Genomic DNA, 57,671 nt, shown 5'->3' with positions numbered 1-57,671 from the left:
GCACCAGCTGTTATCGGGAGAAATGCGGAAGGCGCCCTTGCGGATGATGGTGTCCTGAATGCCGATCGGCTCGCCCGGCTCGATCGGACAGACATAGGTCAGCTCCGGCTCGACGCGCACGACCTCGCCGAGGTGAACCCCTGTCTTCGAGCGATGCGCGACGAAATCTCCAAGGCGCACCTGCCGGGAAAGGCCGGCAACCGTATAGTGACCAGCAGCGATAGTGCGCACGTGACCGCCATGAGCCACGGCATTTTCCGCCATCGCATACTGCCCTGTCAGGACAGCCATATGCGAAAGCTTCGGCGACATCACGTCCTCCGGCAACCGATCCTCGACCATGATAAGCCCTCTTTACTGGCTGCCGCCGAGGGTCTTGATCGCGTCGGTGAGCGTGCCTTCGCTGCTGCTGGTGAGCGTGCTGATGTTGTCGAAGGCGCGACTGACCTCGATCAGGTTGGTCATTTCCTTCATGCCGTTCACGTTGGAATTTTCGAGATATCCTTGCGCAACGCCGACATTCGAGCGGTCGATCACCGGCTGCGGCGTATCGGTCGGCAGGATGCCGCTGTTCTGGTAGCGCAGGAACCCCTTGCCGACATCCGCGGAATAGAGGCCGATCTGCCCCATGCGCTTGCCGTTCTGGGTAATCGTGCCGTTCGACGAGACTGACGGCGCTCCGCCCGACGGGTCAAGCTGGATCGGCGCTCCGCCGGGATCGAGCACAGGAAGGCCGCGCACGGAAACCAGCGCGCCGCTCTCGGACATGGTAAAACGGCCGTCGCGGGACAGGACCGTACCGGCCGGTGTATTCAAGCCGAACCAGGCATCGCCCTTGACGGCAAAATCGAAGAAATTGCCGGTATTCTGCAGTTCGCCATTGTCAACGGAGAGATAGTCGTTGCCTTGCGAGACGAAGGCGACTTTGGCGTTGAGCTTGTTTTCGGTATTGCTGAGAACCTGATCGAACTTGACCTCCGTACCGCGGAAGCCCGTCGTGTTCACATTGGCCAAGTTGTCGGCGATGGTCGTCAGACGCCGCTCGAGCGCCATCTGAGACGATAGCGCCACATAGATACCAGACTGCATTTTCAACGCCCTCCGGACATTGGAGAATAACGGGAAAGGAAACGCGCCGGGGCGCTCCTACATTTCGTTAGCGGGGCATCGATGCCCTTACCCGCTATCCTGCCGGCATTGGCTTGTGCGAAGCTGACACGGCAAAATAAGGCTGCGAGCGGCATCGAACAGCCTCACGCAAGGCAGGTCTCCTAGTTCATCGTATGAAGCAACGTTCAGGTGTGGACCGACGATGAACATTATTATCGGATTTGTAGTGACCTGCGGCTGCATCATAGGCAGCTTTATGGCTATGGGCGGAGACGTAGGCGCGCTGTTCCAGCCCTTCGAATTTGTCATTATCGCAGGCGCCGGTCTCGGCGGCTTCATCATGGCCAATCCGATGAAGGTGGTGAAGGATTCGGGCAAGGCGCTCGGCGAAGCCTTCCGTCATGCGGTTCCCAAGGAACGCAATTATCTCGACACGCTCGGCGTGCTCTATGCCCTGATGCGCGACCTGCGCACCAAGTCACGCAACGAGATCGAGGCGCATATCGACAATCCGGATGAATCGGCGATCTTCCAGGCCGCACCGACGGTTCTGAAGAACAAGGATCTGACGGCTTTCATCTGTGATTACGTCCGTCTCATCATTATCGGCAACGCCCGCTCGCACGAGATCGAGGCGCTGATGGATGAAGAGCTGAACACCATGCAGCACGACAAGATGAAGCCCTATCATGCCATCACGATCATGGGCGATTCCTTCCCTGCCATCGGTATCGTTGCCGCCGTTCTCGGCGTCATCAAGGCCATGAGCCACATCAACGAATCACCCGAGGTTCTCGGCCACCTGATCGGATCGGCGCTGGTCGGCACCTTCCTCGGGATCATCCTGTCCTATTCCGTCTGCGCGCCGCTGGTTTCGCAGATCAAGGTCGTCCGCAGCAAGCAGCATCGCCTCTACGTCATCGTGAAGCAGACGCTGCTGGCCTACATGAACGGCTCCGTGCCTCAGGTCGCACTGGAATACGGCCGCAAGACCATCTCTTCCTACGAGCGCCCTTCCATCGACGCCGTCGAGCAGGAAATGATGAACCCCGGCGGTGAAAGCAAGGCAGCCTGACGATCATGAGCCAGCAATCCGCACCCAAGGCACACACCATGGATCGCACCCTCTTTGCCAAGCTTACAGGCAATCTCGGCGATCAGGCGATGCTTGCCAAACTCGGCACCTCCTTCGCCCAAGTCTATGCCGAGTTTTTGCCCGACATCGTCAAGAGCGAGACGGGTCTCGACATCAACATCGCCTATGCCGGCTGTCAGTCCGGCCTCATGAACCAGCTGATTGCCGGGCTTGGCGGCAACTACGCTCTGGTCAACGGATCGCTGCGCAACTGGGCGCCGAAGTTCGTTCTCGGCTGCGGCTCAAGTTTCATCATGACGCTGATGGAACATATGCTGGGCGCGCGGCCGGAAGACATGGAAGTGGCCATTGCCAGGCCGCTTTCGGTGATGGAGCTCGATCTCTCCATCATGATCTTCGAGAAGATCGCCAATGTTCTCCGCTCGGCGGTCAATGCTTCGGGCGGCTTCGAGCCCTATCTGGATCCACCGCGCAACATCGAGGACCATCCGGCGCCGATCGCCGATGACAACGATGATTTTGCCGCCGCGATCACGATGATGATTTCGCTCGGCAAATGCGTCTCCGAGATCGTTATCGTCGTGCCGCAGCGCGATCTGCTCCGCACCGTCATCAGCGCACCGCGCGCCAAGAATCCGACGGCAGCCTCTCAGGCGTGGTCGGAACAACTGAGCGAACAGGTCCGCCGTTCTCAGGTGACGCTCGAAGCGCGTATCCGGCTGCAATCGCTGACGCTGGACACGATCTCGAAGCTCGCCGTCGGCGATGTCATTCCCTTCATGGATAATACCGGCGACGTCCGGGTCGAGGTCAGCGCCAACAGCAAAGACCTCTATATTTGCGAATTCGGCCGCTCTGGCGAAAATTATACGGTGCGCGTCAAGGACAACGTGAATTCAGACGACGAGCTTCTTCGACACCTAATGAATTGACCGGCTGGCGGGTGGGTCCCCACCCACGGCAGCTTGAGGCAAGTTTCAACTGGAATAGTGATTTCATGGCTACGAAGACGATACAGCAAGACAGCGACGAATCGCTGGACATTTCAAACAGCGACGCCGCACTGGACGAGGCCATCGATGGTCTGCGCGGTGTCCTGAAGAAGGATAGCGACGGCAGCGCGCCGGATCTCGAAGCCGATGCTTTCAGCATGGAAACCGGCACGGATCTGTCTACCTTCGGCGACTTTGGCGACGACGCCTCCAGCCCGGCTTTCGACGACAGCGACTTTGGCAGCGCCTCTCCGGCGCCTGAAGCGCTCGGCAGCGCTCTTGCCGCCAATCTCGACATGATCATGGATATCCCGATCGACGTCCAAATCATGCTCGGCAGCAGCCGCATGCAGGTCTCCGGCCTGATGAACCTGACGGAAGGCGCAATCATCGCGCTCGACAAGAAGATCGGCGAGCCGGTCGAAATTACCGTAAACGGCCGCAAGATCGGCCGGGGCGAGATTACCGTTCTGGAACATGATGACACCAGATTCGGCATCAAGCTCACTGAAATCTACAACACCAAGAAAAGCTGAACCCGGCTCAGGATGAGCCCACTCCCTGTGCGGGATGGAGACGAAGACCATGATGGACTTTGACGATTTCAGCGGCACGCTTGCCGAGAAACCGTTATCTCAGACTGAAAAGGCGGCGGCCGTCCTTCTTGCTATGGGAAAGCAGGTGGCAGGACGGCTGCTCAAGTACTTCACGCAGAACGAGTTGCAGATGATCATCGCTTCGGCGCAGTCGCTGAGGCTCATCCCGCCGGACGAACTGGCCCAGCTCGTGGCCGAATTCGAAGACCTGTTCACCGAAGGTGCCGGCCTGATGGATAACGCCAAGGCCATCGAGAGCATTCTCGAGGAAGGCCTGACGCCGGATGAAGTAGACAGCCTGCTCGGCCGCCGTACCGCTTTCCAGGCCTACGAGACCTCCATCTGGGATCGTCTGGGCGAAGCGGACCCTGTCTTCGTCGCCAAGTTCCTCATGCGCGAACATCCCCAGACCATCGCCTATGTCCTGTCGATGATGCCTTCCGCTTTCGGCGCCAAGGTGCTGCTGCAGCTTCCCGAAGCCCAGCGCGCCGACATCATGAACCGCACCGTCAACCTGAAGGAAGTCAGCCCGAAGGCCGCTCAGATCATCGAGAACCGCGTTCTCGGGCTGATGGCGGAGATCGACGCCGAGCGCAACGCCTCCGGCTCGACCAAGGTCGCGGACCTGATGAACGAACTCGACAAGCCGCAAGTGGATACGCTGCTCAGCTCGCTCGAATCGATCAACAAGGAATCGGTCGAGAAGGTTCGTCCGAAGATCTTCCTGTTCGACGATCTCACGCGCATGCCGCAGCCAAGCCGCGTACTGCTGCTCAACGATATCGCCTCGGACATTCTGACGATGGCGCTGCGAGGCTCCAGCGCGGAGATCCGCGAGATCGTTCTGTCTTCGATCAGCCCGCGCCAGCGCCGCATGATCGAATCCGATCTGCAGACGGGCACGAACGGCATCAATCCGCGCGAAATCGCCATTGCGCGTCGCGCCATCGCCCAGGAAGCCATCCGGCTTGCCAATTCCGGCCAGATCGAGCTCAAGCCCAGGGAAAATACGCCTGTGGAAGAAGCGGCGTAATCTCGCCGCGACTCACTTGAATTGTCTTAGAGTGCTCAGCTTAGGCCGCGTATGATGCGCGGCCTCTTTCCGTTGCGTAAAGGGCGGCTGCTTTGGCTGACGAAGACAAGGACAGTAAAACAGAAAACCCGACGGAGAAGAAACTCCGCGAGACCCAGGAGAAAGGCAATGTGCCTCACTCCAAGGAAGCGACCCTATTCGCCACCATGCTCGCGACCGTCATCTACGTCACCTTCTTCCTGCCGGCCCGTATGGGCCGCATGGGCGAGGTTCTTCGCGACCTCTTCGAAAAACCGGATCAATGGAAGCTTGAAACCGGCCCCGACGCCATTTCGCTCTTTATCCGCTTGGGCTGGGAGGTCGCCAACATGGTGCTTCCGGCCATGGTGCTTTTCATGACATTCGGCGTCGGCGCTTCGATGTTCCAGAACCTGCCGACACCTGTGCTGGAGCGAATCAGGCCGCAATTCTCGCGGATATCACCCGTTTCCGGCTGGAAGCGCCTGGTCAGCGTGACCGGCTTGGTGGAGTTCGGAAAGTCGCTTACGAAGATCCTGCTGGTGAGCGTCGCGATGTTCTTCGTGCTGCGCGGTCAGTTTTTCCATTCGATCGATGCGATGGCATCCGATCCGCATACCATCTTCATACGCCTCTCGGAGATAGTGCAGCAAATCCTGATCATCGTGCTGATGGCGACCGTGGTCGTCGGCGTCGCCGATGTCCTTTGGAGCCGACATCACTGGTTCGACCAGCTGAAGATGACCAAGCAGGAAGTCAAGGACGAGCACAAGCAATCCCAAGGCGATCCGATCGTCAAATCGCGCCAGCGCTCGATCGCGCGTGACCGCGCCCGCCGGCGCATGATGAAGCAGGTGCCGCGCGCCACCCTGGTCATCGCCAACCCGACGCACTTCGCGGTCGCGTTGCGCTATGTGCGCGAGGAAGGCGACGCGCCTGTCGTCGTTGCCAAGGGCCAGGATCTCATCGCATTGAAAATCAGAGAGATAGCGGAGGCTAACAATATTCCCGTTTTCGAGGATCCTCCCCTCGCCCGCTCCATGTTTGCGCAAGTCTCGGTTGATAGCGTCATACCGTCAGTATTTTACAAGGCTGTCGCCGAGCTCATTCACCGGGTCTACGCTGCGCAGTCGAATAGAAAACGGGTACGATAAACCATATGAAAAAATGCCCCTACTCTGCCCAACGCGAACGAATACTTGCCGCAGCCATCAGCCCTGTCGCGAGCGAATTGCGTCTGCTCGACGCCGCCGACCTGATCTCTCTGCTGCGTTTTGAACGATATGGTAATCTTGCCGACCTCGTAGCTTCGGCCGCCGAGCTGTATTTCCTGCCTGGCATCGTCAATTTCGGACTCGGAGGCGACTACAAGCTCGATTGGAGCGGCCCCGCCGAAGTTACGCTCGATCTGGAAATCAAGCCGCGCGGCGTCATCATCTATGCCAAGCTCGCCCTGACGGAGCATTATGCGGGCATAGAAATCAACCATATCGCTTTCGACAAGGCTTCGGCTGATCCGGACGAGAACACGGCACTTCTCGCACGCAGCCTCAAGGATGCGCGTTACGTCATCCGCGGCGAAGCCGTGCGCGCGATTTGACGCAGCATTTCCGCGTTTTTTGAATCGCGGAAGCGCTCCATCTTCTTGCCTTTACGCATTCCGAACGGAAAACCGCGACGTGTTTTCCTGGAAATGCGCTAAAAATCAGGTTTCAGGAAGTGATATCTTGGAGCGGCGTGGATCGGCTGAAGCCGGGACCGCCGCTCTATTTCTTTGCTCGATCATATCGACCGGCAATTCCGGGCGGGAAGCAGTGCGCGGGTTTGCGCGACGTGCCTTAGCTGATGTGACCGAAGCGAATCGCCTTTGCGATCGCCTGAATACGATTGACGCTGTCGAGCTTGATCGTCGCCGATCCGAGATAGGCGTTGACGGTGTGAACCGATAATCCCAGCTTCTCGGCAATTTCCTCGCTGATGCGCCCATCGCCGGCAAGCTGCAGGCAGGCGATTTCGCGCTCGCTGAGTGCTTCGGCGGCCTGCGAACGGCGCTCGTCCAGCGACAGGAGCTCCATCATGACCCGGCAGCTACGGCCGTGCAGCTCGACGATGACATCGCTGGTCAGGTCCATGAACTTCGCCGTGAAGACGACGTAGCCGTTGCCCACGGCGCCCAACCGGACGGGAAAAGCCACGCCGGCGAAGGGCAAAAGGTGGGGCTTCAGGCGCTGGGTGAAGGCAGCAAAGTCGGGGGTCTCGGCCGTGCTGTCGCTATCGCGGCCGTTCCACATGAGCGGCAGCAGCGATTTGTCGATATGCTCGATCATCGCGTCGCCATAGGCATCGAGAAAGGATTTGGCGACCACGGAATTGGCCGAACCCCAATTGTCGAGCTCGCAAACCAGACGCTGCTTGTGCGGCAGACCGGAGCCGTGAAGACGGCAAACCGCGAAATGCTGCGCATCGATCAGCTTCAGCATCGAAACGAGCTTCGGAAAGAGATCGGAGCGGCCAGAAATCCGGCTCGAGCGGGTCAGCCGCGCTTCTGCCGGCGTATCCGTCGTCCTGTCTGGCTGATATCGCATTCAACGGGCCTTCAAACGAGGTTGTTTCGAACGGCGAAGGCGATCGCCTCCGACCGGGTCTTGGTGGCGGTCTTGCGCATGACGCTGGTGATATAGTTGTTGATGGTGTTGCGCGAGATCCCGAGGATCATGGCAATCTCGTCGCTCGTCTTGCCCTCGGCGATCCAGAACAGACACTCCAGCTCCCGCTCCGTGAGATCGAAATCGCGCTCCAGCTTGTCTTCGAAGCAGCGCGTGCAGCTGGCAAGATAGCCCGACAGCAGGCCGACATCACGCAGCCGATCCGAAGAGAGCGATACGAAGTCACGCGTCAGCAGCAGCAGCGAAAAACGCGTACGGCCGACATTGAGGGTCAGCCCGTAATATTGCCGACCGACTCCCTCCGGCAGTTCGAGATCGTCAGGCAGGGAAGCCACGCTCGGCTGGAACAACGACATGCATTTTTCCAGCTCGCCGATACGGCCATAGCCGCTTGTCAGCTCCGACGCGAGGCGCCTGACGAGATCAAAGGGCCAATCGGAGGAAACAACGAAATCCAGGCCGCTTTCCTGTATGAAGTCGCAGCGCACCAGAAGATAGTGGGAGGCACCGGCATAGCTCGCCAGCGCCCGCAGTCCGGCTTGGAGATAGGTCGGACCGGAAACGGCACTCAGCTGAAGAATCAGCTGCTCGCGCGACATGGCGGCGGCAGGCGCAATTGACCGCGCATCCCTATCGCCTTTGCTCGCCTGCGATATCTGTATGTCCATTCCCGCATTTCCTGCCGCTGGTGGACGATGGGTCGTCAACAAGAGCATCATTCAGTCGAAGCCCGGCGCCCCAGCCCGGAAGATCAATCTGATTTCCATGGGGCGTCGGCGCCGAATCATTGTTTACCGTGACGAAAACACATCCCGGTGAAGGTAGGGTGGATCAACGCACCCGTCATTGATTTCCACATCTACGATCGTGCCGCATAGACACTGCGGACATGACCAACCAACCATGCACCGATTTTCCCGCGCCCGGACTCGACAAGCCCAGGAAGCTTGCGAAACGCTGAGATCGGAGACCGATTCGCGCCAGTTAAACGGTTAACAAGTATAGTTGGCATATTAGTAAGTCGATTCTTTCTACCCAGCAACGGCCTATACATCAAAATTCCATCTTACGAACACGTCAAATTACTTGGCTGAGTCGAACATGCAACAATGAAGCCGGCAAAGCAGGCAGAGGTATGAGACCGTTCCGGAAATGCAAACGACCGGGATCTCTCCCGGTCGTCTTATCATGCGGCCTGATCGACGGCCCATTTTCTGAGGATTTTCGCGGCACGTTCTTCGCTGATTTCCACCATGCGCGAAAGACGGCGCTCCGGTCCTTCCTTGACGCGGCGGTTGAACGTGCCGCCGTCGTCGCCCATTGTCAGCAGATCGTCGGTGCTGTCGAAGCCGAAATCCGAGCCGAAGCCATCCATGAGCGCGGCACCGGGGCCGCCCACCGGAGGCGCGAAGTCCGGCAGTTCCAGGCCGGCCGCCTCTGGCAGGGCCGTACCGCCTGCCGCACCGCCGCTCAGCGAGCGGATCAGCGGACGGAAGCCCACCCAGACGATCAGGAAGGCGACCGCGACGAAGGCCAGCGAGTTGATGATGCCGGCAAGGTTGCGGCTCAGCATTTCCGTGATGCTGAAACCTGATCCGGTATCTTCCAGAAGCTGGTTGTCGAGGAAGTTCATCGCATTGACCGTGACGACGTCGCCGCGACCCTGATCGACGCCTGCAGCCGTAGCAACGATCTTCTGCATTTCGGCGATATAGGCATCGACTTTCGCCTGATCGGCACCGTCGCCAAGCATCTGGGCGATACGGCCCCTATTGACCACCACGGCGACCGAGAGCTTTTCGATCTTGTAGCTGTTGCGGGTGGTCGCCGTCGTCTTGCTGTTGATTTCGTAGTTGGTCTGCTCTTCGCGTTTGTCGGACTGGTCGTTCGACGTCGGCGTGTTGCCGCCGGATTGCGGAGCCGCCTGCGGGATATTCTGCTCTACTGTCGCCGCCGTGTCTGGTTGGCTCTGCTGCGACTTCTGCGCTTCCTTGACGGTGCGGACGGAACGCTCGACCTTCGATTCCGGATCGAAGGTGGTTTCCTGCACCTGCTGGCTATCGGTATTCAGCTGCGCCGTAACGCTGGAGCGAAAATTGTCCATGCCGAGGAACGGTGCGAGGGCCTTGTTGATATTGCCTTCGATCTCGCCTTGCACATTTTGCACGATGCCGAGATTACGGCTGAGCGCACCGTTGCTCGGATCGTCGCCTGATGCGAGCAGCTGACCGGTCGAATCGAGGATCGTGACGTCATCGGCTTCCAGACCGGGAACGGCCGAAGCGACCAGATGCCGGATGGCCGGTGCCGACCTGCGCGCCGCCTCGGCGCTCGCGCGGATCATCACCGACGCCGTCGGCTTCTGATCAGCCTTACGGAAGTTGCCGACGTCCTGCATGACGATGTGGACGCGCGCAGCGCTGATCCCGGCGATCGAGGTGATGGTACGGCTGATCTCGCCTTCGAGCGCACGCACGCGGGTGACTTCCTGCATGAAGGAGGTCAGGCCGAGAGAGCCGACATTGTCGAAGAGTTCGTAGCCGGCCTTGCCGCTGCTCGGCAGACCGCGCTCGGCAAGCAGCGCACGGGCCTTGCCGGTCATGCCGACCGGAACGGTCAGACTGGTGCCGTCAGTGCCGACCTGAAAACCGATTTTGGCTTCTGCAAGCGCGATGCTGATCTGATTGAGATCGGTCGTATCCAGGCCGACATAGAGCGTTTCCTGTGCCGGCTTGTTGACAAAGAGGGCCGCCAGAAGGACCAGCACAATGGAAGCTGCGCCGACGCCACCCATGATCATCAGGCGCGTCTTGCCCAGATTCTGTATGTTCCGGAATAGGGGAACTAGTTGATTTAACAGATTCATTCTGTTCTCGCACGATTCGTCAAAGACCTGATGCCTTTGTGCTCCGTAGCGAAAATAGAAATTGAAACTTGTGCGAACGTTTCGTCCGGCCCGCCTCAAAGGAAAAAGCGGGGGAGAAGCGAGGGAAAATTATATAAGAAAAACAATATCCGTTGCGGATGCCCGATCAGAAGAAATCGAAATCGCCGGCCGCCTTCGCCATGGGTTGCTGATGGGCGTGGAAATTGCCGCCGCCAAGCGCCTTCTGCATCTCTGTCAGTTTGACCAGGCTTAACGCAGCCGCAAGATCGACCGTCCATCCCTCCGGCATGCTGCCGGCAATGGTATCGATGAACTCGGCGATGCCGCGCGTCTTCTGGACGGCAAGGTCGATGCCTTGAAGAACCTTCATCGTGCCGGGCGATTCCAGCACCTTTGCGCCTCCGACATCCAGCAGCTGCGGCTCGATGCGTTCGATCAGATAGGCGACATCGTGCAATTCGGAAACGATACGCAGGAGAATAGCCGGAAGCAGATCCTCGGAGTCGGTCATTTCGGCGCGCTGGAAGGGGGTCATGCGGTAGCCTCGCTGATCAGAAAAATTCGATCGAATTGTCGACCGGCTTCGGAGCCACGACAGGACGCTGCTCGAGCGCCACGGTCTTCTGCGTCTCCGCACCGGTGAGCGGGTATTGTCTGGCTCTTCCGGAGATCGGCCAATATTCAACCTTGCGCCCATGTTCGCCGCCGGTGCTCGAGCCGACGACGGGTATGCCTTCGTCCTTCAGGAACTGCATGGCAAAGGCTGCATTCTGCTCGCCGACATTGGAGAAGGTCGCGATCGTTTTTGCGCCGCCGAAGACTTTCGCCTCCAGCCGATCGCGACGCGCGCCCTTCTTCAGGAGGCCGTTGATCAGAAGCTCCATGAGGTGCACGCCGTAGCGCGTCGCATCACCACCGGTCATCGGCGAGCTTGCCATTCCCGGGAGGAGGAAATGGTTCATGCCGCCGACGCCGGCGATCGGGTCGCGCAGGCAGGCCGCGACGCACGAACCGAGGATGGTGGTCAACACCACCTCCGGATCGCTCACGACCTTGTACTCGCCCTGAATGATGTGAACGCGGCGGGCAGCACCCTCGACGATCATTTCAATGCTCCGAACACGGCCTCGATCGCCGCTTTCATCTTTTCGATGGTGAAGGGCTTGGCCAGCACGTTGTTGGCGCCAAGCTGGGCCGCTTTCTGGACAAGCGCGCGGTCGCCCTGCGCCGTCAGAATGATGAAGGCCGCCTTCTTCGTCGTCGGGTTGGTGCGCACAGCCTGCAGCAGGCCAAGCCCGTCCATCTTCGGCATGTTGAAGTCGGAGATGACCAGATGATGGGGCTGCTGCTCCATGATCTTCATCCCCTGCTCGCCATCACCGGCTGCCGTGATCTGCTTGAAGCCGAGCTGCGTCAGCGCATCACTGAGCAGAAGCCGGCTGGTGACCTGATCGTCGACGATCAGAACTTTGATTTTCTCCGCTAGAGACATTATTCGCTCCCTTCCTTTCGGGCGGCTGTTATTTTCAAGATTTCCTCGCCAATGGCGTTCAGCGGAAACTGGTTTTCGACGGCACCAAGCTCATGGGCGACCCTCGGCATGCCGTAGACCACACAGGTCTTTTCGTTCTGACCGATGGTGCGCGCACCGGCGTGGCGCATCTTGAGGAGACCGGCGGCGCCGTCGCGCCCCATACCGGTCAGGATCACGCCGACAGCATTGCGGCCTGCCAGTTCGGCAACCGAATCAAAGAGCACGTCGACGGAAGGACGGTGGCCGTTGACCGGCGCGCCTTCGACCAGGCGGCAATGCGGTGCCGACGCATTGGCAACCCGCAAATGCCTCTCGCCGCCGGGCGCCAGATAGATCTTGCCGATCGCCAACCGCGCGCCGTCGGTCGCCTCTTCGACGACAGGCGCGCAGAGGCGGTTCAGCCGCTCTGCAAAGCTGCGCGTAAAGGTCGGCGGCATATGCTGGGTGATGACGGTCGGCGGACAATTGGCCGGAAACTTCTGCAGCACATTGATCAATGCCTCGACACCGCCGGTGGAAGAGCCGATGGCGACGATCTTACGACCGACGCGGAAATCGGCAACCGCCGGGGCCGGCGGAGCGCGTTCTGTCCCGGACTTGACGTATTGCCGCTGCGAACGGGCAGCGGCCTTGACCTTCTCAGCCAGGTCGCCGAACGGATGAGGCTCGCCCGGCGAGGGTTTTCCGACGCAATCGAACGCACCGATCTCAAGGGCGGCGAGCGTCGCGTCGGCGCCGCGATGCGTCATCGTGGAGACCATGATGACCGGCATCGGCCTCAGCGTCATGATCTTCTCGAGAAAATCGAGGCCGTTCATGTTCGGCATCTCGATATCGAGGGTGACGACATCGGGATTGAGCGCCTTGATTGCTGCGCGCGCCTCCAGCGCATCGCCGGCTTGACCGACGACATTGACCTCCGGATCCGAGCGCAGGACAGCGGTAATCAAGCCGCGCATGGTCGGGGAATCGTCGACGACGAGAACACGGGCAGCTGCGTTCATGGTTTTCTCCCCGCGTTCTTGCCGAGATAGCGATAGGTAGTGATGCCGATGTTGTCGAAGAGGTGTTTCGATTCCCCGGCGACACGCTCTGAATGGCCGATATAGAGATGGCCGCCTTCCGGCAGCTGACCAGCGAAACGCGACCAGATCTTCACCTGCGTCGGTTCGTCGAAATAGATGACGACGTTGCGGCAGAAAATGACGTCGAAAGTGCCCTTGAAGGGCCACTGCGCCATCAGGTTCAGTTCGTTGAAGGTGATGAGCCGCTTGACGCGATCATCGATCTGGAACTTGCGGCGGCCCTGGACATTGACCTCCTGGAACCATTGCTTGCGCATGGCAGGCGAGATCGTTTCCAGCGCAGCCTCGTCATAGGCGCCGGCACGCGCAAGGCCGAGGATCTTAGGATCGATATCCGTCGCCAGGATCTTGAAATCGAACTCCGCCGCATTCGGCATCAGCGACAGGACCGTTAGCGCGATCGAATAGGGCTCTTGCCCGTCGGAACAGGCCGCCGACCAGATCCGCACACGGCCGCCGGCCTTGGCGCGGGCCAACAGGCCGGGCAGAACTTCGGTGCGCAGATGATCGAAATGATGGTTCTCGCGGAAGAAGCGGGTGAAGTTCGTCGTCAGATGCGACAGCATCTCCCGCCGTGCCGCACTTCCGGCCGGCGAAGACACCAGCAGACAATAGTCGCGGAAGCCCGGCAGGCCCAGTGCGCGGATATGCTTCGACAGCCGCGAATAGACCAGCGACGCCTTGCTTTCGTTAAGAGAAATGCCCGCATCCGCATAGATCATGGCGGCGATCTCGGCGAGGTCGCGCCGGGTCAGCGGATATTCGCCACTGGCCAGCACCTCGTCCGGAGACGCCTTGAGATCTATCGCTCCCATAACATTCATGCAGCTTCGCTTTCACTCTCGGGGAACAGGGCTTCCAGTTCGATAAGGCAGATCATGCGACGGTCGATGGCGACGATGCCGCGGGCAAACTGCCGCTCATGGTCGGACGAGACCTCCGGCGTCGGCTGTATGCTGTCGTCGGTGATCGTCAGAATGTCGGACACGGCATCGACCAGAAGACCGACAACCTTGCGCTTGACCTGCGCCACGATAATCACATGCCGCGCTGTCGGCTCCGCATTCTTCATGCCGAGACGGCTCGAAAGATCGATGATCGGCAGCACGGCGCCGCGCAGATTGATGACGCCAAGCATATAGGCCGGCGCATGCGGCATGACGGTCGCCGGAGTCCAGCCGCGAATTTCACGAACCGACATGATGTCGACGCAGAACTCCTGCTCGCCAATCCGGAAGGCGATCAGCTCCCGGACTCCCTGGGTCAGATTCTTGACGGCATAGGACATAAACTCACCCCACCGCTGCGTAGGACATTTCTGGTTTCAGCGACTGACCGCGCGAAGCGCCGACCACCGCGTCGACATCGAGAATGAGAGCCACGCGGCCATCGCCGAGGATGGTTGCGGCCGCAATGCCAGGCACGTGCGTATAGTTGGCCTCGAGGCTCTTGATGACGACCTGACGCTGCCCCTGGATCGCATCGACCATGAGCGCGCGCTGACCACCGCCTTCCGACTCCACCAGCAGCGCTACGCCTTCGACCGGATTGGCCTGCGTGGCGCGGAAGTTGAGGATGCGGCCGACATCGACCAACGGGCAGAAGCTGTTGCGGATCGAGATCAAGCGATGGTTCGCGCCGAATGAATGGATCGCGGAAGCCTCCGGCTGAAGCGTCTCGACGATCGCCGTCAGCGGCACGACCAGGGTTTGGCCGGCAACCGTCACCACCATGCCGTCGAGAACGGCAAGTGTCAGCGGCAGGCTCATGGTGAAGACGGAGCCCTGCCCCGGCTTCGAGCTGATGTTGATACGGCCACCAAGCGCCTGGATCGAGCGCTTGACCACGTCCATGCCGACGCCGCGGCCGGAAATGTCGGAAATCTTGTCGGCGGTCGAGAAGCCCGGCAGGAAGATGAGGTTGTCGATTTCCTCGTCCGAGAGATTGGCGTCCGCCGCGATCAGGTCGTTGTCGATGGCCTTCTGGCGCACCCTCTCGCGATTGATGCCGGCGCCGTCGTCGGCAAGCTCGATCAGGATACGGCCCGAACGATGCTTGGCCGTCAGGCGAACGGTGCCTTCGGGGTTCTTGCCGACGGTTGCGCGCTTTTCGGGCGTTTCGATGCCGTGATCGACGGCGTTGCGGATCATGTGGGTCAACGGCTCGGCGAGCTTGTCGATGACGGTCTTGTCGACTTCGGTATTCTCGCCCTCGGTGATCAGACGGATCGACTTGCCGGTCATATCGGCGATTTCGCGGACGATACGCGACATGCGCTGGAACACCGGCTTCACCGGCTGGGCGCGAATCGCCATGACGCTGTCCTGGATCTCGCGGGTGAGCTGCTGCAGCTCCTCGAGACCCATATTGATCGACGACGCACCATTATTGTCGTTTTCGATGACGCTCTGCGAGAGCATCGCCTGATTGATGACGAGTTCGCCGACGAGGTTGATCAGCCGGTCAACGCGGTCGAGATCGACACGGATGGTTTGGCCGACACTGGCGGCGGCACTGTTCTGCGCCGCTGCGGCGGCGTTGGCGGCTGCGGCGGCAGCAAGAGCCGCTTCCTTCTTTTCGACGCGGGCTGCGACGGCGGCGAGCTGCGTGACGTTGCTGGCGGTTTCGGCAGCGGCGACGGCAGCGGCAGCATCGTTCCTCGACAAAGGAGCTTCCTCGATCGGCTCAACTGCCGGTTCGGCGCGCTCGTCATCGAGAACGGAAAGGTCGAAGGGCACCGGAACCATCGGTAACTCTTCGTCATCGGATACGGAAGCACCGACCAGCCGGACATCGAGATCGCAATCCCATTCGGCAAATTCGAAGACGGTGCGGATGGCATCTTCGCCCTTGTCCGTCTTGATCGAGATCGTCCACTTGAAATAGGCGCCTTCCGGGTCGAGTTCAGGCAGGCCCGGCAACGCATCCGTATCGCAATAGACGCTCATTTCACCCAGCCGCGCGAGATCGCGCAGCAGCAGCGTGGCGTCGTTGCCCTTGGCGTAGAGATCGGAGCGCGGCTTGAAGCTGACTTCATATTCCGGCAAGGCATCGGCGGCCGGTTCGTCGGCACCGAAATCGTCGTCGAAGCTGAACGGGATGGGCTGGAAGCCACTTTCGTCCGTCGGAGCCGGTGCGGCTGCGACCGCCTTCGGAGCCGGCTCAGCGGCCACCGCCACGGCTGCGGACGGCACCGGCAGATCGCCGTTCGCCAATGCCTCCAGCTCCTTGACCAGTCCGCGGCTGCGCGCCGGATCGACGCTGCCGCCATCACGGGCGGCGTTGGTCAGGTCGGCGAGAACGTCGGCAGACTTGAGCATGACCTTCAGGACATCCTGGGTCGGCTCCAGCTTGTTGGATCGAACGCAATCGAGCGTGGTCTCGAAGACGTGAGCAAAGGAGACCAGGTCATCCAGACCGAAGGCTCCCGCCCCACCTTTGATGGAATGAACGGCACGGAAGACGGCATTGACGGTTTCCGGATCGCGGTCGCCATCATTCATTTTCAGGAGACCGGATTCCAGTTCCGCGAGCTGCTCTTCGCACTCCTGGAAGAAAATCTCTTTGATTTCGTTCATATCCATAAGGGGCGGATCCTGTTTAGGCGGTTACGCGCTCGATGGCATCGATCAGCTTGGCGGGGTCGAACGGCTTGACGATCCAGCCGGTTGCACCGGCCTGGCGGGCACGGTTCTTCTTTTCGGCATCGCTCTCGGTCGTCAGCACCAAGATCGGAACCGCACGATATCTGTCGTTGCGACGAACGCCCTCGATGAAGCCGAAGCCATCGAGGCGCGGCATGTTGATATCGGTGACGATGACGTCCGGATTGGCTTCTTCCAGAATTTCCAAACCTTCGACGCCGTCTTCAGCCTGGATGGTCTCGAAACCCGCATTGTTGAGGGTGACGAGAAGCATGTTTCGAATGGTCCGTGAATCATCCACGGTCAGCACTTTTTTCTTCATTGCCGGATCTCCTTGGCCAGCAGATGAGAGATATCCACCCCGATCATCTGCATCGTTTTTTGAAATGCGTCCGACACCTTGGAAAAGGTGAAGGACAGCTTGTCCTCATCCCAGGTCTTGGCAGCGGCCATGATGACCTGCATGCACAAGGCCCCAACCCTTTCGACGCCGGACGCATCGATCACGACATTGCTGCCGCGCATCCCCATCAACTTGCCGCGCAACGTCGAGGCCTCGTTGAGGTCCAGCACCGCGGCCAGACTGATTGTCTTTTCGCCTTTCCTGCTCGGCATCGCATTATTCCTTGTTGTCTGAGATCGGACCGGTTGGCCCGCACACACACGAAACGGTTAAATCAATAGGCATTGCGCTCGCCTCCCATCGCCGTCCTGCGAAGCGGGAAGCCGAAATCGGCCATTTCGTCTTCATCGCGACCGACGCTGAATTCGTCGCGGGCGGAAAGCTGTCGCTGCTGCACGGCCTTCACCGGCGCCGGAGAGGCTGCCTGGCGCCGCTCACGCTCGATGCGAAACTCGCGGATGGTCCGGCCAAGCTCGACAACAACTGTTTGAAGGTGATCGGCACCTTCCTGCGAACGATTGGCCAGGTCTTCACCAACGGCCGCGCGCGCGCTGAAACCGCCGATATCCGTCGAGAGCGAATTGAGGCCGGCGACCTGCACGTCGCTTGCCGCCGCGATCCCCGAAATGGCGTCGTTGATATCCGTTACCTGGCGGACGATGCTGCCGATGGCATCCTGCGTGCGGCCTACCATCTGCACGCCTGCATCGACCTGCGCCTTCGTGCCCGTCACCAAAACCTTGATTTCGCGCGCAGCATCGGCGGAACGCTGCGCAAGCGCGCGAACCTCCTGCGCGACGACGGCAAAACCACGGCCGCTATCGCCGGCGCGGGCGGCTTCTATGCCGGCATTCAAGGCGAGAAGGTTGGTCTGGAAGGCAATTTCATCGATGACACCGATGATCTGGCCGATCTTTTCGGCTGACGTCTCGATATCCGCCATGGCCGATATCGCCTGCCCGACGATGCGGCCGCTGTCTTCCGCAGCCGTGCGTGTCGATGCGGCGGCACGTTCTGCCGAGCGGGTACTGGCTGCATTGCCACGCACGTGATCGGCAAGCTCGGCAAGCTGGCGCGCCGAGGCAGCAAGCCCCTGTGCGTGCTCGGCTGAATTCTCGACAAAGGATCTGGAGGTGCGAGCGATGGCGTCCGTCGTCGCCTCGGCTGCCTGCACACCACTGGAGAGGGCTGCGAACTGCTGACGAATGTCCTCCAGCGCCGCATTCAACGCTTCAGCTACTTCCATGTAGGCTTCGGGACAATCGGCCGGCAGGCGAGCAGTCAGATCGCGATCGGCGAGACCGTTGGCTAATTCGGCGAAAAGACCTGCCGCTTCGTTGCGATCGGCGAGTCGCTGTTCGGCCAGAGCCCGCTGATGCCCGATGCGCAATTCGTTGAAACGCAGGGATACGGCAATCTCGACATCGACCATGACAAGACGGACGACCGACGTGACCAGTTCCTTCAGCTCACGCGCCCGGCGCTTGGCTCCCGGCAGGATGGCACGGCCACCCATCTCATCGAGGAGACCGGCAAGGATATGCTCCAGCATTACGCCGTGACCGGCAACGTGCCAGCGCGGGTCGAGGCCCATCTTGCTTTCGCTGTCGGAGAGAACCTTGACGCGTTCGGCATAAAGACTGTCGAAGCGGGCGTCCGTCAGAACGTCCCAGTGCGAGGACTGCAGATCCTGAAGTCGCTCAAGCTGGTTTTCGCTGGCGAAATTGCGGGCAGCGTCCGGAAACGTCTGGAAGCGGTGGAAGAGATCGCGCAGGCCGGACTTGAGATGGGCCTCGAGCATTGGCCTGTTACGGCGCAGCGCCTCGCATTGTCCGGCATCGAGACCAGCAAAGCGCAAGCGGTCGCGAAGGCTGCCAGCCTGCGCCCTACCTGCCTGATCTGACGGCGAATCCTGCGCCAAAATCGTCCCCGCCGAAGTGCCGAGCGCGCAAGCGCCGGCGAAACCGCTGATGATCCGCGCAAAGCGCGATGAGGACGCGAGGAAAAGCACAGGAGGCCGCCGATCAAATGATCGAGGCGCTGAAGCTCGCTCGTTCATCAAAGTCTTGTGCGGACCTGTTTGATGAGATGGATACCGGATCTGACCCGGTACGACGGGGCGGCTTCATGCCTGCTGAGAACGAGTCACAATTTTCCCATTCCGACGTTCAGCCTCATTATTTATGGTTAATTCCTTGCCCGAAGGTTAATGACATCAGGCCGGCCGCCCGGTTTCGGTCATCGCGGAGCCGGAACAGCCCTTTATGCGTGTCCAACCCCGGCGAAAGCCACTTCAACGCAAGTCACGAGCAAGCTTCATGCCCTAGTGCTCAAGGCCTAGACATCTTGATGTCGATACGGAGAGAGCAATGATTGTTCTTGGTTTGACCGCTTCGCTGATGGCCGGCATGACGCTCGCTGCCTTTATGCTTCTGTGCCGTATCGAGCAGGCGCGCGGCATCAACACCTCTCGCGTGCTTTGACGCCATCGACCCCCAACATCGCAGTCTCGGACCGGCGCCGAACTCTCCATTGACTGAGACAGGGCGCGTCTTCCCGATGTTTCTCGTTCGCCAGCAGCTAGCATTAGGCCTGATAGTTCCGTATTAAGCCTCACGACTTGGCACCGAGATCTATCCTTTAATGTCCGATACGACCCAATCCCGAACCAATACCCAGACGCTTTCGCTTAGAGTAGCGCTTACGATCATCTTCGGCGTGACGCTTTGGCGCGTTCTCATGCTGTTGATCAACAGGACCGACCTGTTCGTCGACGAGGCGCAATACTGGTTCTGGGGTCAGAACCTGGACTTCGGCTATTATTCCAAGCCGCCGATGATCGCCTGGGTCATCCGCTTCTTCAATACGATCTCGGGATCGGATTCGACCTTCTGGATCCGCATATCCGCGCCGCTCTTCCATCTCGCCACCGCGCTGATGCTGATCGCGACCACGCGCCGGCTGTTTGATGGAGAGGAAGGACGGCAGATCGCTCCCTGGGCTGGCGTGATCTTCATCACTCTGCCGGCTGCCTCGCTTTCGGCCGTACTGGTGTCGACCGACACGATCCAGATCCTGTTCATCACCATTGCCATCTGGGCCTTTCTCGGCCTGACCAAGCGTTCTTCCGTTTCAGAAGCGCTGATCCTCGGCATCAGCCTCGGCCTCGCTTTCATGACGAAGTACTCCGTGCTCTTTCTGCTGCCGGGCGTGGGCATCGCCATGCTGACGATACGGTCGGCGCGCATTGCCTGGCGGGACGTCGCCATTGCCGCTGTCGTCGGTGCCATCGTCGTGGCGCCCAATCTTTGGTGGAACCTCACGCATGACGCGGCGACGGTAAAGCATACCGAAAGCATCGCACGCTGGAGCACGGGTGACAGCGGAACAAGCGCACTGAAGCATCTCCTCAACGGGCTTGGCTTCGTCGGAGCGCAGTTCGGTGTGGTCGGCCCCGTCGTGTTCTACGCGCTCCTGTGGGCGACATGGCGGTTGATCCGCGGACAGAGCGACGACAGGGAAAAGCTGCTGTTCTGGCTATCCATGCCGGTGGTGATCCTGATCTCTCTGCAGGCACTTTTCGCCAAGGCCTACGCCAACTGGGCCGTCTCCGCCTACGCCGCCGGAACGATTTTGGCCGTTTGGCTGCTGTATCGCCTGACGAAGAAGGGGCTGGTCACGTCGCTGATCATCGGTGCGATCGTCGCCATCGTCATCCCGGTGCTGACCGTTTTCGCGCTGGACGTCAAAATGCCGAACGGCGACCTCGTCATGAAGCGCTATGTCGGCCGCAGCATCGTCAGCCTGGAAATCGCCGATATCTCCACGACTGCAAAACTGCCTGATATCGTGGCGTCGGACCGCGCCATCCTTGCCGATCTCTTTTACACGCTGAAAGGCAAGCCGTTCCATATCTACGCCCGTAATTTCGGCGGTTTCCCTAAGAATTATTACGAGCAGGATTTCTCCCTACCCGCCAATGTGAGCGGTCCGGTGCTGTTCGTCGACACCGATCCGATCACCTGCGCCGAGGGCCAGGCCGAACTCATCAAGAGTTGGTCACCCCCCTTCGGCGACATGAAGGGCGATACGCTCTATGCCTATCGCGTTCCGGCAAGCTGCCTTGCACCCAAGCCGTAATGCCCGACGGTCCTGTCATGGAAGAAATCGCGCCGGGACGGTTGACCGACCGGCGCAAGTGCATCATGACGGGACACACTGCAGCATCGGCCCGAAAATCGGAATCGATTTTCGGAAAGCCTGATGCGTAGATTTAAGGAGATAGAGCGACCTTTGTGCTTCCGAAAGGAAGCACAAAGGTCGCTCTATGAAGGCGCGAGGCGCCCTGATATCATGACCGAACCGCCGGAGTTCGCGCCGGCAAAGGAAAGAAGGCATTTCTGACCGTTGAGCCCACTCGAATTCGGCGCCGCCGACAGCGAAGATAGAGACGACAGGACGCACCGCGCCGGAGCGCGCGTGATTGCCTCGCTGTTCGTTGCCTTCTTCGCCTATATCGGGTTGGCGCTTGGCGGTGGCATCAACCTTGCCACCCGGGCGGATGCAGAGGCGCTTTCCTCCGGCAAGGATAACCAGCCGCTTTATCTTTCCATCCGCGATCCCATTCGCGGCATCGTCGTCGCCGACCGGCTTTTGACGCCGAAAGCGACCTGGCACGATATCGGTCCGGCAACGCCCGCATCAATTCCCTCGCTCGAGCTTATCGCCAGACCTTGGCAGCCGAGCGGCCATGCAATCGTATCGCGGCTCAAGTCCGCTCATTCCCGCGCCTATCTTGCCCGCGCACCCCCGGCCAGTTTCGCCTGAGCCTTCGCGCCAACGCGCGCATCTCCGACATGACCTAATTGCGCCAGCGGTCCGGCCGCTGGCATCAGCGTATTTCCAAGGATAATACCCATGCGCACTTCACCATGGCTGGTGGCACTATATTCAGTGATCATCGTGCTTGGCTTTCTCATTGCCTTGCCGAACGTACTTCCGCAGTCGGCCCTCGAGAAAGTCCCATCTTGGCTGCCGCATAGCCAGGTTCCGCTCGGGCTCGACCTTCGCGGCGGCTCCTATCTCGTCCTCGAAGTCGATGAGAAGGACCTGACCAACGGCCGGCTGCAGTCCCTGCAGCAGGATTCGCGTCGCGTGCTGCGCGACAAGAACATCCTGACCCGCTCGATCATCCGCAACGGCAATCAGGTGGTGGTAACGCTGACCGATCCCACGCAGAGCGGTGCGGCGGTCACGCAGTTGCAGACGCTGGCCAACACGGTCACGTCGGGCCTTTCCGCCGGCCAGTCCGACCTGACGATCAACCCGAATGGCGCAACGATCGCCATGTCCTTCTCGCAGGCGGGTATTTCAGCCAACGTCGATTCCGCCGTTCAGCAGAGCCTTGAAGTCATCCGCAAGCGCGTCGACCAGGTCGGCGTCGCCGAGCCGACCATCCAGCGCGTCGGCCCGAACCGCGTTCTCGTGCAGCTTCCGGGCGCGCAGGACCCGTCGCGTCTGCGCGAACTTCTTGGTTCGACCGCGAAGATGTCCTTCCATCTGCTGGCCGACAATGTCGATCCGAACAATCCCGGCCCCGGCGTCACGATCATGAAGGACGAGCAGGGCAACAGCTATCCGGTGCTCGACCGCATCGAACTGTCGGGCGACCGCTTGACGGACGCTCGCGTCAGCTTCGACCCCAACACGCATGAACCACTCGTCACATTCCGCTTCGACAGCGCCGGTGCCAACCGCTTTGCGGAAATCACCCGCGAAAATGTCGGCAAGCCCTTCGCCATCGTCCTCGACAACAAGGTGCTGAGCGCGCCGAATATCCGCGAGCCGATCACCGGCGGTTCCGGCCAGATCTCCGGCAACTTCACCGCCGACAGCGCCACCACGCTGGCAGCCCTGCTGCGCGCAGGCGCCCTGCCCGCCAAGCTGACTGTCATCGAAGAACGCACAGTCGGTGCCGACCTCGGCGCCGATGCGATCCAGAAGGGCATCTATAGCGGCCTGGTAGGCTTCGTCCTGGTTGCCGCCTTCATCTTCGTACTCTACGGCTCCTGGGGTATCCTCGCGAATGTTGCGCTCCTCATCCACACCGTCCTGACCTTCTCGGCCCTGACACTGGTCGGCGCCACGCTGACGCTGCCCGGTATCGCCGGTGTCGTCCTCGGTATCGGTCTTGCTGTTGACGCCAACGTTCTCATCAACGAGCGTATCCGCGAAGAAACCCGCAAGGGCCAGAGCGCCTTCGCCGCCATCGATAACGGCTTCCGGAAGGCCTATTCGACGATTATCGACGGCAACATGACGGCTCTGATCGCGGCCGCCATCCTGTTCTACTTCGGCTCCGGCCCGGTTCGCGGCTTTGCCGTGACCATGGGTCTCGGCCTCATTATCTCGATGTTCACATCCGTCGCCTTCGTGCGTGTCGTGATGATCGCCATCACCCGTCGCCGCAAGCTGAAGGTGCTCAACATCAGGCCGCTGATCCCCTTCAGCCCCTATGACAAGCACATCCAGTTCATGAAGGCCCGCTTCTTTGGCATTACCGTCTCGGCGATCCTGTCGCTCGCCTCGGTGGTGCTGTTCTTCCATCCGGGCCTCAACTACGGCGTCGACTTCCGCGGCGGCATTCAGATGTCGGTCAAGACCAAGGACGCGACGGACTTGTCAACGTTCCGCGAGGGTCTGAATACGCTCGGCCTCGGCGAAATCGCACTGCAGTCCTTCGGCGACAACAACAGCATGCTTGTCCGCGCCCAGCGTCAGGACGGCGGCGAAGAGGCGCAAACGGCGGCCGTGACCAAGCTCAAGGCGGAAATCGTCAAGATCGACCCGACCGCGACCATCGAAGGCACCGACGTCATCGGGCCGAAGGTTTCGGGCGAACTTGCCCAGGCCGGCATCCTGTCGGTCGTGATCGCCAGCCTCGCGATGCTGTTCTACATCTGGTATCGCTTCGAATGGCCGTTCGCGGTCGGCGCTATCGTTACCTTGATACTCGACGTCACTAAGGCGATCGGCTTCTTTGCGATCACCGGCCTCGACTTCAACCTGACGGCCATCGCTGCGATCCTGACACTTGTGGGATATTCGGTGAACGACAAGGTCGTGGTCTACGACCGCATGCGCGAAAACATGCGGCTCTACAAGTCGATGCCATTGCGCGAGATCATCGACAGATCGATCAACGAGACCCTGGCGCGAAGCCTGTATACCAACGCCACCGCCTTCCTGGCGCTGGTGCCGATGGCAATCTGGGGCGGCAGCGCCGTCTCCAGCTTCGCGATCCCGATGGTGTTCGGCATCCTCGTCGCCGGCGCCTCGTCGGTCTTCATCGCCGCGCCGATCCTGCTCTTCCTCGGCGACTGGCGTCGTCGCCATGCCAAGCCTGCCGCCAACGATACCACATCGACGGACGGCAAGTCGGGCAAGGGTAACAAGCAGATCCCTGCCGCGGAATAAGCGGCCAATCGACAGAACACGACATGCCCGGCCGCCGGGCATGTCCGCCAACCGCTCCGAGAAATGGGGCCGTTCTACGAAATGGACGGCATGTGCAGCGGCAACCCGGGACGCGGCGCCGTTATCTTCTCGACGACATCGTTTTCTTGCTCGCTGACGAGCAGATGTTTGCCATCGATCGTAAACGCGATATTGCTCGGCCTCGTACCGTTCGTCCGAATGTGACCAGCCATTTTACCATCGCCATCGACGAGCAGAATTTCACCAAGACCATACATCGCGCAATAGAGCACGCCGCTACGATCGAACGCGAGACCGGCCGGCCCGCGCAGGACATTTATGGCCGGCGATGTCATCGACTGGACGAATAGCTCCTGCCGGCCGCCGATGATCTGCCGGTGGATCTTTCCGGTCAGTGTCTCGCTATAATAAAGCAGGCCATCGGAACCGAAAGCTATGCCGCTTGCCAGAAGCAGGCCGGCTGCCAGAACCCTGATGACGCGCCCCTCTGCGGGGTCGATCTGATAGACACAGCCATTGTAGGCGGCCTTGAAGAAATCGGGATGAATATGGCCGCCTTCGAGCAGATCCTCGAGACGAATGCCGGAATCGGTCATGTAAAGCAGGCCGTCCGGTCCGAAAGCGAGCGCATTTGGATGAAGAAACGGGCCATCCGCGCTGCCTTCGATCACCTGCAGCACGCGCCCCTGGGGCGAAAGTCTGAGGAGCGAGTTTTCCGGGCCGTCAGCTATCCAGAAGCATCCGTCCCCATCGAGCGCGATTCCACTTGGGCTGCCGCCGATCCGGCTGACCTCGCGATACGCGCCGCTTGTGTCGAAAATCTTCAGGCAGCGGCGGCTGGCATCCATCTCCAACAGCGCAAAGCGCCCGTCGGACAAAGCCACCAGCCCGCTAGGCAGACGCAGCCTAGTGGCGATCGTTTCGTTCATGCCCTGAGACCTTCATGTTACGCACTACCAGCCCAACACTCAAAATACCGCGCCAAAATGTTAAATAAGTACGAAGAAAGTCATTTTCGAGCCTAGCCTGACCAAATCCGGATAAGTTTATTGCGCCAGAGGTCACATCTGCGTGCGGCTGCCGCCAACCTTGACAGTCTTCAGCGATTCGGAACATCCATAGAACGTTCATATATTGTCGCGCTTGCGATTCGTTGCAGATTGCGCCTGGCCATTCTTCATCCGGCACATTCAGGAGAATTCATGACCGCCGCCTATCTGGAAAAGCTGAACCCGGAGCAGCGGCTGGCAGTGGAGCATGGCACGACCGGGGGCGACGGCCATGTCGCCGGGCCATTGCTCGTCATCGCCGGTGCCGGCTCCGGCAAGACGAACACGCTTGCCCATCGCGTGGCGCATCTCATCGTCAAGGGCGCCGATCCGCGCCGCATCCTGCTAATGACCTTTTCGCGCCGGGCTGCAGCTGAGATGGGCCGTCGCGTCGAGCGGATCTGCCGCGAGGTGCTGGGCACGAATGCAGGCATTACCGCCGATGCGCTTGCCTGGACAGGCACGTTTCACGGCATCGGCGCCCGCCTGCTGCGGGACTATGCCGAGCAGATCGGCATCGATCCGGCCTTCACGATCCACGACAGGGAAGACAGCGCCGACCTGCTGAACCTTGCGCGCCATGACCTCGGCTTTTCGAAGACCGAGAGCCGTTTCCCGACCAAGGCGACATGCCTAGCTATCTACTCTCGCTCCGTTAATGCGGAAGCGCCGCTCGGCGGCGTGCTGAAGGACTACTTCCCCTGGTGCGCCATGTGGGAGCAGCAGCTGCGCGATCTCTTCGCCTGTTATGTCGAGGCGAAGCAGGTGCAGAATGTGCTCGATTACGACGACTTGCTGCTCTACTGGGCGCATATGCTGCAGGAGCCGCTGATCGCCGAGGATATCGGCAGCCGCTTCGATCACGTGCTTGTCGACGAGTATCAGGACACCAACCGGCTACAATCCTCCATCCTGCTCGCACTCAAGCCCGATGGGCGGGGATTGACCGTCGTCGGAGACGATGCGCAATCGATCTACTCCTTCCGCGCCGCGACCGTGCGCAATATTCTCGACTTCCCCAAGGCCTTCACGCCCTCGGCCGATATCGTCACGCTCGACCGCAATTATCGCTCGACGCAGCCAATTCTGGCTGCAGCCAATGCCGTGATCGATCTTGCCTCGGAACGCTTCACCAAGAACCTGCGCACCGAGCGGCAGAGCGCGGAGCGGCCGCGGCTGGTGACGGTGCGCGACGAGGCCGATCAGGCGCGTTACATCGCCGATCAGGTGCTGGAAAATCGCGAGGGCGGTGCAAGGCTGAAGCAGCAGGCCGTGCTGTTTCGCACCTCAAGCCATAGCGGCCCGCTGGAAGTGGAGCTTACCCGACGCAACATTCCCTTCGTCAAGTTCGGCGGCCTGAAGTTCCTCGACAGCGCCCATGTCAAGGACATGCTGGCGGCTTTGCGTTTCGCCCAGAACCCGCGCGACCGCGTTGCCGGCTTCCGCCTGATGCAGCTCCTGCCCGGCGTCGGCCCCTCGACCGCGCAGCGTGTGCTCGACCAGATCGGCGAAGAGGCAAGCCCGATCACGGCGCTGACGGAATTGCCGCCGCCGCCGCGTACGGGCGACGACTGGACCGCTTTCGTCGATACGATGCGGGAGGTCAAAAGCGGCAAAGCCGGCTGGCCGGCGGAAATCGCCTTGGTGCGGCAATGGTACGAACCGCATCTGGAGCGAACACACGAAGATGCGTCGACACGGCTGGCGGATCTCATCCAGCTCGAGCAGATCGCAGCGGGCTACGGCTCGCGCGAGCGCTTTCTCACCGAGTTGACGCTCGATCCGCCTGACGCCACCAGCGATCAGGCAGGCGTGCCACTGCTCGACGAGGACTATCTGATCCTGTCGACCATCCATTCCGCCAAGGGGCAGGAGTGGACGAAAGTCTTCATCCTCAACGCTGTTGACGGCTGCATCCCCGCCGATCTCGCTGTCGGATCGTCCGCCGAAATCGAAGAGGAGAGACGGCTGCTCTATGTCGCCATGACCCGGGCCAAGGACAATCTTGATCTCGTCATTCCCCAGCGCTTCTTCGTGCATGGTCAGCATGCGCAGGGCGACAAGCATGTCTTTGCCTCGCGCACGCGCTTCATTCCGGCAACGCTGCTGCAGTTTTTCGAAGTTTGCGGCTGGCCGCAGGGGCGCGCCGAAAGCGCGGCCGCCATTCGGGCGCGAGAGGTGCGCGTCGATGTCGGTGCGCGCATGCGTGGCATGTGGCGATAAATCTGGATTGTTCTTTGGAGCCGCGACTTTCAAAGAGCCCCAAACCCTCTCCCCGCAACGGAAAGAGGGCTGGGGTGCGAGGCAATCTCGCACCGGTAATCGTCACTTCGCTTCGCGAAACATCTCGATGATCGCCGAGAAATCGCGGCCGCCGTTACCGAGCTTTTCGAATAGCGCATAGAGCTGCGCCGCCTCAGCGCCGAGAGGGGTCGAAGCGCCGCTGGAAAGAGCCGCTTCCTGAGACAGGCGCAGATCCTTCAGCATCAGAGCGGCCGCAAAGCCCGGCTTGTAGTCGTTATTGGCGGGCGAGGTCGGAACAGGGCCGGGTACTGGGCAATAGGTATTGATCGACCAGCACTGGCCGGAGGAGGTCGAGGCGACATCGAAGAGAGCCTGATGCGAGAGACCGAGCTTTTCGCCGAGCACGAAAGCTTCGCAGACGCCGATCATGGAAATGCCGAGGATCATGTTATTGCAGATCTTTGCGGCCTGGCCGGCGCCCGCGTCGCCGCAATGGACGATCTTTTTGCCCATGATATCAAGCAGGGGCTTTGCAGCCGCAAAACTCTCGCTGGAACCGCCGGCCATGAAGGTCAGCGTTCCCGCCGCAGCGCCACCCGTGCCGCCGGAAACCGGCGCGTCGAGAGAAAGGCAGCCGGCATCGACGGCCATAGCATGTGCCTTGCGAGCGCTATCGACATCGATGGTGGAGCTGTCGATCAGCAGGGTCCCCTTTGGCACGGAACGCAGAATATCCGTCCAGACGGTGAGGACATGCTGGCCTTTCGGCAGCATCGTCACGACGGCTTCGGCGTCGGCCAGAGCCTCGGTCAACACATTCGCCGGTTTGACGCCGGTAGCCTCGGCCGCCTTGAGCGTGTCATGCGAAAGATCGAAACCGATGACGGCGTGCCCGGCCTTGACCAGATTGGCGGCCATCGGCCCTCCCATATTGCCGAGGCCGATGAAAGCGATCCGTGTCATGATGTTTTCCTCCATGATCCGTTGGTGCAATTCCGGTTGGCTGCGGAGCAGGTTTTCGTCCGGAATTGCCAAAGCGATGAGATAGTGCGGTTCAGAGATTCGGTGATGGATCGAGCCGCCCTAGCTCGCGAAAAGCGGTGGCTGCGGCGGCACGAAAAAGCGGTCGACATTATCCGCGGTGACTTCGCCAAGGCTGGCCGGAGACCATTTCGGATTGCGGTCCTTGTCGATGACCGCAGCGCGCACGCCTTCGTAGAAGTCGTGATTGTGCAATATGCCCAGGCAGGCGCCGAGTTCGCGATCGAGGCATTCGGCCAGGCTCGCGCTCGCTCTTCCCGCCCGCAGCAGCCGAAGCGTCAGCTTCAGGCTGGTGGGCGAGCGGCCGGCTATGACACCGGCGGCTTCGGCAGCAAACTCTCCCGACTCACCGGACAATGCCTGCAGGATACCTTCGACGGTATCGCCTGCAAAGGCACGGTCGATCACATCGCGGTTTTCGGCAAGCCGGCTGGCGCCTGCGTCAGACGCCAACGTCCGGATCAGCGCGTGCACATCTGCGGCAGAGGTGCCAGCCGGCAGCACCGCAATCGCGTCCACAAGCGATGGCAGCTGCGCGGATGCCACGCAATGGTCGGCAAAGCCGGCATGGATCGCATCGGCAGCGTCGACGGTAAGGCCGGTCAGCCCCATCCAGGTGCCTGCCTCGCCGGGCGCACGCGGCAGCCGCCAGGTGGCGCCGACATCGGGGAAATAGCCGATGCCGGTTTCGGGCATGGCAAGCCGGGTGCGCTCGGTGACGACGCGATGGCTACCATGTGCCGAAAGGCCGACGCCGCCACCCATGGTGATGCCATCCATCAGCACCACATAGGGTTTTGGATAGCGCGAGATGGCATGATTGAGCAGGAACTCCTCGCGCCAGAAGGTTTCCGCTTCCCCGGAACCTTCCTTGCCGCTCTGGTGCAGCAGGCGGATATCGCCGCCGGCGCACAGGCCGCGTTCCCCCTCGCCCATGACGATGACGCTTGCAATCGCGGGATTGGCAGCGAAATCCTCCAATGCCGACGCGATGGCGCGCACCATCGGCAATGTCAGGCTGTTCAGCGCCTTCGGGCGATTGAGCCTGACGATACCGGCCGATCCGCGCCGCTCGATGATCACCTCGTCCGTACTATTCATGCAAATCTCCTGTCCTTACTGCCGGAACGGTCTTCGTCTCTCTCATGGAGCCGCCGCGCCGCTCTGGTTCCTTGTCCTAACCCAATTCCGAACGGAAAGCCGCTGCGCTCTTCCCCGGGACTTGTACTCATCAATGGGCTTTCACCCGTTATCGGCGAGGATCATCTCGGCCGCCTTTTCGGCGATCATGATGGTTGGCGAATTGGTATTGCCCGATGTAATCGACGGCATGACGGAGGCGTCGGCGATGCGCAGCCGTGCCAATGCCCGCAGCCGCAGGCGAGGATCGACGACGCTCTGTGCGTCCCCGCCCATGCGGCACGTGCCGACGGGATGGAAAATCGTCGTGCCGATATCGCCCGCCGCCCGCTCCAGATCCGCATCCGTCTCATAGGCAGGCCCTGGCTTGAATTCCTCCGGCCTGAAGCGGGCAAACGAGGGTTGCGCCACGATCCGCCGAGTCAGACGAATGGAGCGCGCGGCGATCTCCCGATCCCGTTGAGCCGAGAGATAATTCGGGCTGATGGCCGGCTGCATGGCGAAATCGGGACTGCGTACATGCACCGAACCACGGCTTTCGGGCCTCAGATTGCAGACGCTGGCGGTGATGGCCGGAAAGGGATGGACCGGATCGCCGAACTTGTCGAGCGAGACCGGCTGCACATGATATTGCAGATCCGGCGTTTCCTTGTCCGGTCCAGAGCGCGTGAAGATGCCGAGTTGGCTCGGCGCCATCGCCATCGGACCCGAGCGGCGGACCAGATATTCAAGGCCGATTGCCGCCTTGCCGATGAGGCTTGTCGCCTTCTCGTTCAGCGTAGGAACGCCCGTTACTTTGTAGGCCAGACGAAGCTGCAAGTGGTCTTGCAGATTTTCGCCGACGGACCTGACCTCGCGCACGACCTCGATGCCGGCCGTGCTCAACACGTCGCCATGGCCGATGCCCGAGAGTTCGAGAATATGCGGTGAGCCGATGGAGCCGGCCGACAGCACCGTCTCCTTGTTCGCGTAGGCGCGTTTCGCCACTCCGTCATGCTGGAATTCGACGCCAGTGACCGCATCGCCCTCGACGATCAGGCGGCGGACCTGCGCCTTGGTATAGACCGTCAGATTGCTGCGCTTCATGGCCGGTCGCAGAAAGGCCTTCGTGGTGTTCCAGCGAATGCCGGAGCGCTGGTTGACGTCGAAATAACCAGACCCTTCATTGTTGCCGCGATTGAAATCCGCAGTCTCCGGGATGCCGGCCTCCTTGGCGGCGGCCTGGAAAGCATCTAGCACGGCCCAGCGCACGCGCGCCTTCTCAACCCGCCACTCGCCGCCGGCGCCATGCATCTCGTCCTTGCCGCGGTAATGATCCTCGGACCTGATGAAATAGGGCAGCACGTCGTCCCAGCCCCATCCGGCACAACCCAGCTGACGCCACAGATCGTAGTCGCGCGCCTGGCCGCGCATGTAGATCATGCCGTTGATCGAAGAACAGCCGCCGAGAACCTTGCCGCGCGGATAGTTCAGAGACCGCCCGTTCAGGCCCGTTTCCGGAGACGTGGTGAAGCACCAGTCGGTACGGGGATTGTTGATGCAATAGAGATAGCCGACCGGAATGTGGATCCAGTGGTAATTGTCATTGCCGCCGGCTTCCAGGAGCAGCACGCGGTTGTTTCGGTCGGCCGAAAGCCGGTTGGCCAGCACGCACCCGGCACTGCCGGCGCCGATGATGATGTAGTCGAAGCGATCCATTCCAAAAACTCTGTCGTCCCCTCGCCCCGCGTACTGGGAGAGGGTTAGGGTGAGGGGCAGAAAGGTCCGGCAAACTCTCTATTTGCTGGGAGCCCGTACGGGCCCCTCATCCGCCCTTCGGGCACCTTCTCCCCGCCCCTTCGACAAGCTCAGGACGGGGAGAAGGAAGGTGATAGTCAGCGCCGATATTCAAAGCCCAGTTTGCGTCCCAGCCGCGAGGCATAAAATTCGCCGATGACGCCGCGGCGGAAGAGGAGGACGCAAACCATGAAGACGATGCCGGTGATGATGGTGACCGGGAATTCCGAGGTCGCAAGATAGTTTTCCAGCGTCGCCACGAACCCCGCTCCGAAAATCGGGCCGATCAGCGTGCCGATGCCGCCGAGCAAAGTCATGAGGATCACCTCTCCGGACATCTGCCAGGCAACATCGGTGAGCGTCGCGAACTGGAAGACCAGCGCCTTGACCGCACCTGCGAGCCCGGCCAGCGCCGCCGACATCACGAAAGCGCCGAGCTTGTAATGCGCGACGGAGTAGCCGAGCGAGACGGCTCGCTGCTCGTTCTCACGGATCGATTTCAGGATCATGCCGAAAGGCGAATTGATGAAACGCCAGGTGATCAGCACGCCGATCAGAAACACGGCGAGGACGAAGTAGTACATGTTGAAGGAGTTGTTGAGATCGAGGATGCCGAAAAGATAGCCGCGCGGCACCGACTGAATGCCGTCCTCGCCCTGCGTGAACTTCGCCTGCAGGCAGAAGAAATAGAACATGTAAGAGAGCGCCAGCGTGATCATGGCGAAATAGATGCCCTGCCGGCGGATGGCGACGAAACCCATGACCAGACCGAGCAACGCCGCACCGGCGACGCCGATCAGGATGCCGAGTTCGGGCGGGACGCCCCATTCCTTCACCGTGTAGGCCGTGAAATAGGCGGCGCCGCCGAAGAAGGTGGCATGGCCGAAGGACAGCAGGCCGGCATAGCCGAGCAAAAGATTGAAGGCGCAGGCGAACAGCGCGAAGCACAGCACCTTCATGACGAAAATCGGATAGATGAAGAACGGTGCCCAGATCAACCCGACGAGGCCGAGAACCAGCAACAGCTTCTGTGCCGAGAGCGCCTGCTCCGTCTTCGGTTTAAATGTGATCAATCCAGCCATATCACGCATCCCGACCGAAGAGGCCTGCCGGCCTTATGAGCAGCACGATCGCCATGATGACGAAGATGACGATGTTGGAGGCTTCCGGGTAGAAAACCTTGGTCAGACCCTCGGCGACCCCGAGCATGTAACCCGTCACGATCGCGCCCATGATCGACCCCATGCCGCCGACGACGACAACGGCGAAAACGATGATGATCATGTTCGATCCCATCAGCGGCGAGACCTGATAGATCGGCGCGGCAAGCACGCCGGCAAAGGCAGCGAGCGCCACGCCGAAGCCATAGGTGAGCGTCAGCAGCACCGGGACATTGACGCCAAAAACCTGGACGAGCGTGGAATTTTCCGTCGCCGCGCGCAGATAGGCGCCGAGCTTGGTCTTCTCGATCAGCAACCATGTGCCGATGCAGATGACCAGCGAAACGATGACCACCCAGCCGCGATAGACGGGCAGGAACATGAAGCCGATATTCTTGGCACCCGCCAATGCCGTCGGAACGGCATAGGGTTGGCCGGAGGAGCCGTAGAGATAGCGGAACGTGCCCTCGATGGTCAGCGCCATGCCGAAGGTGAAAAGCAAGCTGTAGAGCGGGTCGATCCTATAGAGCTGACGCAGGCACAGCCGCTCGACGGCCGCACCGAATATCCCGACGATCAGCGGCGCGACGATCAGAGCCGGCCAATAGCCGATGCCGGCATAGGCCAGCAGCAGATAGGCGGTGAAGGCGCCGAGCATATAGAGGGCGCCATGGGCGAAATTGATCACCCGCAACATGCCGAAGATGATCGCGAGGCCAAGGCTCAGCAGCGCATAAAAGGAGCCGTTGATGAGGCCGATCAGCAATTGGCCGAGAAGCGCCTGGGCGGGGATGCCGAATATTGTCGTCATGGCTCAGACCCCCAGAACCTTGTGCAGCATATCCATGCGCCCGGACAGCTCGCCGACTGGAAACTCCGAAACCATCTGACCATGATCCATCAGGTAGAAACGATCGGCGATGCGGCTGGCGAAACGGAAGTTCTGCTCGACGAGCAATATGGTCATGCCCCGGCCTTTCAGCTTTTGCAGGACTTCGCCGATACGCTGGACGATGACGGGAGCAAGGCCCTCCGTAGGCTCGTCAAGCAGCAGCATGCGGACGCCGGTGCGCAGGATGCGGGCCATGGCAAGCATCTGCTGCTCACCACCGGAAAGTTTGGTGCCGACGCTGTTGCGCCGCTCATGCAGATTGGGAAACAGCTCGAAGATCTCGTCGAGCGTCATGCCGCCCGCGGCGACGACCGGCGGCAGCATCAGATTTTCATAGACGCTGAGCGTCGAGAAGATGCCGCGCTCTTCCGGCACGAAGCCGATACCCTGATGCGCGGTTCTGTGCAGCGGCACCTGCATCATGTCCTTGCCGGCAAAGGCGATCCTGCCCTTGCGGGCGCGAACGATGCCGACGATGGTGCGCAACGTCGTCGTCTTGCCGACACCGTTGCGGCCGAGGATGGTGACGGTCTCCCCCTCGCCCACCTGCATATCGACGCCATGCAGGATATGGCTTTCGCCATACCAGGCATTGAGGCCCTGAACATCCAGAAGCGGCGCCATCGTCAAGCCTCCTCCGTGCCCATATAGGCTTCCCGCACGCGCGGGTCGCGGCTCACCGTCGCATAATCGCCCTGGGCCAGGATCTCACCGCGCTGAAGCACCGTGACATGGTGACAGATATCGGCAACGACGGAGAGATTGTGCTCCACCATCAGCACAGCCCTGTCGCGCGCCACATCGCGGATGATGGCGGAAACCGTGTTCACATCCTCCAGCCCCATGCCGGCCATCGGCTCGTCGAGCAGCAGCACCTTCGGATCGAGCGCGAGCGTCGTTGCGATCTCCAGCACGCGCTTGCGGCCATAGGAGAGATCGGCTGCGATGGCATTGCGCTCCTTCGAGAGACCGACGGAGGCGATCAGCTGTTCGGCGCGAGCATTGAGGCTATCGAGTACAGAGATCGGCCGCCAGAATTGGTGCGCGAGATTGTTCGGCCGCTGCAGCGCGATGCGAACATTATCCAGCACCGTCAGATGCGGAAAGACAGCCGAGATCTGGAAGGAACGCACAAGCCCCATTCGGGCGACCTTGTCGGGTTTCGTGCGGGTTATGTCGGTGTCGAGCAGCATGATGGTGCCATGCGTCGGCTGCAGAAACTTGGTCAGCAGGTTGAACACCGTTGTCTTGCCGGCGCCGTTCGGGCCGATCAACGCGTGGACGCGGGCATGATGCACGTCGAGATCGACATTCTTGACGGCCGTGAAGCCGCCGAAATCCCGGCGTAGCCCTCGGGCGGACAAAACCACCCGAGGCTTCTCATATTCTTCTGTCGCGGGGATCGTCATAGGCCGGTTGCAGCCCCTATTGCTTGACGAGGTCGCAGCCGCTCTTGGCCGGATCGATATAGGCTTCCTTGCCAGGGATCGTCGCCAGCACGTTATAGTAGTCCCACGGCTCTTTGCTCTCTTCGGGCTTTTTGACCTGAAGCAGATACATGTCGTGGATCATGCGGCCGTTGGCGCCGACCGTGCCGCCACGACCAAAGAAATCGTCCACCGGCATTTCATGCAATTCCTTGGCGACGGCCTCGGTATCATCGGTTCCGGCCTTCTGAACCGCCTTCAGATATTGCAGCACGGCGGAATAGGTGCCGGCGTGGATCATGTTCGGCATCTTGCCGGTGCGGGCAAAGAAGCGCTTGCCGAATTCGCGGCTCTTGTCGTCGAGGTTCCAGTAGTAGCCTTCCGTCAGCGTCAGGCCTTGAGCTGCCTGCAATCCGAGGCCATGAACTTCAGCGAGCGTAAAGAGGAGCGCTGCCAGGTGCTGGCCGCCCTGGGTGATGCCGAATTCGGAGGCCTGTTTGATGGCGTTTGACGTGTCGAGCCCGGCATTGGCAAGGCCGATGACCTTGGCGCCCGACGATTGGGCCTGCAACAGGAAGGACGAGAAATCATTGGTCGACAGCGGGTGGCGGACGGAACCCAGGATCTTGCCGCCGCTCGCTTTGACGAAATCGCCGGTCTGCTGTTCGAGCGAATAGCCGAAGGCATAGTCGGCGGTCAGGAAGAACCAGGTGTCCCCGCCCTGCTTGACCAGTGCTCCGCCGGTGCCGACGGCAAGCGCGTGCGTGTCATAGGCCCAATGGAAGCCGTAGGGCGAGCATTGCTTGCCCGTGAGATCCGAGGTCGCCGCGCCCGTGACGATGTCGATCTTCTTCTTCTCCTTGGCGACGGCCTGCACGGCAAGCGCCACCGACGAGGTCGTCAGCTCCATGATCGCGTCGACATGATCCTGATCGTACCACTGGCGGGCGATGTTGGATGCGATGTCAGGTTTGTTCTGGTGGTCGGCATCGATGATCTCGATCGGCACGCCGAGAACCTTGCCGCCAAAATCCTCAGCCGCCATTTTGGCGGCTTCCACGGACGATTTGCCGCCGAAGTCGGCATAGACGCCGGACTGATCGTTCAGGATACCTATTTTTACGAAACCGTTGGCTGGTCCGGCGGCAAAAGCCGCGGTGCTCGTTGCAAGCAGAAAAGCCAGGGATGCAATAAGACTCTTTCGCATATCTTCTCCTCCCAGAGATTTGGCAAAAACGAATCTGTTCAAAATTGGCGAGCCGAATTCGTCGAAACGACTTTCCCTTGCAAGCAGGATCACGGAATTCACGCGTTGACGCAAGTCGCGATTGGAACTAATTCCAAACAAGGTCTGTTCAATTTTGAACAGAAGGAGAAGCATGAAGCACGCGCCGCACTTCACCTGGGACGATCTGCAATTCTTCCTCGCGGTGGCGCGAACCGGGCAGCTCTCAACGGCCGCCCGGCAGCTCCGCACCAGCCACGCCACCGTTTCCCGTCGCATCGACCGGCTGGAATTCTCCTTGAAAGTCAAACTCTTCGAGCGCAATCCGCGCGGCTACATGCTGACGACCATGGGCCAGCGTTTCATCGACACCGCCGAGCGCATGGAGCAGGAGACCGAGCGTCTCCAGGCCGATCTCTCAGCCGGATCAGCGGCACAGCGCGGCGTGGTGCGCATCAGTGCGCCGGAGGGTTTTTCCAACTTCTTCTTCACCGGCATACTGCCGGAGTTCACCGCCAAGCACCCGAACATTTCGCTGGAGCTGATCACCATTCAGCAGATCATGTCGCTCTCACGCAAGGAGGCCGATATCGTCGTCGTGCTCGACCCGCCGAAGGCCGGCCCCTATTTCACCGAGAAGCTGACCGACTATCATCTGCAGGTCTATGGATCCCGGGACTATCTCGCTCGCCACCCACCGATTGAAAGCCGTGACAACCTGCCCGCCTTTGCTTTCATCGGCTATATAGAAGACATGATCTTTGCGCCGGGTCTGGATTATCTCGGCCATGTCCATCCGCGCATCAGGCCGCAATTCCAGAGTTCGAGCATATTTGCACAGTTGACGGCGGCAAAGAGCGGCCTCGGGCTTTGCGTGCTGCCGTTTTTCATCGCCGGCAAGCATCCGGATCTGCAGGTCGTGCTGCCGCAGGAGGTCGATCTCCGGCGCCATTACTGGATCACCTGCCATCGCGACCTGCGCCAATCACCGCGCGTGCGCACCGTCATCGATTTCCTGATGGAAGCCGTGCGCCGGAACGCGCCGGCCTTTCTCGGCCCCTGGAGAAACACCGAGGGCTAAGAACGCCAATCTCCGATATCAGGCGCCTTGAGCTGCGAACAACGACTGCGGTTCGCCACCATCGAATTCTATGCGCTGAGCGAGACGAAACTCCCAATCCAGCGACGAGCGCACGATCGTTTCGAGGCTATTGTATTTCGGGACCCAGCCCAATTCCCTATGCGCAAGCGTTGCATCTGCCACGACGCTGGCAGCATCGCCGGGCCGGCGTGGCGCGATATGAATGCGGAACGCGCGACCATGCACGCGCATGACCATGTTCAGCACATCGAGCACGGAATAACCGACGCCATAACCGCAATTGGCAACCAGTGACTGACCGCCGCCGCGCAGATGCCGGAGTGCCTGGAGATGTGCCTCGGCAAGATCGCTGACATGAATATAGTCGCGAACGCCGGTGCCATCATGGGTCTGATAGTCCGTTCCGTAGATATTCACCTGGCGGCGGCGACCCAGTGCGGCCTCGCAGGCGACCTTGACGAGATGGGTGGCACCCTCGTTCGATTGGCCGGCGCGCCCTTCCGGGTCAGCACCGGCAACGTTGAAATAGCGCAGCGCCACATAGCTGAAATCGTACGCCGCAGCGGCATCGCGCAGCATCAGTTCCGACATCAGCTTCGACTGGCCGTAAGGGGATTCCGGCCGTGGCAATGCGTCCTCGCTGACCGGCCTATCCACCGGCTGCGGGCCATAGACGGCAGCGGTGGAGGAGAAGACGAAATGACGGATTCCAGCCTTGACCGCAGCGCTCATCAGAATGCGCGTCTTGCCGGTGTTGTTCTCGTAATAGGAAAGAGGATCTTCGATCGATGTTGGGACGACGGCAGAACCGGCAAAGTGGATGATGGCGTCGATATCGTTTTCGGCGAAGATCTGACACAGCAGTGCTTCATCGGCGATATCGCCGAGATAGAAGCGGGCGGCGGGCGGAACTGCCCAACGGAAACCGGTGGAGAGGCGATCGATGACCACCACTTTCTCGCCCGCATCCAGCAATTTCCAGACCATATGGCTGCCGATATAGCCGGCTCCGCCAGTCACCAACACCGTCATTCTTCGCGTCCCCGCCAAGTCTTGTTGGCGATATATGGCGCGTCGTCCCTTGCCAATTTGATTAAAAGCGGGTGGTGGGACAGGGAAGATTGCCGGAATGGTTAGGGCATTCTTTCGCGGATCGATTGCATTCTATCGACCGGCTTTACGACGGCAACCGTTGGGCTGCCGGAGGGGCATGCCCCTCTGTCACGACGGTGGCAGAGGGGGACGGAAGCGCGGCAAATAAAGGTTCTTTGACCGACACCGACCCACGCCGAAGCGAAAGGCTTACAGTCCTTGAATATACCGGCTCAAACGCTCCGCTGCGTCGGCAATCTTCACCGGATCACGCAGGAAGCAGGCGCGCATGAAGAGCTCGCCGCCCTGCCCGAAAGCCGTTCCAGGCGCCAGGCCGACGCCGGTCTTGTCGACAATATCGAGGGCAGCCTTGCGGCTGTCGGTGACGCCGTCGATCTTCAGGAAGGAATAGAGCGCGCCATCGGGCTTCAGCGTGTGTACGCGATTGGTCGCAATCAACGCATCGCAGAGAATGTCGCGCGAGCGGGTCGCCTTGGCGATGTTGGAGCGAACGAAATCATCACCTTCGTTCAAAGCGGCGACCGCACCCCTCTGCATGAACTGCGCGACGCCTGAGGTCGAATACTGCACAAGGTTCTCGAGCACCTGTCCAAGCTCGGCCGGGGCGACGATCCAGCCGACACGCCAGCCGGTCATCGACCAGTTTTTCGAGAAGGAGTTGACGAAGAGGATCTTGTCGTCGGCTTCTTTCACATCCAGGAAGCTCGGCGCGCGGCCACCGGCATAATAGTAGAGCGCGTAGATTTCATCGGCCATGATCCAGAGGCTATGCTTGCGCGCCAGGGCCAGAATATCCCGGAGGTCCTGATGGGTAGCCGTCCAGCCTGTCGGGTTGGATGGCGTATTGATGAACAGGCCCTTGGTCTTCGGAGTGATTGCCGCTTCCAGGCGTCCGAGATCGAGCGTCCATTTGCCGTTTTCGAACTGCAGCGGCACGCCGACCGAGCGCGCGCCGGCAATTTCGAGAGCGGCGGCGATGTTCGGCCAAGCGGGTGTCAGATAGACCATCTCGTCGCCGGGCGAGGTGATCGCCTGCACGGAAAGCTGAATCGCCTGCATGCCGGAGCCGACGACATAGAAATTCTCCATCGGCAACGAAGTGCCGAAATGCCTGCCGTAATAGTCTGCCAGCGCCTGACGCAGTTCCGGAATGCCCCGCTGCCATGTGTAGAAGGTTTCGCCGGCATTGAGCGAGGCCATAGCGGCGCGATTGATGAAATCGGGCGTCGGCAGATCGCCCTCGCCGACCCAGAGCGGCAGCAGGCCATCACGGCCACGGGCATAGTTCACCACTTCGACGATGCCGCTTTCGGGGGCTGCGAGCGCGCGCGGGCTGAGGCTATTCAGTATCGACATGCAGAATCTCCGGTTTCTGCCTTCATAAAGCAGAGCGGCGGACAAATCCCATGACTTTGCCTTAGCGACCGATCGATTTCCGTGATGAATAAAGCCCCGGCCCTTGCGGGACCGAGGCTTTCAAAAACGTGGAGCCAATCCTATCAGCGTTTCGCGAGAAGATCGCGGATTTCCGTCAGCAGCTGAACGTCAGCGGGCGGAGGCGCTGCCTCGGCGGCCTTCTCTTCCTTACGCGCAACCTGGCTCTGCAGCTTATTCACGCCCTTGACCATCAGGAAGATAATCCAGGCAAGGATCAGGAAGTTGATGAGGACGGTGATGAAGTTGCCGTAGGCGAAAACTGCGCCCTGGGCGCGGGCGGCGGCCAGCGTCGGCGCGTTGACGGCCGAGGAAAGACCGACGAAGTAGTTCGAGAAATCGAAGCCGCCGAAAATGGCACCGACAATCGGCATGATGATATCGTCAACCAGCGATTTGACGATGCCGCCGAAAGCACCGCCGATGATCACGCCGACTGCGAGATCCATGACATTGCCTCGGGCGATAAATGCCTTGAATTCATTAAGCATTGAGCAGTCCCCTTCGCGTTGCCGTTGAATTCACTTATGATGATTAGCATCATCTTTTGTCTTATTTTTCAACAGCAAATTGGCCCATCGCCCCGCTCGAGCGTCCATATCCCAAGATAATTCCGCGGATATGGCAACCTATTCGTGCGTGTACCGATTTTCTTGTTCTTCAGTTGCGAGCAGCCCGATCCGAGACGCCGGCAATGGACTTCGTGGATTTTGGGTGCCGCGTCGGATTCTGTAGCGACGATCTACCCTTGGAGTTTCTGCATCACCTTCGCGATCAGTTCGCGAACGTAATCCTCACCGAGCGGGCAATCGAAAAGGATGCGGTATATGATCGGCGAGATGACATGATCCATCAGCTCTTCCAGGTCAGGAAAAGGCTCTCCGGACTTCTCCGCCCGCGCAATGAGAACGGCAAGTTGCTGCTGCATATAACAGCGGCACTTTTCGACACTGGTGCCGTCGACCGAGGAAAGAATGTCGCGCAGCATCTGCCGTCCGACACCGGACGCCATCTCGTCGGCATATTGCTCGATCCATGACTCCAGATCCTCGCGGGCGGTGCCGATTCTGGGAGGCTCGCTCTCCGGCCGCAGGCGCGCAGCGGCCACATCGGCCAGAAGCTCCTGCAGATCGCCCCAGCGACGGTAGATGGTCGATGGCGTGACATTGGCGCGCTGTGCGATCAAAGGGATTGTCACATCGGTGCGATCCATCGTTGCAAGTATGTCGCGGACGGATTGATGAACCGCCGCCTGTACTCTGGCGCTGCGCCCACCCGGACGAGGATTCTCTCTGTGGCTCATAAGCCTTTGCCAATCTTTCGCTTTTGCGGGCAGTGGTGCACAATTCGACACCGACTAACGCAAATTATTTGCTTTTGTGCGTCAGGCACCCTATATCCGCCTAACGCAATCTTTTAGCTTTAAGTCAGGATATAGTCGATGACTGAGCCCGTTTCCACTGCTAGCGCGCCGATTTCTCCGGCCAGACGTCTTGCGCCCTTCTACTATGCCGCGACCAGCGCGCTGTTCTTTGCCGCCTCATCCGCACCGACGCCGCTCTATCGGCTCTACCAACAGACCTTCGCCTTCTCGCCGGTGCTGATCACGGTCATCTTCGCCGTCTATGCCTTCGCCCTCCTCTTCGCACTGCTGATCGTCGGTTCGATCTCCGATCATCTTGGCCGGCGCCCTGTCATCTTCGCATCGATCCTCCTCAATATGGTGGCGATGGTGCTATTTTTAATGGCTGAGGGCCCGAATTGGCTGATTGCGGCCCGTATCGTGCAAGGCCTGGCAACAGGCGCGGCGGCCAGTTCCATCGGGGCTGCCCTTGTCGATCTCGATCCGATCAAAGGCTCGATTACCAACAGCCTCGCCCCGCTTGCCGGCATGGCTGTCGGCGCACTGGCCACGAGCCTGCTGGTTCAATTCGCGCCCGCGCCGATGCTGCTCGTCTATATCGTCACGCTTGCTCTGCTGGCGCTTCAAGCGGTGCTTTTGTGGTTGGTGCCGGAGACGACGCAGCGCCGCGCCGGGCTGCTTGCATCGCTGAAGCCGGAAGTGGCGGTGCCCCAACAGGTGCGCCGTACTTTGCTGGCGCTGACGCCGATCAACGTTGCCGTCTGGGCGCTCGGTGGTTTCTATCTGTCGCTGGTGCCTTCACTGGTCAGTGCGACGACCGGCAGCACGATGCCGCTTGTCGGCGGCTCCGTGGTCGCCGCTTTGACCATAAGCGGCGCTACGGCAGTGTTTCTCCTGCGCAAAAGATCCGCCGCCACGGCGATGAAGTTCGGCATATCGAGCATGACGCTTGGCGTATTGACCGTGATTGTCGGCGTGCATACGGCCGAAGTATCGATCCTTGCTGCAGGAACGGTCATCGCCGGCTCCGGCTTCGGCGCGACCTTTCTCGGCACGGTGCGCAGCATCATGCCACTGGCCAAGCCCGACGAACGTGCCGGCCTTCTCTCGGCTTTCTACATCGAAAGCTACCTTGCCTTCAGCGTGCCCGCCATAGTCGCGGGCTTCCTGTCGAAGGCGCTTGGATTTGTTGAGGCGGCCGATATCTATGCCGCAGCCATTATTCTGCTCGTCGGCTGGGGCGTCCTTGCCCTGCGGGCTGGCAAGGACAAGCAATTGAGTATCGCGTAAGATAATACTTACGTATTGAATTCGGCGAAACGAAAAGGCCGCCCCTTTCAGGGCGGCCTATTATTTTTACCCACGAAGATGAGCCTCGCTTCAGGCTGCCTTCACGACGCGATAGGGATCGAAGCGCCCGTAGAAGGTTTCGCCCTTCACGGCCATGTCCTTCAGCAGCGCTGTCGGCTGGAAATGCGGGCCATAGGCGGCAGCGAGCTTTTCGCAAAGGTCTACGAAAACCTTCACACCCATGCCGTCGATGTAGGACAGCGCGCCGCCGGTATAGGGGGCGAAGCCGAAACCGAGGATCGAGCCGACATCCGCCTCACGCGGATCGGTGACGATACCTTCTTCGATGGTGCGGGATGCCTCGAGCGCGATCGTGACGAGGAAGCGCTGCTTCAGCACGTTGACGTCGACATCATCGGCCTTCTTCTGCGGGTAGAGTTCCCTAAGGCCCGGCCAGAGCGACTTCTTGGCCGGCTTCGGGGGATAATCGTAGAAGCCCTTGGAATTCTTCCGGCCCAGGCGCCCTTCGCGCTCCACCAGACCGGTGACCAGCTGCATGTGACGCGGATCAACAGCCTTCTCGCCAAGATCCGCGACCGTCGCCTTCAGGATCTTGTAGGAGAGATCAATGGCGACTTCATCGTTGAGCGCCAGCGGCCCCACGGGCATGCCGGCCATCTTGGCGGCATTCTCGATCATGGCTGCGGGCACGCCCTCGATCAGCATGTCGTAGGCTTCGTGGATGTAGCGGAAGACGCAACGATTGACGAAGAAGCCGCGGGTGTCGTTGACGACGATCGGCGTCTTCTTGATGGCGGCGACATAGTCCAGCGCGACGGCGATAGCACGGTCACCCGTTTCCTTGCCGAGGATGACTTCGGTCAGCATCATCTTCTCGACCGGCGAGAAGAAGTGGACGCCGATAAAATCGGTCGGGCGCTTGGAATTCTTCGCAAGACCGGTAATCGGCAACGTCGAGGTGTTGGAAGCGAAGATGGCAGTCGGCGGCAGCACGGCTTCGACGGCCTCGATGACGGCTTTCTTGACCTCGCGATCCTCGAATACCGCCTCGATGACGAGATCGGCATCCTTCAGATCGGAATAATCGGCCGAAGGCGTGATGCGCGAAAGCAAAGCGGCACCCTCGTCTTGCGTCATTCTCCCCTTACCAATAGAATCCTTGACCAGGCCTTCGCCGACACCCTTGCCCTTGGTGGCGGCTTCGATATCGCGATCGATCAGCGTGACCGGGATGCCGGCGGCTGCCGTGACATAAGCGATAGACGCGCCCATGAAACCGGCGCCGACGACACCAACCTTCTTCAGCTCGGTCTTCGGCTGGCCTGCGGGACGGCGAGCGCCCTTGCCAAGTTCCTGCATGGAGATGAACAGCGAGCGGATCATCGAATAGGCTTCGGTGGTCTGCAGCACATGGGTGAAATAGCGCTGCTCGATCTTCAACCCGGTGTCGAAGGGAACCTGCAGACCTTCATAGACGCATTTGAGGATGGCGAGTGCGGCGGGATAATTGCCCGATGTCTCGCGGCGCAGGATGGCGGGAGCGGCCGGCCAGAGCTGGGCTGCGGCAGGCGTCCAGATGCCGCCGCCCGGCGCCTTGAAACCCTTCTCATCCCAAGGTGCGACCGGTTTCAGACCGTCCTTGATCATCTGCTTGGCAGCCGGGACCAGCTGGTCCGGCTCGACCACCTGATGCACGAGGTTCATCGCCTTGGCGCGTGCTGCCGTCAGTGACTGGCCCGTCGTCATCATCTGCAGGGCTGATTGAGCGTCCGTCAGGCGCGAAACGCGCTGCGTGCCGCCGGCGCCCGGGAAGAGGCCGACCTTGACCTCCGGCAGCGCGATCTTGACGCTCTTGGCGCTCGACGCAACGCGGCCGTGGCAGGCGAGCGACAGCTCGAAAGCGCCACCCATGCAGGTGCCGTTGATCGCAGAGACCCACGGCTTGCCGCAGGTTTCGAGCTTGCGGAAGAGGCCCGTCATACGCCCGACGAGATTGAAGAGCTTCTGCGCGGCAGCAGCCGGGTCTTTCGCCTTCTCATCCTGATAGAGCGAGAACATCGACTTGATCATCGACAGATCGGCGCCGCCGGAGAAGGAGGACTTGCCCGAGGTGAAGACCACACCCTTGACGGCCGCATCGGCGACGGTCGCGTCGATGATCGCGTTCAACTCATCCATCACCTCGGCGGTGAAGACGTTCATGGACTTGCCGGGCATATCCCAGGTGACGAGTGCGATGCCGTCTGCGTCGGTCTCAACGGTGAAATTTGTGTAAGCCATTGCTTTCCCTCCTCAGACGCGTTCGATGATCGTGGCCGTGCCCATGCCGGCACCGATGCAGAGCGTCACCAGCGCGGTATTGAGGTCGCGGCGCTCCAGCTCGTCCAGCACAGTGCCGAGGATCATCGCGCCGGTTGCGCCGAGCGGATGGCCCATGGCGATAGCGCCACCGTTGACGTTGATCTTGTCATGCTCGATATCGAAGGCCTGCATGTAGCGCAGCACAACGGCGGCGAAGGCTTCGTTGAGCTCGAACAGATCGATGTCGGCAAGCGTCAAGCCACTGCGCTTCAACAGCTTCTCCGTCACGTCGACCGGACCGGTCAGCATCAGCGCCGGGTCGGAGCCGATATTGGCGAAGGCCTTGATACGGCCGCGCGGCTTCAAGCCCATGCTCTCGCCGCCTGTCTTGGAACCAAGCAGAACGGCGGCGGCACCATCGACGATGCCGGAGGAATTGCCGGCGTGATGGACGTAGTTGATGCGTTCGACTTCCGGATGCGCCTGGATGCCGACGGCTTCGAAGCCGCCCATTTCGCCCGGCAGCTGGAAGGACGGATTGAGCGAGGCAAGCGCCTGCATATCGGTGCCTGGACGCATGTGTTCGTCGCGATCGAGGATCGTCAGGCCGTTGATGTCCTTCACCGGAATGACGGAATTCTTGAAGTAGCCCTTTTCCCAGGCATTGGCAGCGCGCTTCTGGCTTTCGACGGCATAGGCATCGACGTCGTCGCGCGAGAAGCCGTATTTGGTGGCGATGAGATCGGCCGATACGCCCTGCGGCATGAAGTAGGCTGGGAAGTTCACCGAAGGGTCCATGAACCAGGCACCGCCGGACATGCCGAGACCGACGCGCGACATGCTTTCGACGCCGCCGGCAATGACGATATCATCAGCCCCCTGCGCGATCTTGGCCGCGCCAAAGTTCACGGCATCGAGACCGGAGGCGCAGAAGCGGGAAATCTGCATGCCAGGCGCCTTGGTGGAGTAGCCGGCCTCGAAGGCGGCCCCCCTTGGAATAACGGCGCCGGCTTCCATGACCGGATCGACGCAGCCCATGATGATGTCGTCAACGGTTTCGGTGTCGAGGCCGTTGCGATCGCGGATCGCCTCCAGCGTCTTGGCGGCGAGGCGCACGGACGGCACTTCGTGCAGCGATCCATCCTTCTTGCCCCGTCCGCGCGGCGTGCGCACGTGGTCGTAAATGAAAACCTCGGTCATGTCTCATCTCCCTGCAGCGGCAAGCGCCGCCTTGATCAAAAGGCTTCCGCCGCCAGTTCCATCATGGTGTCGGCGCCGGTTTCTATGCGGGCCTTGCGCAATGCCGTTTCCGGCATGATGCGCTCCATGTAGAACCGCGCCGTGACAAGCTTGTTCTTCAGATAATCCTCGCGCGCAGCGTCGCCGCGTGCAAGGCCATCCTGTGCCGCCTTCGCCATCTTCGCCCACATATAGCCGAGGACGACGAGGCCGAAGAGGTGCATGTAGTCGGTCGAGCCGGCGCCGGCATTATCGGGCTTGGCCATGGCGTTCTGCATGAACCACATGGTTGAGGCCTGCACGTCGTTCAAGCCCTTCTTCAGGTGTTTGGTGAAGAAACCCATCTGCTCGTCGTTGCGGTTCTCCTCGCAGAAATCGCCGATTTCCTTGAAGAGAGCCATGACGGCGCGGCCGCCGTTCAGCGCCAGCTTGCGGCCGACGAGATCGAGCGCCTGGATGCCGTTGGCGCCTTCATAGATCATGGCGATGCGGGCATCGCGGACATACTGGCTCATGCCATGCTCTTCGATATAGCCGTGGCCGCCGAAGACCTGCTGCGCCATGACGGCATGGTCGAAGCCCTTGTCGGTCATGACGCCCTTGAGGATCGGGGTCGCGAGACCAAGAATATCGTCGGCCGCCTGACGGTCCTTCTCGTCCGGAGAGCGATGGGCGATATCGGACTTCAACGCCGTCCACAGCAGGAAGGCGCGGCCGGCCTCGTTGAAGGCGCGGATCGTCATCAGCGTGCGGCGGATATCAGGATGGACGATGATCGGATCGGCCTTCTTGTCCGGCGCCTTTGGGCCGGAAAGCGACCGGCCCTGGATGCGCTCGCGGGCATAGTTGGCGGCATTCTGATAGGCGATCTCGGCGATGGAGAGGCCCTGCAGGCCAACGCCGAGGCGTGCCTCGTTCATCATGACGAACATGGCGTTGAGGCCCTTGTTCTCGGCGCCGATGAGGAAGCCGGTAGCCTCGTCATAATTCATCACGCAGGTCGCGTTACCGTGAATGCCCATCTTGTGCTCGATCGCGCCGCAGGAAACCGGGTTGCGCGCACCAAGCGAGCCATCCTCCTTGACGATGAATTTCGGCACGATAAACAGCGAGATGCCCTTGGTGCCTTCAGGCGCACCTTCGATGCGGGCAAGAACGAGATGGACGATATTGTCCGTCATGTCGTGCTCGCCGGCAGAGATGAAGATCTTCTGGCCTGATATCTTGTAGCTGCCGTCGGGCTGCGGGACCGCCTTGGTGCGCAAGAGGCCGAGATCGGTGCCGCAATGCGGCTCGGTGAGGTTCATGGTGCCCGACCAGGTGCCCTCGACCATCTTCGGCAGATAGGTCTGCTTCTGCGCGTCGGAGCCATGGACGAGGATGGCGGCGATCGCGCCCTGCGTCAGGCCCGGATACATCATCAGCGACATGTTGGCGGCGGAGGTATATTCGCCGACGGCACAGTGCAGCACGTAGGGAAGCCCCTGCCCGCCGAATTCCTCCGGCACGGCGAGACCGAGCCAGCCGCCTTCGCGGTAGGCGCGATAGGCTTCCTTGAAACCCTTCGGCGTCGTGACGCTGCCGTCGTCGTGACGCACGCAGCCTTCCTGATCGCCCGAGTAATTGAGAGGGAATAGCACTTCCTCAGACAGCTTTGCCGCCTCGCCGACGATCGCCTCGATCATGTCGGGCGTCGCATCGGCGTAACCTGGAAGATTGTTGTAGCGCTCCACCCCGAGCACATCGTTCAACACGAAGAGCGTATCGTTCACGGGGGCCTTGTAGACTGGCATCTTTCGAATTCCTCCAATTCGCCGCCGGACCTCGGATTCCGGTCGCTGAGCTATTCTTACAAAATATTGACGTTTGCGTAAACGTCAAATTTATGACGCATCGTTTTTTTGATGAGCCTGTGGGGTAGCTCATGGAGCGAACACGCCGAGATCACCCGTTTCCACGGTCATCGGCGGCGGCTCACCACAAGAATATCGGGGTTTCCCACAGCAGAACCAAAATAAAAGGTTAAGACTTCCGGCAAACTTAACGAGTTGTTTACCACGTTTCGTAAATTGTACGAGTTGTGCAGCAGTGCTTCGCGTTTCTTCAATCTGTCCGTTGTTGGCGCGGTGTTTTGCAGCTCAGGTTGAGGGAAACAAATACATTTATTCTCTTTCCGAAAGGCGGGATCCGGGCAGCGCGGCAAAGGTCGCAACGCCTTTCTTCCGTCAACACGGCGGCCCGGGGTGGTCCAAAGTTCGAGGCGAGCAAAAGATATGAGCGGATCGCGATCAAATCCTACCAGCACGGGCGACTGGACATCTCTGGATGCTCTCAGCCGAACGATCGAGGGGCTGGAGGCGCGCATCGAGGGATTGATGGGCACTGCCGCCTCACGCGATACGCGCCAGCACGTCGCAGCAGGCTATGGCGCCGTTCCCGAACGGGCAGCAGCGTCCGAGCGCGTACCGCCACGCGCGGAACGCGAATATCCGGCAAGCCGGCCCTACGAGCGCCCGCTGCGCGCTGAGCGCCAGGAAGCCGACACCCGTCCCGACCCGCTTGCCGAAATTCGCCAGCGCCAGCGCACGCTCGAGGCAAACCGCGAGCGGCTGCTTGCCCGCCGCGAAGAAATCCCCCAGGCAGAGCCGCAGCCGGCACGGCGTCCGCTCGATGCCTATAGCCCACGCCAGCCGCAGCGGCCGACCGCCGAAAGCTCCGTCGACATCGCCCAGGCGCTCGTCAATCTTCGCCAGGATCTCAAGCGCGATATCGCCGATAGCGTGACGCGCGAAGTCAGCGCGTTGCGTGCCGAAATCCGCGATATCCGCGAGAACACCCACGACAAGCATTTCGCAGCCGATGTCCGAGAGGATATGGCGCGGCTTGCCGACAGCATCAACCAGCTCACCGGACAGCCGGAAACGGCGGGCCTGAAAGCCGAGTTCGACGAACTGCGCTCGCTGATGGACGGCCTCGCCCGCGAGGAATCCCTCCATCATGTCGAGCGCCAGGTGAAAGCGATCGACACGACCGGTCTGCAGGACGAGCTCGTCTCGCTTGCCTACCGCCTCGACGACATCAAGCAACATCTCGGCGGCATGAATGACAGCCCCGCCGTGCATGCGCTGGAAAACAAGCTGCTGACGATCGCGACCGCGATGGAAAGCCTTGGCTCGATGATGCAGCCGCAGGACCAGGCGATGCAGCGACTCGAAGGGCGTCTTAGCGGTCTTGCCGACCAGATTGACGTCATGAGCCGCGATGCGGCACGGCGACAGCCTGCCGACGACCTCTCCGGCCGTCTCGAAGCACTCGCCATGCGCATCGACGAACTCGGCAGCGCCAAATCTGTCGCCCGCCTCGAAGAGCGTCTGGATCAACTCTCGCACCTGATGGAGCGCTCGCAGAAGGCGGCACCGCAACCCGAGCTCGTTACCTATCTCGCCGACATCTCCCACAAGATCGATGCGCTGGAACACGGCTCGGTCGGCAATGTCCTCGCGGACCGGCTCGACTATCTCGCCCGCCGTATCGACGAAATTGATTTCCATCCGCCGGTTCCGGCCGCAAACATCGACGACGGCTCGGTACGCCGGCTGGAAGGCCGCCTCTCCGACATCGCCGCCCGGCTTGAAGCAAGCACCGCCGCACCGCCGACGGACACCCTGGCCCTGCGCAATCTCGAGGAGCAGATCGCGCATCTGTCCACCCTCCTCACCAGCGAGTCCAGGGCAACGTCCACCGAGCATTTTCCCGTCGAGTTCGATCGACGGATGAGCGCCATCGAAGACTATATGGCGACCAACGACGAATACATCATCGAGGCGGCACGCCATGCGGCGGAAACCGTTGTCGAGGCCTATTCGCGCGAAGGCGGGATCGCCAGCGGCGCGCAGGCTGGCGACATGGCCGCGCTGACGGCGCTCGCCGAAGACCTGCGCCACCTCGAGGATCTCAGCCGCGCCAGCGATGAGCGCACGCATCGCACTTTCGAAGCGCTGCACGACACACTGCTGCAGATTGCCGACCGGCTCGACCATATGGAGCATCGCCGGCCCGCGCCCGCCATGCCGGCAGCAAACTTCGAAAGCGACGTCTTCGCCGAGGAGGATGCCCCGGCTATCAAGCCGCCGATGGCCGCACAGCAGAAAGCCGGCCCCATCATCCGCACGGTTGCGCCCGCAGAAATGGCAACTGCTTCGGAGACCGCCGTCGCGCAGGCAATTGACGCCAATACCAAGGCCGAGATCAAGGCTGCAGCCAAGAAGAGCGGTTCCAAGGCCGGCCTTCTCGCCAGCCTCGGCAAGCGCTTCTTCACGCCGGAAAAGGCTGAGCCGATCTTCCCTCCGGATCGTCCGGTCATCGAGCAGGCGCCTTCCATCGACCCGGCCGACATGATGCCGTCGGAAGAAGCAAACGAGCTGCTGGAGCCCGGCTCCGGCGCACCTGACATCAAGAAGATCCTGGAGCGGGTTCGCGCCAGCCAGAATTCCGCTCGTGGCGGCCGTCAGCCGACCGAAAACGAGCGAGCCGACTATATCGCGGCGGCCCGCCGCGCGGCACAAGCAGCAGCGATAGAAGTCGATCAGGTGCAGCGTACCGCACCTTCCGCCAAAAAAGACGCGAAGAAAGGCGGGGTGTTTTCACGCTTCCGCCGGCCGATCCTGCTCGCGTTGGGTGCCATCATGCTTGCGGTTATGGCCTTCCCGCTGGCAAACACGCTGACGCGCGGCCAGAAGGCACCCGCTTCCACGGAAATTTCGACCATGGTAGCGCCGGCTGACAGCGCGACGACCAAGAGCCTCGCCGCCAACGCGGCTCCGGTCGCCAACGATCAGCAGCCGGTCGCAAACCAGGCCCCCGCGCCGATGGCAACGACGACGGATACGGCAGGCCTTCAGCCCGCCGCGGCACCCGCCAATCCGGCACTCGCACCGACAAGCGACCATCCCGCTACGACACCTCCGGCCGAAGTCCCTCAAGCGGCCACCGATGGTTCCGGCGGAAACATCGCGCCCGCGCCACAAGCGAACGCTGGCGTCCCCACCGAAAACGCCGCCACGGCTCCGGCCGTCGCGGATATCCAGGTGCCGGATGGCATTCAGCCGCCATCGCTTGTCGCTGCCGCGAAATCGGGCGACCCCGTCGCACTCTTCGAGATCGGCGCCCGCTACACCGATGGCCGCAATGTCGCAACGGATCTGAAACAGGCAGCGAGCTGGTATCAGCTTTCGGCCGCGAAAGGCTATGCTCCCGCACAGTACCGACTCGCGAGCATGTACGAGAAGGGCAACGGCATCGACCGCGACCTCGTCAAAGCCAAGGAATACTACGAGCAGGCCGCCAATCAGGGCAATGCGAGCGCCATGCACAACCTCGCCGTCCTCTATGCCTCGGGAACGGCCGGCCAACAGGACTATGACTCGGCTTCAAGCTGGTTCACCCGCGCCGCCAATCTCGGCGTATCCGACAGCCAGTTCAATCTTGCGATCCTTTATGCTCGCGGCAACGGCGTGAAGCAGGACCTGCAGGAATCCTACAAGTGGTTCGCAATCGCGGCGAAGAGCGGCGACAAGGATGCCGCTCAGAAGCGCGACGAAGTCGCCAACGCCATGAAGCCGGCCGATCTCGAAAGCGCGCGCGCCAAGGTCGATCTCTGGAAGGCCCAGCAGGTCGATCCCAAGGCCAACGGCACGGACATTCCTGACGAGTGGGCCACGGGCAAGGGCGTGAACACAGCCTCCATCGACATGAAAAAGGCCATCCGCAATATCCAGGCGATCCTGAACAAGAATGGCTTCGACGCGGGCGCACCCGACGGCAACATGGGCGACAAGACCGTGGCGGCACTGAAGAGCTTCCAGAAGTCCGTCGGCCTGCCGTCCGATGGACGGGTGACCGACAAGGTCGTCAAGGAGCTGCTCGCCCGCAACAAGTAGGCGACCCGTACCTGCCGAACACCGTCAAACGAAATGCCGGCGCGACCACGCCGGCATTTTTCGTTTCCGGATGCGCCCCCAAACCCTTTCCGGTGTCGCGCCTCGCGCGTCACAGAAAAGCGAAAAAAGCCGCGCTAAAGTAGAGCCGGCAATTCGAATCTGCCGTGTCTGGCTTTCCTAAGGCTCTGGCAACGATTTCAGGTTAGAATTCGCCGTTTAAAGGGGAAAATGGCTCAGGCTCCGATTTCCGTGCCGGAGTGCCTGCAAATGGGAACAGCGCGTGACGATCTATCTGCCGATCGCAGAATTGTCGGTGAATATCTTCATTATTCTCGGCATGGGCGCAGCCGTAGGGTTTCTCTCCGGCATGTTCGGCGTCGGCGGCGGCTTTCTCATCACGCCGCTTCTTATCTTCTATAATATCCCCCCGGTCGTCGCCGTCGCCACCGGTTCCAACCAGGTTGTCGCCTCATCGGTATCCGGGGCACTCACGCATTTTCGCCGCGGCTCGCTCGATCTGAAACTGGGCACGATCCTGCTCGCCGGCGGTCTGGCGGGTGCGACCTTCGGCCTATGGCTGTTCGTGCTGTTGCGCCGGCTCGGGCAGATCGACCTGATCATCTCGCTGATCTACGTGCTCCTGCTCGGCACGGTGGGCACGCTCATGCTCTGGGAAAGCGTGCGCGCCATGCGCCGGGCGGCCGGCAAACTGCCGCCGGCAACGGCCAAGCTGCGTCATCACAACTGGGTGCAGCGCTTGCCGCTCAAGCTGCGTTTCAAGAAATCCAAGCTCTATCTCAGCGCCATCCCGGTCATCGGCCTCGGCTTCTTCGTCGGCATGCTGACGCCGATGGGTATCGGCGGCGGTTTTATCCTCGTGCCTGCCATGATCTATCTGCTGCGCGTCCCGACGAATGTCGTCGTCGGCACGTCGCTCTTCCAGGTTATTTTCGTCACTGCCTTCACGACCATCGTTCAGGCGGCGACCAACTACTCCGTCGATATCATTCTTGCCTTCCTGCTGATGGTGGCCGGTGTCGTCGGCGCGCAATACGGCGTCCGGGTCGGCCAGAAACTGCGCGGTGAGCAGCTACGCGCCCTGCTCGGCCTCCTCGTCCTTGCCGTCGGGCTTCGTCTGGCGATCGCTTTGGTGGTGACGCCGGCTGACGTCTATTCGGTCGTCATGGAAGGGGTCAGCCGATGAGAGGCCGCGGACTGCCCAAGCATTTCCACGCAATTCCGGGCGCAAAACCGCTGCGCACTTTTGCTGGAATTGCTTTGGTCGCCGCGACTTTGCTGCTTGCGCCGCTCGGAAGCCACGCGCAGGTTTTGCTCGACCAGCCGACCACCTCGACGACTGCCCGCGAAACGATGGAGATCGGTACCTCGACTAGCGAGATCGCCATCACCTCGGACTTTGCCGGTGCGGATCTTACGATTTTCGGCGCACTTTCCAACACCGATCAGCTGCTGCTGGCGATCGGGCAATATGACATCGTCGTCGTGCTGGAAGGGCCGCGCGAAAACGCGACGGTGCGCAGGAAGGAGCGCGTCTTCGGCATCTGGGTCAATACCCGCTCGATGACGTTCGAGCATGTGCCGCAAGCCTATTCGCTATCGAGCACGCGCGCAGTCGACAACATCACGGCGCCGCTGGAACTCAGCGACCGCGGTATCGGCGTCGACCATATCCCCCTCACCCCGGTCGGCTTCGTCGGCAATGTCGGCGACGTTCCGGAATTCCGGCAGGCCTTCCGCCGGCTGCAGTCGGCAGGCGGGCTTTATGAAAGCGATCCAGCCGGCGTGCGGTTCGTCAGCTCCTCGCTGTTCAAGGCAACACTCAGAATCCCCGCCGATGTGCCGAACGGCGTGCATACAGTCCGTGCCTATCTCTTCAAGAGCGGCAAGTTCATCGGCGAAAAGGCTTTGCCACTGCGTGTCATCAAGACCGGTATCGAGCAGATGATCACGGATGCCGCACATCAGCGACCGATCGCCTATGGCGTGTTTGCGGTGTTGCTGGCCCTGGCGACGGGATGGGGAGCCAGCTTCATGTTCCGGAAAAACTGATCAGCCGCCTTCCTTGCGATTGACGAGTTCGAGATAGGCTTCGGTCAATCGACCGAGTACCGAGGGCGTGCCTGGAGGCAACGCTTTGCCAAGATGCTTGGCCCGCAACTCGTCCATGAACTCTTCCCAAAGCTTTGCACCGCCGTTTTCCAACAGCTCGGCGCGGATCGACAGTTCTTCCGAGGCCGGCAGATGCTTGCGGCCCCAGGCGCCCATATGAGCAAAGAGCGGCACCAGGTCGATCGCCATCTCCGTCAGACTATAGATGGCTTTCTGCTTGTGGGTAGGATCATCCTCGCGGGTCAGCAGACCGCGCTCGACCAGTCGCTTCAGGCGGTCGGCGAGAATGTTGGATGCGATCCCTTCCTCGGAATTCTGCAGCAGTTCGCGAAAATGCCTGCGATTGCCGAACATGATGTCCCTGATGACGATCAGGCTCCAGCGATCCCCGAGAATTTCCAGCGTCAGATTGATCGGGCAGCCGGAGCGATGCGGTGCGTCCATAGTGACCTCCAAAAAAACTGCTTGCATTTTGCCATCAGTCTATCTAGCAATCAACTGATTGCATTTTAAAACTGGTTTTGATTGCGTTGCGGTCAGTTCAAACGGAGGAAATGATGCGGAAGCTTGTTGTCTGGAACCTCATGACGCTCGACGGCTATTTCGAGGGAAGCAACCCATGGGATCTCGATTTTCACATGCTTGCCTGGGGCGACGAGCTGGAGCGCTATGCGACGGAGCTTGGGAGCGAAGGCGATCTGCTGATCTTTGGCCGCAAGACCTATGAAGGAATGGCCGCCTATTGGCCGGACGCGACAGAAACGCCCGGCATCGCCGCCTATATGAACGGCATCGCCAAGATCGCCGCCTCGCGCAGCCTCGACAAGGCGGAGTGGAACAACACGCGCGTCGTCAGAGACATTGCCGCGGAGGTAAAGGCAATCAAGGAAGAAGCCGGCAAGACCATATTCGTCTTCGGCAGCGCCGATGTGACGGATGTGCTGCTCAAGGCGGGGCTGGTGGATGAGATCCGCATCTGCCTCGTTCCCGTCGTGCTGGGGTCAGGCAATCCGTATTTCAAACCGGCGGCGGAACAGCGACCGGTGACGCTCATTGATTCCCGCCCGTTGAAAACCGGAGCTGTAATCCTGCGCTACGAGCCGACGAAAACGGCTTAGACCGCTTCCGCATTCCAGACAGAAAACCGCTGCGCAGTTTTCCGGGAATTGCTCTAGGCCGACAGATTGCCGAAGCGCACGGAATAGATGCGGTCGCGGCCAAGCAGGTGGGCGATCAGGCTTTCCCGCGCGAAGAGGCCCGTCATGGCCTTGTGGCGAAGATCGAGACCACCGGTCATGACACCGAAGGCCGGCATCAACAGGCGGGCGCCATCCGTTGCAAAACATGGGCGGCGCACGGACTTTTCACGGCGTCGAACGGTAGCGGAGGGGTGCAGATGCCCGGCGATTTCGCCGGCCTGCAGGCCTGACTTCGGCTCATGGCGAAAGGTCAAGCCGCCATAATGCATCTCGTCGACCGAATGGCCGGGGAGATCAACCGTGCCATCCGGATCGTGATTGCCGTTGATCCAGATCCATTCGCGGCCGCGGGCCATATTGACGATGAGGCTGCGAAACTCTTCCGGCAGATGCTGCGAACCGACGCGATCGTGAAAATTGTCGCCAAGCGAGACGACTAGCTTCGGATCGTAGCGGGAGATAACGGCGGAAAGAACAGTCAGTGTCGCAAGCGTATCGTATGGTGGCAACATCATGCCACGACGGGCGAAGGCGGCGCCCTTTTCCAGATGCAGGTCGGAAACGACGAGAATGCCGGGATCGGGCAGATAGAGCGCACCCAGCGGATCGCAGATGGCGGCGACGCCGTGAACAACGGTCTCGACGCCCGCAGCCGGCGCGGATTCGCCGCTGTCTTGGCAGTTCAAGCTCCGTGCCAGCGCCAGCCGGTTGATCACGTCAGTTCATCCTTGTTCGTTCAGCCCATCGCCTCGCGGATCAGGTCGTCGGCCGCCTCCGCAAGCAGGGAATCGTGAGCCTCGCCCGGCACCGGCACCTTGCCGATTTCCAGCATCACCGGGACGGCGAGCGGGGAAATGTGGTCCAACGCGCGATGGGTAATATGGCCCTTGATTCGCTTCAGCATATCCGCAAGACGGCCAATATCCAAAAGCCCCGTCGCCGCATCCTGTCTCGTTGCCTGCAACAGGATATGGTCGGGCTCGTGGCTGCGCAGCACATCATAGATCAGATCGGCCGAGACCGTCACCTGCCGGCCGGTCTTTTCCTTGCCCGGATGCCGGCGCTCGATCAAGCCGGCAATGACTGCGCAATTGCGGAAAGTGCGTTTCAGAAGAAAAGATTCGTCAAGCCAGGCTTCGAGATCGTCGCCAAGCATGTCCTCGTCGAAGAGATCGGAGAGGCTGAGGCGCCCGTTGGCGATCATCAGCCCCATATCCTCCAAACCCCAGATGCCGAGAGAATAGTCGGTCGCGACGAAGCCCATGGGCTTTGCACCGGCGCGCTCCAGCCTTCGGGTGAGCAACATGCCAAGGGTCTGATGCGCCAGCCTCCCCTCGAAGGGGTAGGCGACTAGGTAGGCGCGACTGCCGCGCGGAAAAGTCTCGATGAGAAATTCGTCGCGCTTCGGCAGCAGCGATTTTTCCTTTTGAATTTCCAGCCAGTCGCGCACCTGATCCGGCAGGCGATGCCGCCGGTCGGGATCGGCGATCATCGCTCGCACCTGATCGGCGAGATAGGTCGAGAGCGGAAACTTACCGCCGGCATAGGAGGGAATTTTCGGGTCAAGCGAGAACGCCTGCGACGCCAGGCATTCGCTCTCGCGGATGCCTTCGAAGCGCAGCACCTTGCCTGAGAACAGAAAGGTGTCGCCGGGCGCAAGCTGCTCGACAAAATATTCCTCGACCTTGCCGAGCGGCGCTCCCCCTCGCCCCAGAGAGCCGAGCGCATTGCGCTTCACCATGCGGATATTCAACATCGCCTCTTCGACGATCGTGCCGAGGTTCAGGCGATATTGCTGGGCGACCTGCGGATTGGAGACGCGCCAGCGCCCTTCCGGGGTCTTACGGATGCGGGCATAGCGCTCATAGGTTCTGAGCGCATAGCCGCCGGTGGCGACGAAATCGACCATACGTTCGAAGGTCTCCCATGGAAGCTCGGCATAGGGGGCCGCACTCTGCACCTCGTCATAAAGCTCCAGCATATCGAAGGGTTCGGCGCAGGCCATGCCGAGAATGTGCTGGGCCA

Annotated in this window: 50 protein-coding genes (2 of these 50 running past the window's edge); 16 read left to right on the top strand and 34 right to left on the bottom strand. The window is 60.8% G+C overall.

Features of this window, described 5'->3' with window-relative positions:
• A protein-coding gene (gene fliI, locus ACIQJ2_RS24145) for a flagellar protein export ATPase FliI (protein WP_400676104.1) crosses the window boundary here: on the bottom strand, nt 1-342 show its 5' end (the start). Its footprint begins 1,047 nt before the window's first position; 342 of the gene's 1,389 nt are visible here — the first part of the coding sequence; its start codon is at nt 340-342; the stop codon falls past the left edge of the window.
• A gap of 12 nt (nt 343-354) precedes the next feature.
• Complete coding sequence (flgF, locus tag ACIQJ2_RS24140) at nt 355-1,089, bottom strand: flagellar basal-body rod protein FlgF (RefSeq protein WP_199150180.1); 735 nt, start codon at nt 1,087-1,089, stop codon at nt 355-357.
• A 223-nt stretch (nt 1,090-1,312) separates the two neighbouring features.
• On the opposite strand from flgF, the gene motA reads away from it, so the two are divergent.
• From motA to ACIQJ2_RS24110, 6 genes are all read left to right on the top strand, one after another.
• Entirely contained in the window at nt 1,313-2,185 is an 873-nt protein-coding gene (gene motA / locus ACIQJ2_RS24135) for a flagellar motor stator protein MotA (protein WP_199150179.1), read from the top strand.
• 5 nt (nt 2,186-2,190) lie between these two features.
• Nucleotides 2,191-3,138, top strand: coding sequence for a FliM/FliN family flagellar motor switch protein (locus tag ACIQJ2_RS24130; RefSeq protein ID WP_400676106.1), 948 nt, complete (start codon nt 2,191-2,193; stop codon nt 3,136-3,138).
• 65 nt (nt 3,139-3,203) lie between these two features.
• Nucleotides 3,204-3,734, top strand: coding sequence for a flagellar motor switch protein FliN (gene fliN, locus ACIQJ2_RS24125; RefSeq protein ID WP_199150177.1), 531 nt, complete (start codon nt 3,204-3,206; stop codon nt 3,732-3,734).
• Between the two features lie 49 nt (nt 3,735-3,783).
• Nucleotides 3,784-4,827, top strand: coding sequence for a flagellar motor switch protein FliG (fliG, locus tag ACIQJ2_RS24120; protein ID WP_400676108.1), 1,044 nt, complete (start codon nt 3,784-3,786; stop codon nt 4,825-4,827).
• 92 nt (nt 4,828-4,919) lie between these two features.
• On the top strand, nt 4,920-5,999 hold the full coding sequence (gene flhB, locus ACIQJ2_RS24115; protein ID WP_400676110.1) for a flagellar biosynthesis protein FlhB: 1,080 nt from the start codon (nt 4,920-4,922) through the stop codon (nt 5,997-5,999).
• 5 nt (nt 6,000-6,004) lie between these two features.
• On the top strand, nt 6,005-6,445 hold the full coding sequence (locus tag ACIQJ2_RS24110; protein ID WP_199150174.1) for a hypothetical protein: 441 nt from the start codon (nt 6,005-6,007) through the stop codon (nt 6,443-6,445).
• 238 nt (nt 6,446-6,683) lie between these two features.
• Here ACIQJ2_RS24110 and visR read toward each other — a convergent pair whose 3' ends face one another.
• The 13 genes from visR to ACIQJ2_RS24045 all read right to left on the bottom strand — a co-directional run bounded on the left by visR (nt 6,684) and on the right by ACIQJ2_RS24045 (nt 18,985).
• Complete coding sequence (gene visR / locus ACIQJ2_RS24105; protein ID WP_400676112.1) at nt 6,684-7,430, bottom strand: transcriptional regulator VisR; 747 nt, start codon at nt 7,428-7,430, stop codon at nt 6,684-6,686.
• 11 nt (nt 7,431-7,441) lie between these two features.
• Nucleotides 7,442-8,179: a transcriptional regulator VisN gene (gene visN / locus ACIQJ2_RS24100; protein ID WP_400676114.1), complete on the bottom strand. Its 738-nt coding sequence runs from the start codon at nt 8,177-8,179 to the stop codon at nt 7,442-7,444.
• A gap of 518 nt (nt 8,180-8,697) precedes the next feature.
• Entirely contained in the window at nt 8,698-10,377 is a 1,680-nt protein-coding gene (gene fliF, locus ACIQJ2_RS24095) for a flagellar basal-body MS-ring/collar protein FliF (RefSeq protein ID WP_400676116.1), read from the bottom strand.
• 166 nt (nt 10,378-10,543) lie between these two features.
• A complete protein-coding gene (locus ACIQJ2_RS24090; RefSeq protein ID WP_199094284.1) occupies nt 10,544-10,933 on the bottom strand; it encodes a hypothetical protein in 390 nt (129 codons plus the stop codon).
• Between the two features lie 16 nt (nt 10,934-10,949).
• Entirely contained in the window at nt 10,950-11,504 is a 555-nt protein-coding gene (gene cheD, locus ACIQJ2_RS24085) for a chemoreceptor glutamine deamidase CheD (protein ID WP_199149747.1), read from the bottom strand.
• On the bottom strand, nt 11,501-11,890 hold the full coding sequence (locus tag ACIQJ2_RS24080) for a response regulator (protein ID WP_004128537.1): 390 nt from the start codon (nt 11,888-11,890) through the stop codon (nt 11,501-11,503). Before ACIQJ2_RS24080 ends, cheD begins: the two co-directional genes overlap by 4 nt.
• Nucleotides 11,890-12,936 (bottom strand): protein-glutamate O-methylesterase CheB, encoded by a 1,047-nt coding sequence (gene cheB, locus ACIQJ2_RS24075; protein ID WP_400676118.1) that lies wholly within the window; start codon nt 12,934-12,936, stop codon nt 11,890-11,892. The genes ACIQJ2_RS24080 and cheB overlap by 1 nt, the downstream gene beginning before the upstream one ends.
• Entirely contained in the window at nt 12,933-13,841 is a 909-nt protein-coding gene (cheR, locus tag ACIQJ2_RS24070) for a protein-glutamate O-methyltransferase CheR (protein WP_199149745.1), read from the bottom strand. The genes cheB and cheR overlap by 4 nt, the downstream gene beginning before the upstream one ends.
• A complete protein-coding gene (locus ACIQJ2_RS24065) occupies nt 13,838-14,305 on the bottom strand; it encodes a chemotaxis protein CheW (protein WP_199149744.1) in 468 nt (155 codons plus the stop codon). The genes cheR and ACIQJ2_RS24065 overlap by 4 nt, the downstream gene beginning before the upstream one ends.
• Nucleotides 14,306-14,309: 4 nt before the next feature.
• Entirely contained in the window at nt 14,310-16,601 is a 2,292-nt protein-coding gene (locus ACIQJ2_RS24060; RefSeq protein ID WP_400676120.1) for a chemotaxis protein CheA, read from the bottom strand.
• 16 nt (nt 16,602-16,617) lie between these two features.
• Entirely contained in the window at nt 16,618-16,983 is a 366-nt protein-coding gene (cheY1, locus tag ACIQJ2_RS24055; RefSeq protein ID WP_004128526.1) for a chemotaxis response regulator CheY1, read from the bottom strand.
• Nucleotides 16,980-17,276, bottom strand: a complete 297-nt coding sequence (locus ACIQJ2_RS24050; RefSeq protein ID WP_184709394.1) for an STAS domain-containing protein — start codon at nt 17,274-17,276, stop codon at nt 16,980-16,982. The genes cheY1 and ACIQJ2_RS24050 overlap by 4 nt, the downstream gene beginning before the upstream one ends.
• Nucleotides 17,277-17,338: 62 nt before the next feature.
• Nucleotides 17,339-18,985: a globin-coupled sensor protein gene (locus tag ACIQJ2_RS24045; protein WP_400676131.1), complete on the bottom strand. Its 1,647-nt coding sequence runs from the start codon at nt 18,983-18,985 to the stop codon at nt 17,339-17,341.
• A gap of 722 nt (nt 18,986-19,707) precedes the next feature.
• Here ACIQJ2_RS24045 and ACIQJ2_RS24040 point away from each other — a divergent pair.
• The 3 genes from ACIQJ2_RS24040 (at nt 19,708) to secD (ending at nt 24,540) form a co-directional block, all read left to right on the top strand.
• Nucleotides 19,708-21,204: an ArnT family glycosyltransferase gene (locus tag ACIQJ2_RS24040; protein ID WP_400676123.1), complete on the top strand. Its 1,497-nt coding sequence runs from the start codon at nt 19,708-19,710 to the stop codon at nt 21,202-21,204.
• Between the two features lie 267 nt (nt 21,205-21,471).
• Nucleotides 21,472-21,891: a hypothetical protein gene (locus ACIQJ2_RS24035; RefSeq protein ID WP_199149740.1), complete on the top strand. Its 420-nt coding sequence runs from the start codon at nt 21,472-21,474 to the stop codon at nt 21,889-21,891.
• Between the two features lie 90 nt (nt 21,892-21,981).
• Nucleotides 21,982-24,540 (top strand): protein translocase subunit SecD, encoded by a 2,559-nt coding sequence (gene secD / locus ACIQJ2_RS24030; protein WP_400746614.1) that lies wholly within the window; start codon nt 21,982-21,984, stop codon nt 24,538-24,540.
• A gap of 74 nt (nt 24,541-24,614) precedes the next feature.
• On the opposite strand, the gene ACIQJ2_RS24025 is transcribed toward secD, so the two are convergent.
• Nucleotides 24,615-25,490, bottom strand: coding sequence for an SMP-30/gluconolactonase/LRE family protein (locus ACIQJ2_RS24025; RefSeq protein ID WP_400677526.1), 876 nt, complete (start codon nt 25,488-25,490; stop codon nt 24,615-24,617).
• Between the two features lie 273 nt (nt 25,491-25,763).
• On the opposite strand from ACIQJ2_RS24025, the gene ACIQJ2_RS24020 reads away from it, so the two are divergent.
• A complete protein-coding gene (locus ACIQJ2_RS24020; RefSeq protein ID WP_400677524.1) occupies nt 25,764-27,833 on the top strand; it encodes an ATP-dependent helicase in 2,070 nt (689 codons plus the stop codon).
• Between the two features lie 102 nt (nt 27,834-27,935).
• On the opposite strand, the gene mmsB is transcribed toward ACIQJ2_RS24020, so the two are convergent.
• The 8 genes from mmsB to ACIQJ2_RS23980 all read right to left on the bottom strand — a co-directional run bounded on the left by mmsB (nt 27,936) and on the right by ACIQJ2_RS23980 (nt 36,497).
• Nucleotides 27,936-28,817 (bottom strand): 3-hydroxyisobutyrate dehydrogenase, encoded by an 882-nt coding sequence (gene mmsB / locus ACIQJ2_RS24015; protein WP_400677521.1) that lies wholly within the window; start codon nt 28,815-28,817, stop codon nt 27,936-27,938.
• Between the two features lie 120 nt (nt 28,818-28,937).
• Nucleotides 28,938-29,996, bottom strand: coding sequence for an enoyl-CoA hydratase/isomerase family protein (locus ACIQJ2_RS24010; RefSeq protein WP_400677519.1), 1,059 nt, complete (start codon nt 29,994-29,996; stop codon nt 28,938-28,940).
• A 141-nt stretch (nt 29,997-30,137) separates the two neighbouring features.
• A complete protein-coding gene (locus ACIQJ2_RS24005) occupies nt 30,138-31,733 on the bottom strand; it encodes a GMC family oxidoreductase (protein WP_400677517.1) in 1,596 nt (531 codons plus the stop codon).
• Between the two features lie 176 nt (nt 31,734-31,909).
• Nucleotides 31,910-32,893, bottom strand: a complete 984-nt coding sequence (locus tag ACIQJ2_RS24000; protein ID WP_400677515.1) for a branched-chain amino acid ABC transporter permease — start codon at nt 32,891-32,893, stop codon at nt 31,910-31,912.
• A 1-nt stretch (nt 32,894) separates the two neighbouring features.
• Complete coding sequence (locus ACIQJ2_RS23995; RefSeq protein ID WP_400677512.1) at nt 32,895-33,782, bottom strand: branched-chain amino acid ABC transporter permease; 888 nt, start codon at nt 33,780-33,782, stop codon at nt 32,895-32,897.
• A 3-nt stretch (nt 33,783-33,785) separates the two neighbouring features.
• Nucleotides 33,786-34,487: an ABC transporter ATP-binding protein gene (locus ACIQJ2_RS23990; RefSeq protein ID WP_400677509.1), complete on the bottom strand. Its 702-nt coding sequence runs from the start codon at nt 34,485-34,487 to the stop codon at nt 33,786-33,788.
• A 2-nt stretch (nt 34,488-34,489) separates the two neighbouring features.
• Nucleotides 34,490-35,272 carry an ABC transporter ATP-binding protein gene (locus tag ACIQJ2_RS23985; RefSeq protein ID WP_400677507.1) on the bottom strand — a complete coding sequence of 261 codons (783 nt, stop codon included), beginning with the start codon at nt 35,270-35,272 and terminating at the stop codon, nt 34,490-34,492.
• 16 nt (nt 35,273-35,288) lie between these two features.
• On the bottom strand, nt 35,289-36,497 hold the full coding sequence (locus ACIQJ2_RS23980; RefSeq protein ID WP_400677504.1) for an ABC transporter substrate-binding protein: 1,209 nt from the start codon (nt 36,495-36,497) through the stop codon (nt 35,289-35,291).
• 172 nt (nt 36,498-36,669) lie between these two features.
• Between ACIQJ2_RS23980 and ACIQJ2_RS23975 the strand changes: the two genes are divergently transcribed.
• A complete protein-coding gene (locus tag ACIQJ2_RS23975) occupies nt 36,670-37,596 on the top strand; it encodes a LysR family transcriptional regulator (protein ID WP_400677502.1) in 927 nt (308 codons plus the stop codon).
• Nucleotides 37,597-37,614: 18 nt separating this feature from the next.
• Here ACIQJ2_RS23975 and galE read toward each other — a convergent pair whose 3' ends face one another.
• The 4 genes from galE to ACIQJ2_RS23955 form a co-directional block, all read right to left on the bottom strand.
• Nucleotides 37,615-38,649 (bottom strand): UDP-glucose 4-epimerase GalE, encoded by a 1,035-nt coding sequence (gene galE / locus ACIQJ2_RS23970; RefSeq protein WP_400677500.1) that lies wholly within the window; start codon nt 38,647-38,649, stop codon nt 37,615-37,617.
• 270 nt (nt 38,650-38,919) lie between these two features.
• On the bottom strand, nt 38,920-40,086 hold the full coding sequence (locus ACIQJ2_RS23965; RefSeq protein WP_400677498.1) for a pyridoxal phosphate-dependent aminotransferase: 1,167 nt from the start codon (nt 40,084-40,086) through the stop codon (nt 38,920-38,922).
• Nucleotides 40,087-40,229: 143 nt separating this feature from the next.
• Nucleotides 40,230-40,655 carry a large conductance mechanosensitive channel protein MscL gene (gene mscL / locus ACIQJ2_RS23960; RefSeq protein WP_184709357.1) on the bottom strand — a complete coding sequence of 142 codons (426 nt, stop codon included), beginning with the start codon at nt 40,653-40,655 and terminating at the stop codon, nt 40,230-40,232.
• Between the two features lie 251 nt (nt 40,656-40,906).
• On the bottom strand, nt 40,907-41,467 hold the full coding sequence (locus tag ACIQJ2_RS23955) for a TetR/AcrR family transcriptional regulator C-terminal ligand-binding domain-containing protein (RefSeq protein ID WP_400677494.1): 561 nt from the start codon (nt 41,465-41,467) through the stop codon (nt 40,907-40,909).
• Between the two features lie 138 nt (nt 41,468-41,605).
• On the opposite strand from ACIQJ2_RS23955, the gene ACIQJ2_RS23950 reads away from it, so the two are divergent.
• The gene (locus ACIQJ2_RS23950) at nt 41,606-42,817 is read left to right on the top strand and encodes an MFS transporter (RefSeq protein ID WP_400677491.1); all 1,212 of its coding nucleotides are present in this window, start codon (nt 41,606-41,608) and stop codon (nt 42,815-42,817) included.
• Nucleotides 42,818-42,907: 90 nt separating this feature from the next.
• Here the strand turns inward: ACIQJ2_RS23950 and ACIQJ2_RS23945 are convergent, their stop codons facing one another.
• From ACIQJ2_RS23945 to ACIQJ2_RS23935, 3 genes are read right to left on the bottom strand one after another with little or no spacing between them, the layout of a single operon-like run.
• A complete protein-coding gene (locus ACIQJ2_RS23945) occupies nt 42,908-45,118 on the bottom strand; it encodes a 3-hydroxyacyl-CoA dehydrogenase NAD-binding domain-containing protein (protein WP_400677488.1) in 2,211 nt (736 codons plus the stop codon).
• A 12-nt stretch (nt 45,119-45,130) separates the two neighbouring features.
• Entirely contained in the window at nt 45,131-46,339 is a 1,209-nt protein-coding gene (locus ACIQJ2_RS23940) for an acetyl-CoA C-acetyltransferase (RefSeq protein WP_400677486.1), read from the bottom strand.
• 35 nt (nt 46,340-46,374) lie between these two features.
• Nucleotides 46,375-48,171 (bottom strand): acyl-CoA dehydrogenase C-terminal domain-containing protein, encoded by a 1,797-nt coding sequence (locus ACIQJ2_RS23935; protein WP_400677483.1) that lies wholly within the window; start codon nt 48,169-48,171, stop codon nt 46,375-46,377.
• 480 nt (nt 48,172-48,651) lie between these two features.
• On the opposite strand from ACIQJ2_RS23935, the gene ACIQJ2_RS23930 reads away from it, so the two are divergent.
• From ACIQJ2_RS23930 to ACIQJ2_RS23920, 3 genes are all read left to right on the top strand, one after another.
• Nucleotides 48,652-52,317 carry a peptidoglycan-binding protein gene (locus tag ACIQJ2_RS23930; protein WP_400677480.1) on the top strand — a complete coding sequence of 1,222 codons (3,666 nt, stop codon included), beginning with the start codon at nt 48,652-48,654 and terminating at the stop codon, nt 52,315-52,317.
• Nucleotides 52,318-52,597: 280 nt separating this feature from the next.
• The gene (locus ACIQJ2_RS23925; protein ID WP_199150391.1) at nt 52,598-53,521 is read left to right on the top strand and encodes a sulfite exporter TauE/SafE family protein; all 924 of its coding nucleotides are present in this window, start codon (nt 52,598-52,600) and stop codon (nt 53,519-53,521) included.
• Entirely contained in the window at nt 53,518-54,387 is an 870-nt protein-coding gene (locus tag ACIQJ2_RS23920; RefSeq protein ID WP_400677478.1) for a TIGR02186 family protein, read from the top strand. Before ACIQJ2_RS23925 ends, ACIQJ2_RS23920 begins: the two co-directional genes overlap by 4 nt.
• Here ACIQJ2_RS23920 and ACIQJ2_RS23915 read toward each other — a convergent pair whose 3' ends face one another.
• Nucleotides 54,388-54,891, bottom strand: coding sequence for a winged helix-turn-helix transcriptional regulator (locus ACIQJ2_RS23915; protein ID WP_400677475.1), 504 nt, complete (start codon nt 54,889-54,891; stop codon nt 54,388-54,390).
• A gap of 113 nt (nt 54,892-55,004) precedes the next feature.
• On the opposite strand from ACIQJ2_RS23915, the gene ACIQJ2_RS23910 reads away from it, so the two are divergent.
• A complete protein-coding gene (locus tag ACIQJ2_RS23910; RefSeq protein WP_400677473.1) occupies nt 55,005-55,565 on the top strand; it encodes a dihydrofolate reductase family protein in 561 nt (186 codons plus the stop codon).
• A gap of 53 nt (nt 55,566-55,618) precedes the next feature.
• Here ACIQJ2_RS23910 and pdeM read toward each other — a convergent pair whose 3' ends face one another.
• Together pdeM and ACIQJ2_RS23900 are read right to left on the bottom strand one after the other, a co-directional pair.
• Nucleotides 55,619-56,362: a ligase-associated DNA damage response endonuclease PdeM gene (pdeM, locus tag ACIQJ2_RS23905; protein WP_400677471.1), complete on the bottom strand. Its 744-nt coding sequence runs from the start codon at nt 56,360-56,362 to the stop codon at nt 55,619-55,621.
• Nucleotides 56,363-56,382: 20 nt separating this feature from the next.
• Nucleotides 56,383-57,671: the 3' portion of a ligase-associated DNA damage response DEXH box helicase gene (locus ACIQJ2_RS23900; protein ID WP_400677469.1), read on the bottom strand. 1,222 nt of this gene lie beyond the right edge of the window; the window shows 1,289 of its 2,511 coding nt (coding positions 1,223-2,511); the start codon falls outside the window, past its right edge — the gene reads right to left on this strand; it ends in the stop codon at nt 56,383-56,385.

The sequence above is a fragment of the Rhizobium sp. NPDC092011 genome (assembly GCF_044756305.1).
Lineage (GTDB): Bacteria > Pseudomonadota > Alphaproteobacteria > Rhizobiales > Rhizobiaceae > Rhizobium.
This window is presented reverse-complemented; position numbering and strand designations above follow the sequence as displayed.

Coding starts and splice junctions, on each gene's coding strand:
- flgF (WP_199150180.1), bottom strand. CDS start 1,089: ATGCAGTCTGGTATCTATGTGGCGCTATCGTCTCAGATGGCGCTCGAG.
- motA (WP_199150179.1), top strand. CDS start 1,313: ATGAACATTATTATCGGATTTGTAGTGACCTGCGGCTGCATCATAGGC.
- ACIQJ2_RS24130 (WP_400676106.1), top strand. CDS start 2,191: ATGAGCCAGCAATCCGCACCCAAGGCACACACCATGGATCGCACCCTC.
- fliN (WP_199150177.1), top strand. CDS start 3,204: ATGGCTACGAAGACGATACAGCAAGACAGCGACGAATCGCTGGACATT.
- fliG (WP_400676108.1), top strand. CDS start 3,784: ATGATGGACTTTGACGATTTCAGCGGCACGCTTGCCGAGAAACCGTTA.
- ACIQJ2_RS24110 (WP_199150174.1), top strand. CDS start 6,005: ATGAAAAAATGCCCCTACTCTGCCCAACGCGAACGAATACTTGCCGCA.
- visR (WP_400676112.1), bottom strand. CDS start 7,430: ATGCGATATCAGCCAGACAGGACGACGGATACGCCGGCAGAAGCGCGG.
- visN (WP_400676114.1), bottom strand. CDS start 8,179: ATGGACATACAGATATCGCAGGCGAGCAAAGGCGATAGGGATGCGCGG.
- fliF (WP_400676116.1), bottom strand. CDS start 10,377: ATGAATCTGTTAAATCAACTAGTTCCCCTATTCCGGAACATACAGAAT.
- ACIQJ2_RS24090 (WP_199094284.1), bottom strand. CDS start 10,933: ATGACCCCCTTCCAGCGCGCCGAAATGACCGACTCCGAGGATCTGCTT.
- cheD (WP_199149747.1), bottom strand. CDS start 11,504: ATGATCGTCGAGGGTGCTGCCCGCCGCGTTCACATCATTCAGGGCGAG.
- ACIQJ2_RS24080 (WP_004128537.1), bottom strand. CDS start 11,890: ATGTCTCTAGCGGAGAAAATCAAAGTTCTGATCGTCGACGATCAGGTC.
- cheB (WP_400676118.1), bottom strand. CDS start 12,936: ATGAACGCAGCTGCCCGTGTTCTCGTCGTCGACGATTCCCCGACCATG.
- cheR (WP_199149745.1), bottom strand. CDS start 13,841: ATGAATGTTATGGGAGCGATAGATCTCAAGGCGTCTCCGGACGAGGTG.
- ACIQJ2_RS24065 (WP_199149744.1), bottom strand. CDS start 14,305: ATGTCCTATGCCGTCAAGAATCTGACCCAGGGAGTCCGGGAGCTGATC.
- ACIQJ2_RS24060 (WP_400676120.1), bottom strand. CDS start 16,601: ATGGATATGAACGAAATCAAAGAGATTTTCTTCCAGGAGTGCGAAGAG.
- cheY1 (WP_004128526.1), bottom strand. CDS start 16,983: ATGAAGAAAAAAGTGCTGACCGTGGATGATTCACGGACCATTCGAAAC.
- ACIQJ2_RS24050 (WP_184709394.1), bottom strand. CDS start 17,276: ATGCCGAGCAGGAAAGGCGAAAAGACAATCAGTCTGGCCGCGGTGCTG.
- ACIQJ2_RS24040 (WP_400676123.1), top strand. CDS start 19,708: ATGTCCGATACGACCCAATCCCGAACCAATACCCAGACGCTTTCGCTT.
- secD (WP_400746614.1), top strand. CDS start 21,982: ATGCGCACTTCACCATGGCTGGTGGCACTATATTCAGTGATCATCGTG.
- ACIQJ2_RS24025 (WP_400677526.1), bottom strand. CDS start 25,490: ATGAACGAAACGATCGCCACTAGGCTGCGTCTGCCTAGCGGGCTGGTG.
- ACIQJ2_RS24020 (WP_400677524.1), top strand. CDS start 25,764: ATGACCGCCGCCTATCTGGAAAAGCTGAACCCGGAGCAGCGGCTGGCA.
- mmsB (WP_400677521.1), bottom strand. CDS start 28,817: ATGACACGGATCGCTTTCATCGGCCTCGGCAATATGGGAGGGCCGATG.
- ACIQJ2_RS24010 (WP_400677519.1), bottom strand. CDS start 29,996: ATGAATAGTACGGACGAGGTGATCATCGAGCGGCGCGGATCGGCCGGT.
- ACIQJ2_RS24005 (WP_400677517.1), bottom strand. CDS start 31,733: ATGGATCGCTTCGACTACATCATCATCGGCGCCGGCAGTGCCGGGTGC.
- ACIQJ2_RS24000 (WP_400677515.1), bottom strand. CDS start 32,893: ATGGCTGGATTGATCACATTTAAACCGAAGACGGAGCAGGCGCTCTCG.
- ACIQJ2_RS23995 (WP_400677512.1), bottom strand. CDS start 33,782: ATGACGACAATATTCGGCATCCCCGCCCAGGCGCTTCTCGGCCAATTG.
- ACIQJ2_RS23990 (WP_400677509.1), bottom strand. CDS start 34,487: ATGGCGCCGCTTCTGGATGTTCAGGGCCTCAATGCCTGGTATGGCGAA.
- ACIQJ2_RS23985 (WP_400677507.1), bottom strand. CDS start 35,272: ATGACGATCCCCGCGACAGAAGAATATGAGAAGCCTCGGGTGGTTTTG.
- ACIQJ2_RS23980 (WP_400677504.1), bottom strand. CDS start 36,497: ATGCGAAAGAGTCTTATTGCATCCCTGGCTTTTCTGCTTGCAACGAGC.
- ACIQJ2_RS23975 (WP_400677502.1), top strand. CDS start 36,670: ATGAAGCACGCGCCGCACTTCACCTGGGACGATCTGCAATTCTTCCTC.
- galE (WP_400677500.1), bottom strand. CDS start 38,649: ATGACGGTGTTGGTGACTGGCGGAGCCGGCTATATCGGCAGCCATATG.
- ACIQJ2_RS23965 (WP_400677498.1), bottom strand. CDS start 40,086: ATGTCGATACTGAATAGCCTCAGCCCGCGCGCGCTCGCAGCCCCCGAA.
- mscL (WP_184709357.1), bottom strand. CDS start 40,655: ATGCTTAATGAATTCAAGGCATTTATCGCCCGAGGCAATGTCATGGAT.
- ACIQJ2_RS23955 (WP_400677494.1), bottom strand. CDS start 41,467: ATGAGCCACAGAGAGAATCCTCGTCCGGGTGGGCGCAGCGCCAGAGTA.
- ACIQJ2_RS23950 (WP_400677491.1), top strand. CDS start 41,606: ATGACTGAGCCCGTTTCCACTGCTAGCGCGCCGATTTCTCCGGCCAGA.
- ACIQJ2_RS23945 (WP_400677488.1), bottom strand. CDS start 45,118: ATGGCTTACACAAATTTCACCGTTGAGACCGACGCAGACGGCATCGCA.
- ACIQJ2_RS23940 (WP_400677486.1), bottom strand. CDS start 46,339: ATGACCGAGGTTTTCATTTACGACCACGTGCGCACGCCGCGCGGACGG.
- ACIQJ2_RS23935 (WP_400677483.1), bottom strand. CDS start 48,171: ATGCCAGTCTACAAGGCCCCCGTGAACGATACGCTCTTCGTGTTGAAC.
- ACIQJ2_RS23930 (WP_400677480.1), top strand. CDS start 48,652: ATGAGCGGATCGCGATCAAATCCTACCAGCACGGGCGACTGGACATCT.
- ACIQJ2_RS23920 (WP_400677478.1), top strand. CDS start 53,518: ATGAGAGGCCGCGGACTGCCCAAGCATTTCCACGCAATTCCGGGCGCA.
- ACIQJ2_RS23915 (WP_400677475.1), bottom strand. CDS start 54,891: ATGGACGCACCGCATCGCTCCGGCTGCCCGATCAATCTGACGCTGGAA.
- ACIQJ2_RS23910 (WP_400677473.1), top strand. CDS start 55,005: ATGCGGAAGCTTGTTGTCTGGAACCTCATGACGCTCGACGGCTATTTC.